Source organism: Bradyrhizobium sp. CCGUVB14, assembly GCF_024199935.1.
Classification (GTDB): domain Bacteria; phylum Pseudomonadota; class Alphaproteobacteria; order Rhizobiales; family Xanthobacteraceae; genus Bradyrhizobium.
The window spans coordinates 2,676,511-2,732,814 of sequence record NZ_JANADS010000001.1; the positions used below are offsets into that span (position 1 = coordinate 2,676,511).

Here is a 56,304-nt window from a genome sequence, read left to right on the forward strand (position 1 = left end):
CCTTACCTCAAGCTCGTCGTCGACCAGGATCGCGCCCGTGCCATGGGTCTCACCCCGCAGGACGTCTCCCAGGCGCTGTCCATGCTGATCTCGGGCGCGCAGGTCACGACCGTACGTGACGGCATCGAGAAGGTTGGCGTGGTTGCCCGCGCGATTCCGTCCGAGCGCCTCGATCTCGGCGGCGTCGGTGATCTCACCATCACCTCGAAGAACGGCGTGGCCGTGCCGCTGCAGCAGATCGCCAAGATCGAGTACGCCCACGAGGAGCCGATCATGTGGCGGCGCAACCGCGACATGGCGATCACCGTGCGCTCGGACGTCGTCGACGGCGTGCAGGCGCCCGACGTCACCAACCAGATCACGCCGAAGCTGCAGCAGATCAAGGACTACCTCGAGCCGGCCTACCGCATCGAGCCGGGTGGTGCGTTCGAGGAATCCGCCAAGGGCAATGCCTCGATCTTCATCCTCTTCCCGCTGATGGTCATGGTGATGCTGACGCTGCTGATGTTCCAGCTGCAGAGCTTCTCGCGTCTGATCCTGGTGTTCCTGACCGCGCCGCTCGGCATCGTCGGCGCCTCCTTCGGCCTCAACGTCGCCAACGCGCCGTTCGGCTTCGTGGCTCTGCTGGGCCTGATCGCGCTCGCCGGCATGATCATGCGCAACACGGTCATCCTGGTCGACCAGATCGAGACCGACGTGTCTCACGGCTTGACTCGCCGGGAGGCGATCGTGGAGGCGACCGTCCGCCGCGCCCGCCCGGTGGTGTTGACGGCGCTCGCCGCTATCCTCGCCATGATCCCGCTGTCGCGGTCGGCCTTCTGGGGCCCGATGGCGATCACGATCATGGGCGGCCTGTTCGTCGCGACGTTCCTGACGCTGCTGTACCTGCCGGGCCTCTACGCCCTGTGGTTCCGCAAGAGCCTCGACGAGGCCGGCACCCCCGAGCAGCCTGCCGCGCCGCAGCATGGGAGCGATGACCAGCACGCAATTCCGCTTGCTGAAGCGGCTGAATAAATGAGAAGACTACCGACGGACGAGTCCTGACACATGACACTGGTTGCGGAACATATCGAAGGCGACACCCGGGATCGTATTCTCGAGGTGGCTGAGCGGCTGTTCCGCGTGATCGGCTACCAGAAGACCACGGTCGGGGACATCGCCAAAGAGCTCCGGATGAGCCCCGCCAATGTCTATCGCTTCTTCGAATCGAAGAAGGCGATCCACCAGGCGGTGGCGCGGGGCCTGATGGGTGAGGTCGAGCTGGAGGCGCAGCGGATCGTGGCTCGGCCCGGCCCGGTGCTTCCGCGCTTCCGCGAGCTGCTCACCACCATCCACCGCATGAACACCGAGCGCTATGTCGGCGATTCCAAGCTGCATGAGATGGTCGAGATCGCCATGCAGGAGGACTGGGACGTCTGTGTCGCCCATATGGAGTGCATTGCCGGCTTCATGGGCCAGATGATCGCGCAGGGCGTTGCTTCTGGCGAATTCGAAGCACCGGACCTGCAGTTGGCCTCGCTGTGCGCCTGCACCGCGATGATGCGCTTCTTCCACCCCCAGATGATCGCCCAGTGCGCCACCAAGCCGGGCCCGACCATCGACCAGATGATCGATTTCGTCATCGCGGGTCTGTCGCCGCGCCACTGACGGGCCGCCGGGTTTCCCCTATAAGCTGCTTCGCATTGCCCGGAATGGCGGGATAGCGGAGAAGCAGCGCGTGACCGACAAAGACCTGTACTTCTACGAGCCCTCCAAGGGCCACGGCCTCAAGCACGATCCCTTCAACGCCATCATCGCGCCGCGGCCGATCGGCTGGATCTCGTCGCGCGACAGCAAGGGCCACGTCAACCTCGCGCCCTACAGCTTCTTCAACGCCTTCGCTTACGTGCCGCCGATCATCGGCTTCTCCTCCACCAACTGGAAGGACTCGGTCGAGAACATCCAGCAGACCGGCGAGTTCGTCTGGAATCTCGCCACCATGGATCTCGCCAAGCACATGAACGCGACCGCCGCGCATGTCGCCCCTGAGGTCGACGAGTTCGAGATCGCGGGTCTCACCGCCGTGCCGGGTAAGCTGGTCAACGTGCCGCGCGTCGGCGAGAGCCCCGTCGCCTTCGAATGCAAGGTGTCCGACATCGTCCGCCTCAAGGGCGCCGACGGCAAGGAGGCCGACGCCTGGCTGACGCTCGGCGAGGTCGTTGCCGTCCATATCGACAAGGCCATGATCAAGGACGGCGTCTACCAGACCGCCGCCGCCCGCCCGATCGTCCGCGCCGGCCGTCGCGGCGATTATTTCGAGATCAAGCCGGAAAACATGTTCGAGATGGTTCGGCCGGACTAGGCCGGGCCGCACTCTCTCCACGCAGTCATTCCGGGGCGACGCGTAGCGTCGAGCCCGGAATCCATAACCACCATCGAGCGTATGGATTCCGGGCTCGCGCCAAGAGGCGCGCCCCGGAATGACATGGGGAGACATTCAGCCCATTCCCCCTCCCGGAACTGCCCCCACGCCCCGGCCGTTATGGTCCCCGGGGCGGCCGCCCGGCCGCGTCAATTCGCATCATTTTGCTGGCGAAGTGTTCACGCATGCCGGCCACTTTCCGCTAAAATGCCGATACCCGCGCCGTTTCATGAGGTCCGCCATGAGCTTCCGCCGCGACACCCTGACCAAGCCGATCTTCTCCTGGGCGCGCGGCGTGCTGCCGGCGATGTCCGACACCGAGCGCGAGGCGCTGGAGGCCGGTGACGTCTGGTGGGACGCCGATCTTTTCACCGGCAATCCCGACTGGTCGAAGCTGCTGAAGATCCCGCAGGCGACGCTGACCGGCGAGGAGCAGGCCTTCCTCAATGGTCCCGTCGACGAGCTCTGCGCCATGCTCGACGAGTGGAAAATCTTCTGGGAATGGCGCGACCTGCCGCAGGAGGCATGGGCCTTCATCAAGCGCGAGAAATTCTTCGGCATGATCATTCCGAAGGAGTTCGGCGGCCTCGGTTTCTCGCCCTATGCGCATTCGGAAGTGGTGCGGAAAATCTCGACCCGCTCGATCGCAGCCGCCGTCACCGTGATGGTGCCGAACTCGCTTGGCCCCGGCGAACTGTTGATGCGCTTCGGCACCAAGGAGCAGCAGGAGCGCTGGCTGCCGCGGCTCGCCGACGGCCGCGACATCCCCTGCTTCGGCCTCACCAGCCCCGAAGCCGGCTCCGATGCCGCCTCGATGATCGACACCGGCATCATCTGCAAGGGCAATTTCGAGGGCCGCGAGGTCCTTGGCCTCAGGCTGAACTGGCACAAGCGTTACATCACGCTCGGCCCCGTCGCGACGCTGCTGGGTCTCGCCTTCAAGGCCTATGATCCCGATCATCTCGTCGGCGATCAGGAAGAGCTTGGCATCACCGTCGCGCTGATCCCGACCAATCTGCCCGGCGTCGAGATCGGACATCGTCATCTGCCATCGATGCAGGTGTTCCAGAATGGCCCGAACTGGGGCCGCGACGTCTTCATCCCGCTCGACTATGTCATCGGCGGTGAGGCGCGGCTCGGCCAGGGCTGGAAGATGCTGATGACCGCGCTCGCCGCCGGCCGCGGCATCTCGCTGCCGTCGCTCTCCGCGGCCGGCGCGGCTTACGCGGCGCGCACCACCGGCGCCTATGCCCGCATTCGCGAGCAGTTCGGCATCTCCATCTCGAAGTTCGAAGGCGTCGAGGAGCCGCTCGCGCGCATCGTCGCCACTGCCTACCAGCTCGATGCGGCGCGGCGGCTGACTTGTGCTGCTTTGAACGCCGGCGTTCATCCCGCAGTGATCTCCGGCATCATGAAGCTGCACGCGACCGAGCGGATGCGCATCGCGATCGACGACGCCATGGACATCCACGGCGGCAAGGCCGTGATCGACGGTCCGCAGAACTATATCGGCAATTTGCATCGCGCCGTGCCCGTGGGCATCACGGTCGAAGGCGCCAACATCCTCACCCGCAATCTCATCGTGTTCGGGCAGGGCGCGATCCGGGCGCACCCCTACCTGCTCGACGAGATGAATGCGCTGGCCGACACCGACCGCGAGCGCGGGCTCACCGCGTTCGACAAGGCGTTCTGGAAGCATGTCGGTCACAGCTTCCAGACCCTGTTCCGCGCCTTCGGCCGAAGCTGGACCTTTGGCGCCTTTGCGCTGGCGCCTGACGCAGGCGATGCCACGCCGTTCTATCGCCAGCTCTCGCGCTACTCCGCCGCGTTTGCGCTTTGCGCCGACATGGCGCTGCTGACGCTCGGCGGCGCGCTTAAGCGCAAGGAGATGCTGTCGGCGCGGTTCGGCGACATCCTCTCCGAGCTCTACCTGCTCTCGGCCGCGCTGAAGCGCTGGCAGGACGAGGGACGGCAGAAGGAAGACTTTGCCGCGCTGGAATGGTGCATGGCGTCGGGCTTCCGGACGATCGAGAACAGGCTCGCCGAGATCCTCGCCAATCTGCCGAACCGTTTCGTCGCCGTGATCCTCAAACTCGTGGTCCAGCCGTTCGGCGCGCGCGTGCTCGGGCCTTCCGACCGCGTCGTGCACCAATGCGCAAGCCTCGTGCTGGAGCCCACGGCCGCGCGCGAACGCCTGACGCCGGATCTCGCCCATGTCGACGACGATAGCGGTTTTGCCCGGCTGGAGCGCGCGTTCAAGCTGGTCGCGGCGACCGACGCCATCGCCAAACGCATGCGGGCTGCTCATATCCGCGACTGGAACGACGCCGTCACCAAGGGCGTGATCACGCGGGCCGAAGGCGAGCAGCTCGCTTCCGCTCATGAAGCCGTCACAAAAGTCATCGAGGTCGACGATTTTGCGCCGGAGGCGCTGTCGCCGATTTACAAGAAAACCGGCGACGTGCATCAGTTCTTCCAGGAACTCGGTGAACAGAGGGCGGCGAGCTGATGGCACGACCGGTATTCATCGTCGACGGCAGCCGGACGCCGTTTCTGAAAGCACGCTCCGGACCGGGCCCGTTCACGCCGGTCGATCTCGCCGTGCAATGCGGCCGGCCGCTGCTGGCGCGCCAGCCGTTTGCACCGACCGACTTCGATCAGGTCATCCTCGGCTGCGTCAACGTCATCGCCGACGAGATGAACCCGGCCCGCGTCGCGGCGCTCCGGCTCGGCATGGGCGAGGACATGGTCGCTTTCACCGTGCAGATCAATTGCGGCTCCGGCATGCAGTCGATCGATACCGCCTACCGCTACATCCGCGAAGGTCATGCCGACATGATCCTGGCCGGCGGCACCGAGGCGCTCAGCCACGCGCCGCTGGTCTGGCCGAACTCCGGTGTGCGCTGGTTTGCCGGTCTTGCCACCGCCAAGGGCGTGGCCGCGAAGCTCGCCGCCGCGTTCAAGCTGCGTCCGCGCTATCTCAAGCCGATCATCGGCCTCGAGCGCGGGTTGACCGACCCCATCACTGAACTCAACATGGGCCAGACCGCCGAGGTGGTCGGCCACCTCTTCGGCATTACGCGCGCCCAGTCGGATGCTTATGCGGCCGAGAGCCATCGCCGGCTCGCGCATGCGCAGGCCGAGGGCTTTCTGAAAGGCGAGGTCGAGACCGCGTTCGCCCGCGACGGAAAATTCTTCGACCATGACGACGGCGTGCGTCCGGACTCGACAGCCGAGACACTGGCAAAGCTCCGGCCGGTGTTCGAGCGTCCCTGGGGCCAGGTCACCGCGGGCAATTCCTCGCAGATCACCGATGGTGCCTCCTGGGTGATCCTGGCTTCCGACGCGGCGGTGGCAAAGCACAAGCTGACGCCGAAGGCCGCGATCGTCGACAGCAACTGGGCCGCGCTCGATCCCAGCATCATGGGCCTTGGCCCGGTGATGTCGGCGACGCCGCTGCTCCAGCGCAACAACCTCACCGTCCAGGACGTCGAGACCTGGGAATTGAACGAGGCGTTCGCGACGCAAGTGCTCGGCTGTCTCGCCGCCTGGAACGACGACACGTTCTGCCGCGAGATTCTCAGGCTCGACGGCGCGGCCGGCGAGATCGATCGCGAAAAGCTCAACGTCGATGGCGGCGCGATCTCGCTCGGCCATCCCGTCGGCACCTCCGGCAACCGCATCGTGCTGCATCTCGTCAACGCGATGAAGCGGCTCGGCACGCGGCGCGGGATTGCCACCGAGTGCATCGGCGGCGGGCTCGGCGGCGCCATGCTGATCGAGGCGGTGTGACCATGGATTCGAAGATCATGACCGCACTCGGGGACCGGGTGCTCGAGCTCGGGCCCAAGCCTGCCGCCGACGGTCCGTACAAGAACTTCAAGCTGAAGCGCGATGCCGACGGCGTCGCCTGGCTGCTATTCGATCGCGCCGAGACAAGCGCCAACACGCTGTCGGCCGACGTGATGGAGGAGTTCGACGCCGCGCTCGCGGCGATCGAGACCGAGCGTCCGGCAGGCCTCGTGATCCGCTCGGCAAAGCCGTCCGGCTTCATCGCCGGCGCCGACGTCAACGAATTTCGTGGCGCGAGTGATCCGGAGGTGGTGGAGACGCGCATCCGCGCCGCGCATGCGGTGGTGGATCATCTGGAAGCGCTCAAGCTGCCGACGGTCGCGGTCATCCACGGCTTCTGCCTCGGCGGTGGGCTCGAGGTTGCGCTTGCCTGCCAGTCGCGCATTGCCGTCGACGGCGCGCGCTTCGGCTTCCCGGAGGTGATGCTCGGCCTGCATCCCGGCCTCGGCGGCACCGCGCGCTTCACCGCGCTGGTCAATCCGACCCAGTCGATGGCACTGATGCTCACCGGCCGCACCATCGATGCGCGCCGCGCCAAATCGCTCGGTCTCGTCGATACCGTGACGCAGGAGCGTCACGTCCGTGGCGCGGTGAAGGATGTGCTGTTCGGCCGCCTGAAGCGCGCCAAGCCCGGCCTTCTCGCCCGCGCGGCCAATCTCGGCCCCGTGCGCGGGCTGCTTGCCAAACGCATGCGTTCCGAGGCGGCGAAGGCCGCGCCGCGCGAGCACTATCCGGCGCCTTACGCGCTGATCGATCTCTGGGAGACGCATGGCGGCAGCAAGGCCGCGATGCTGAAGGCGGAGCAGGCGTCCTTCGCCAAATTGATGGTGACGCCGACCGCGCAAAATCTGATCCGCGTGTTCTTCCTGCGCGAGCAGATGAAGAAGGCTGCCGGCTCCGGCAACACGGTCAAGCATGTTCACGTCATCGGCGCCGGTGCCATGGGCGGCGATATCGCGGCTTGGGTAGCCGGGCAGGGGCTGCGCGTCTCGCTGGCCGACATGAAAGCCGAGCCGATCGCGGGCGCGGTGAAGCGTGCGGCCGAGCTCTACGGCAAGATCATCCGCAAGCCGACCGAGGTGCGCGACGCGCTCGATCGGCTGATCCCCGATATGGACGGGGAGGGCGTTCGCAACGCCGATCTCATCATCGAGGCGGTGCCCGAGAAGCTCGAGCTCAAGCAAAGGGTCTATGCCGGCCTTGAGCCGAAGATGAAGCCGGGTGCGATCCTTGCGACCAACACGTCGAGCATTCCGCTTCAGGATCTCCGCACCACGCTGGCGCGGCCGGAACGGCTCGTCGGCCTGCACTTCTTCAACCCGGTCTCGCGGTTGCAGCTGGTCGAAATCGTCAGCCATGACGGCAACGATGCGCAGGTGCTGAAGGAAGCGCTCGCCTTCGTCGGTGCGATCGACCGCCTGCCATTGTCGGTGAAGAGCTCGCCCGGCTTCCTCGTCAACCGCGCGCTGACGCCCTACATGCTCGAAGCCATGGTGATGCTGGACGAAAAGACCGACCAGCGCCTGATCGATGCCGCGGCAGAACAGTTCGGCATGCCGATGGGGCCGATCGAGCTGGCCGATCAGGTCGGGCTCGATATCTGCCTGGCGGTCGGCGACATGCTGCGCACGAAATTCGGCGATCTGCTGCCGCCGACGCCGGCTTGGCTGCGCGAGAAGGTCGCCAAGGGCGAGCTCGGCCGCAAGACCGGGAAGGGTTTCTACACCTGGAAGGACGGCAAGGCCGAAAAGGCGCCACTGCCCGAGACCGGTCCGCGCGTCACCGACCAGATGATCGACCGCCTGGTGCTGCCGATGTCCAATGTCTGCGTCGCTTGCCTGCGTGAAGGCATCGTCGACGATCCCGATGCGGTCGACGGCGCCATGATCTTCGGCACCGGTTACGCGCCGTTCCGCGGCGGTCCCCTGAACTATGCGCGCACGCGCGGCGTGGAAAATATTGTATCCACCATGCGCGCGCTGGCCGAGCGATTCGGCGAGCGCTTCGCGCCCGATCCGGGCTGGGACAATTTCAAGTGAGCCTTTCCAAGTGAGACCTGCATGACTGAAATGTCCGACATCGAGCCGAACGGCGATCTCTGCATCCGCACGCTGGCGATGCCCGCCGACACCAATGCCAATGGCGACATTTTCGGTGGCTGGCTGCTCAGCCAGATGGATGTCGGCGGCGGCGTGTTTGCATCGAAGGTCGCGAAGTCGCGCACCGTCACGGTCGCGATCGACGCGATGAACTTTCGCAAGGCGGTCTATGTCGGCGATCTCGTCTCGGTCTACGCCAATCTGGTGCGCGTCGGCCGTACCTCGATGACCGTTCATCTCGAAGCCTGGGCGTTGCGGCGGCGTGAGCTGCAGCCGATCCTCGTGACCGACGGCAATTTCACCTACGTCTCGATCGACGATAACGGCCATCCGCAAGCGATCCAGCGCGACGCTCCACCGATCGCGACGTAATCTCGCGCGGCTTTGCGCCTCATCTCACGAAGACGTGCGGTGTTAAGAAACGCGGCATGACTAAGTCATCGCGTCGCGCCTTTGCCAACAACCAGTCACAAAACGGATGAGGTCCCGGCGTACTCAATGACGCGTCGATTCGGGGTGAAAACCGGCTGATTTGCCCGAGGAACTTTCGGGGAGGGATGCCGTTATTCGCCCGCACTGAGGAATCCACGGGCCATGCCGGACAGCTACATCATCGAAGTGAATTCAGAGACAGCGGGCATCGTCGTTCGCGGTCAAGGCGGCTACTGCTTCTTCGCCTCGTCCCATCAGTTCAATCGCCTCGAAGGCCAGCTCTTCCGCAACGCACGCGAAGCCGAGCGCGCTGCGCGTAAGCTGGTTAACGGTGATGTGAGAGAGGCGGCGTAGCCGCTCTGGTCATTTTCTGACGCGCAGAGCGTGGTCGGAAAATTTTGCAGCCCTTGATACCGCTGCACTTTCCTTCTCCCTTGTGGGAGAAGCTGGCGCGAAGCGCGGGGCGAGCCACCCTCTCCCACAAGGGGAGAGGGTAAGTAAAGCATCACAATTTCGTTGCGGAACGGGACAAGAGCTTCCACTCGTTGCCCTGCTTCAGCCAGTTCATCAGGATGTGAAGGCTGTTTGCCACTTTCTTTCCGTCGGTCATCATCTCGGCCATCCAGTGGAAGCGCACGATCGCGGCGGGGCCGACGATCTTGATGGTCGGATCCTTGTACGCGATCGACAGGAATTCCGTTTTGCCGTCGGTGGCGTTGGCGATGAAGGCCGCCTTGTCCTCGAGGAAGCCGCTGGAATGGCTGTAGCTCAGATCGTCCGAGCACAGCACGCTGAGCGCCTTCGGATCGGCCGCGATCTGGGCGAGGCGAAATGCCTCGACATTTCTTGCCACTGCCTCATGATCCGCCGCGGCAGCATGATCGCGATTAATCGTCATCATTTCCTCCTTTTTTGATCTTGTCGCGAGTGTAGCAGCGGCGTGCCGCGCGTCCCGGAACGATGGCGTTGATCATAATTTCGTCGCGGCGCGCGACAACAGCTTCCACGCGTCGCCCTGCTTCTGCCAGTTCATCAGGATGTGAAGGTTGGTCGGCACTTTTTTCCCATCGGCCGCCATCTCCTGTTCCGCGACCCAGTGGAAGCGCACGATCGCGGCGGGGCCGACCACCTTGATGGTCGGGTCCTGATAGGCGATCGACAGAAACTTCGATTTGCCGTCGGTGGCGTTGGTGATGAAGGTCGCCTTGTCTTCGACCTTGCCGTTGGAATGGCTGTAGCTGAGATCGTCCCAGCATAGCGCGCCGAGCGCCTTCGGGTCGGCCGCGATCTGGGCGAGGCGGAAGGCCTCGACCTGCTTCGCCACGGCTTCTTCGTCCGCTGAAGCCGCGAGCGCCGGTGTCGAGAGCGCAAGCGCGGAGACGGCGAGAGCTGGAACGGCAAGAGTCGAGAGAGCCAGATCGCGTCGGTTGATCGTCATCGTTTCCTCCTTTTTGATCTTGTATGGAGTGTTACAGCCACGGGTAGCTTTGTCGAGTGGCGCGTGATCGTCATCCGCATGCGTTATTGCGTGCGCGGGGCTCTATTGATACGTCTTCGGCATTGATGCGTGGCGCATTCAGGAAAGTACGGACATGATCGAGACTCTCGGCAAGGCATTGTTGTTCGATATCGACGGCACGCTTGCCAATACCGACCCGCTGCATCTGAAGGCGTTCAACCAGGTGCTCGGTCCTCACGGTCATGTCTTCGACCACGCGCGCTTCTCCAGGGAGCTGCAGGGCTTCGCCAATGTGTCGATCGGCGAGCGCTTTCTGCCCAATGAAACGTCGGAGCGGCGCACCGCGATTCTCGGCGAGAAGGAAGAAGTGTTCCGCACGCTCGTGGCGGGACAGATCGCGCCGCTGCCGGGCCTGATGGCGCTGCTCGACCGCGCGGACGCGGCCGGCATTCCCATGGTGGCCGTCACCAATGCGCCGCGTCTCAATGCCGAGCTGCTGCTCTCCGGCCTCGGCATCACGCACCGCTTCAGGACGCTCGTGATCGGCGACGAGTTGCCGCACGGCAAGCCGCATCCATTGCCCTATCAGGAGGGCTTGCGTTTCGTCGGCGCCAGCGCGGCTGCCTCGATTGCCTTCGAGGATTCCCGTTCCGGCGTGCAGTCGGCCACGGCTGCCGGCATTCCGACCATCGGCATCCGGACCAGCCTCAGCCATGCTGACCTTGTTGGGGCCGGCGCGGTCGCTTCCGCCAGCGCCTTCGACGATCCCGGGCTGCTCGCGCGGCTCGCAGCTGCGATGGGTGGTGAGGGTTTCATCCATTAACCGTGATCGGCACGCGCATTGACCACGCGCGCGAACCGCCGCACCATGCACTGCTCTGATTTGAGGCCATTGCCGTGACCGGATTGACCCATCGCCAAGCTGAAATTCTCAACATCGCCCGCGCCTCCGGCCGCGTCATGGTCGAGGAGCTGGCGCGCCGGTTCGAAGTCTCGGCGCAAACCATCCGCAAGGACCTCAACGATCTCTGCGAACGCCGTTCGCTGACCCGCGTCCATGGTGGCGCGATCATCGCCTCGGGCGTCGAAAATCTCGCCTATGAGGCGCGCCGCTTCGTCGCTGCCGACGAGAAGAAGGCGATCGGCGCTGCGGCCGCATCGCTGATCCCGAACGGTTGCTCGCTCTTCATCAACATCGGCACCACGACGGAGGAGGTCGCGAGCGCCCTGACCTCGCATGAAGATCTCCTCGTCATCACCAACAATTTGAACGTCGCCATGCTGCTCTACCGCCATCCCCGCATCGAGGTGGTGGTGGCCGGCGGCACGGTGCGGCGCGCCGACGGCGCCGTGGTCGGCTCGACCGCAACGCAGCTGATCGGCCAGTTCAAGGTCGACTACGCCATCATCGGCGCGTCCGCGATCGACGAGGAGGGCGCGCTGCTCGACTTCGACTACCGCGAGGTGCAGGTGGCGCAGGCCATCATCGCCAATGCCCGCAGCGTCATGCTGGTGGCCGATTCCACAAAGCTTCGCCGCAGCGCGCCGGTCCGCATCGCCCATATCAGCCAGATCCAGACCTTCGTCACCGATCAGGAACTGCCCGAGCGCCTCGCCACCATCTGCCACAGCAAGGGCATCGAGGTGATGGCCGCGATGCCGAAGGGGGCGAGCGACATCGATGACGCTCAGGCCGAAGCGCAGGACGCCGCGCCTGAAGCCGCGCCGGTCGTGCGGCTGCGCTAGCGGCCTACGCGGCGTCCCACGGGTTGTGCAAGGGCACGCCGAACGTCGCAAAATCCTTCACGTTGCGCGTAACGAGTGTCAGGTTATGGGCGAGGGCTGTTGCCGCGAAGAACCCGTCCATCACCGACAGCGCGATGCCGCTGCGACGGCTCTGCGCCATCAGATAGCCCCAGCGCTCGGCGACGGAATGATCGATCGGCAGGATGCGCTCTGCAAACCGAGCCGGCAAATCATGGCTAAGCCAGGCGGTCAGCGCGACGCGTCGACGGCCGTCGTCCAGCAGCGCAACGCCGCGGCGAAGCTCGGCAATCGAAGCAACGCTGATGAACGCGCGATCCTCATCGACCGTGTCGAGCCACGCCAGAACTTTTGGAGAAGGTGCTGGTCGCTGAACCTCCGACAGCACATTGGTGTCGAGGAGCAGGTTCACGGCATTTCGTCGCGTGGTTCATCCCGCATGCGCTCCAGCTCGAGCTCGGCACCGCGCAGCGGCGACGCCAGCAGGAATTCGGCGAGCGTGCCTTTGCGCGCGGTCTTACGTGCCCATTCGTCAGCAGAAACGACCACCGCATTGGGTTTGCCATGACGGGTAATGATCTGGGGACCAGTCTGGGCACGATCGACAACCTCGGACAGGCGCGCCTTGGCATTGGCGAGCGTCCAAGTATCGGTCGGCGAATTGGGGGCTGTGGTGTGGTCTGTCATGTCGTTTACAACCAATATGACTATTATGACTATATATGTTCGAAGTGCTGATTCAAGCGCGCTACTGCACCCCAGATCACCATCCTAAGCGCTCATTTCGACGGCGAATTGCCCACCAAAAAAGTTCCTCTTTCGCTTCCTTTCCCCTCTCTTTCGTCTTGCTTTCGTTTTTCGGTGTGATCTAATCAAAAACGAAAGTAACCACTCGACGGAACGAGTGGTCGCCGGGGGATGCGTCTGTTGGAGCGTATTTTCGACCTCGCCATCATTGGAGGCGGTGTTAACGGTTGCGGCATCGCGCGCGATGCCGTGGGCCGCGGGAACACTGTTTTCCTGTGCGAAATGAACGATCTGGCGAGCGGGACGTCGTCCTGGTCGACCAAGCTGGTCCATGGTGGCCTGCGCTATCTCGAATATTACGAGTTTCGGCTGGTCCGCGAGGCGCTGATCGAGCGCGAGATTCTCTGGGGCATCGCGCCCCACATCATCCGCCCCTTACGTTTCGTTCTGCCGCATCACGCTGGCCTGCGTCCGGCCTGGCTGCTGCGCCTTGGCCTCTTTCTCTACGATCATATCGGCGGTCGTCATTTGCTGCCGGCGACCCGTTCGCTGGATCTCAGGCGTGACGAGGTCGGCCGTCCGCTGATCCCGAATCGCTATAGCCGCGCCTTCGAGTATTCCGACTGCTTCGTCGATGACGCCCGGCTCGTCGTGCTCAATGCGCGCGACGCCGCCGACAAGGGCGCCGAGATTCGTACCCGGACCCGTGCGACGGATATCAAGCAGTCCGACGGCGTCTGGACCGTCAGCATGGTCGACACGCTGACCGGTGCGCGCTCGCAGATCCAGGCCCGCGCGCTGGTCAATGCCGGCGGCCCCTGGGTCGAGGACGTGCTCGGCCGCGGTGCCGGCGTCAACGCGAAAGCCAAAGTGCGCCTGGTGCAGGGCTCGCACATCGTGGTCAAGAAGCTCTACGACCACGACCGCGCCTACATGTTCCAGAACGCCGACGGTCGCATCATCTTCGTCATTCCCTATCAGGATGACTTCACACTGATCGGCACCACCGACCGCGACTATGACGGCGATCCCGCCAAGGTGAAGGCGACGGCGGAGGAGATCCAATATCTCTGCGCTGCCGCGAGCGAATATCTCGCCAAGCCCGTGACGCCGGAGGACGTGGTCTGGACCTATTCCGGCGTGCGTCCGCTTTATGACGATGGCGCCAGCGAAGCCAAGGCCGCGACCCGCGACTACGTGTTTGAGCTCGACACGCCCGGCGGCTCGCCGCTGTTGTCGATCTATGGCGGCAAGATCACGACCTATCGCCGCCTCGCCGAAGAGGCGCTGGAACGGCTCGCGCCCTATCTTCGCAGTGCGAAGGCGCGCGAGGGCTGGACCGGCAAATGGCCGCTGCCGGGCGGCGACATGGACGTGTCGGCCGTCGACGGCCTGATCGGCGAGCTCCAGCGCGGCTATCCCTTCCTCAGCCATGAGCATGCGCGACGTCTCGCGCGCGCCTATGGTACCCGCGCCATCAAATTGCTCGGCGACGCCAAATCGGCCGCCGATCTCGGCCAGGCCTTTGGCGCAACTCTGACCGAACGCGAGGTTCGCTACCTGATGACCAACGAATGGGCGGTGACCGCCGAGGATATCGTCTGGCGCCGCTCCAAGCTCGGCCTGCGACTATCTGCCGACCAAATTGCCACTCTGGACGACTGGATCAGGACCCACGCCGTGTCGCAAAGTCCACTGCTGGAAGCAGGAGGACGCTCATGAGCGTGACACTCGATCATGTGACCCGGACCGTCGACGGGGTCCCGCACATTCGCGACGTCTCGCTGACGCTGGAGAGCGGCACGCTCAACGTGTTGCTCGGGCCGACGCTGTCGGGCAAGACCTCGATCATGCGGCTGCTCGCCGGTCTCGACAAGCCGACCACGGGCAAGGTGCTCGTCAACGGCAAGGACGTCACCGGCGTCGATGTGCGCCAGCGTTCGGTCGCGATGGTCTATCAGCAGTTCATCAATTACCCCTCGCTCACGGTCTATGAGAACATCGCTTCGCCACTCCGCGTGCAGGGCAAGCCGCGCGAGGAGATCGAGACGCGCGTGGCGGAAGCCGCCCGGCTGCTCCGGCTCGAGCCGTTCCTGAAGCGCACGCCGCTCCAGCTTTCCGGCGGCCAGCAGCAGCGCACCGCGATGGCACGTGCGCTGGTGAAGGGCGCCGACCTCGTGCTGCTCGACGAGCCGCTCGCCAATCTCGACTACAAGCTGCGCGAGGAGCTGCGCGCCGAGCTGCCGCGCATCTTCGAGGCCTCCGGCGCGATCTTCGTCTATGCCACGACAGAGCCCACCGAGGCGCTGCTGCTCGGCGGCAACACGGTCTGCATGTGGGAGGGCCAAGCGCTCCAGATCGGCGAGACCACCAACGTCTACCGCCGGCCCCAGACGATGCGCGTCGCGCAGGTGTTCTCCGATCCGCCGCTCAACCTCGTCGGCATCGAGAAGAAGAATGGCTCCGTGCAATATGCCGGCGGCACCCCGTCGCCGGCCTCGGGTCTCTATTCCTCGCTTGCCGACGGCGCCTATCGCGTCGGCTTTCGCGCGCATCAGCTTGCGCTCGCCAACGGCCAGGCAGACCGCCACGCCTTCCATGCCACGGTGACGGTGACCGAGATCACCGGTTCGGAGAGTTTCGTGCATTTGACCCGCGACGGATCGAACTGGGTTGCGGTGCTGCACGGCGTGCACGAGTTCGAGCCCGGCCAGACCATCGACGCCGTGCTCGATCCCAACGATGTCTTCGTCTTCGATGCGGCTGATCGCCTCGTCGCGGCACCCGGCTCGTGAGGGAGGTGCGATATGGCCCGCATTGACCTCGTCGATCTCGCCCACTCCTACGGCGGCAATGATGCCCCGCAGGAAACCTTTGCGCTGAAGCCGGTGACCATGACCTGGCGGCAGGGCGGCGCTTATGCGCTGCTCGGACCAAGCGGCTGCGGCAAGACCACGCTGCTCAACGTCATCTCCGGCATCATCACGCCGTCGCGGGGGAAAATCCTGTTTGACGGCCAGGACATCACACCTCTGTCAACCCAGAAGCGCAACATCGCCCAGGTGTTCCAGTTCCCGGTGATCTACGACACCATGACAGTGGGGCAGAACCTGGCGTTTCCGTTGAAGAATCGCGGTGTGCCGAAGGCCGAGATCGACAAGCGCGTCGCAGAGATCGGCCGCCTGCTCGACCTCGAGCCCCATCTGAACCGCAAGGCAACCCGGCTGACCGCCGACGCCAAGCAGAAAATCTCGCTCGGCCGCGGCCTCGTCCGCTCCGATGTTGCCGCCGTGCTGTTCGACGAGCCGCTGACGGTGATCGATCCCGAGCTGAAATGGCAGCTCCGCTCCAAGCTGAAGGCACTGCATCGCGAGCTCGACCTCACGATGATCTACGTCACCCACGACCAGACCGAGGCGCTGACCTTCGCCGACACCGTCGTCGTCATGCATGACGGCCGCGTGGTGCAGAGCGGCACGCCGGCCGAGCTGTTCGACAAGCCGGCGCACACCTTCGTCGGCTACTTCATCGGCTCGCCCGGCATGAACATCCTGCCGGCGGAAGTGAAGGGACGCGAGGCGCGGATCGACGGCCATGTCATTGCGCTGAACCGCAGCTACGACAATCTTCCCGCAGGCGCCAAGATCGAGATCGGCGTGCGTCCGGAGTTCGTCGAGGTCGTCGCGCCCGCGCCCGGCCTGCTCACTGCCAGGATCGAGCGCATCGACGATCTCGGCCGCATTCGCTTCGCGCGCGCGCGTCTGGGCGATGCCAAGCTCGCGGCACGGGCACCGGCTGGCTTCACCAGCTCCGACGGTACCGCCGGGCTGAAATTCGATCCGGCGCACATCCACGTCTATGCCGACAGCCTTCTGGTGGAAGGAGCCGCCTGATGGACAAGACCATCAACCAAAAAGCCTGGTTCCTGGTGCTGCCGGTGTTCCTGGTCGTCGCCTTCTCGGCGGTACTGCCGCTGATGACGGTGGTGAACTATTCGATGCAGGACACCTTCGGCAACAACCAGTTCTTCTGGAACGGCGTCGGCTGGTTCAAGGAATTGCTCGATCCCTCGACCGATCTCGGCGGCCGCTTCCTGGCCTCGCTCGGCCGCAACCTGTTCTTCTCGCTGGTGATCCTTGCGATCGAGGTGCCGCTCGGCATCGTGGTGGCGCTGTCGATGCCGCGTGACGGCTGGACGGTCGCGGCCTGCCTCGTCACCCTCGCGCTGCCGCTGCTGATTCCGTGGAACGTGGTCGGCACGATCTGGCAGATCTTTGGCCGGCCCGACATCGGCCTGCTCGGCTATACGCTCAATGCGATGGGCTTCGACTACAATTACGTGTCCAACGCCGTCGATGCCTGGGTCACCGTTATCGTGATGGACGTCTGGCATTGGACCAGCCTCGTCGCGCTGCTCTGCTATGCCGGCCTGAAGTCGATCCCGGAGGCCTACTACCAGGCCGCCCAGATCGACGGCGCTTCGCGCTGGGCTGTGTTCAAGGCGATCCAGTTGCCGAAGATGAACCGCGTGCTGCTGATCGCCGTGCTGCTGCGCTTCATGGACAGCTTCATGATCTACACCGAGCCGTTCGTCGTCACCGGCGGCGGGCCCGGCAACTCGACCACCTTCGTCTCGATCGAGCTCGTCAAGATCGCGCTCGGCCAGTTCGACCTCGGCAAGGCAGCGGCGCTCTCGCTGGTCTACAATCTGATCATCCTGATCGTCTGCTGGATCTTCTACACCGTCATGACCAATGCCGGCAGTGAACGCAAACCCCAGGAAGGAGCGGCGTGATGCACTCGATCCCCGGCCGCCGCCTCATCATGGGGCTGTTCCTGATCTTCCTGCTGTTGCCGATCTACTGGCTCGTCAACATGAGCTTCAAGACCAACGCCGAGATCGTCTCGACGATGACCTTGTGGCCGCATGCGCCGACGCTGCAGCACTACAAGCGCATCTTCACCGACGAGAGCTGGTATTCCGGCTACATCAACTCGCTCGAATACGTCATCCTCAACACCATCATTTCGATCTCGGTGGCGTTGCCCGCGGCCTATGCGTTCTCGCGCTACCGCTTCCTCGGCGACAAGCATCTGTTCTTCTGGCTGCTGTCGAACCGTATGGCGCCGGCGGCGGTCTATGCGCTGCCGTTCTTCAACCTCTACTCGGCGATCGGCCTGTTCGATACGCCGTGGGCGGTTGCGCTGGCGCACTGCATCTTCAACGTGCCTCTGGCGGTGTGGATCCTCGAAGGCTTCGTCTCCGGCGTGCCGCGCGAGATCGACGAAACCGCCTTCCTCGACGGCTATTCCTTCCCGCGCTTCTTCGTCCGGATTCTGGTGCCGCTGATCGCGAGCGGCATCGGCGTCGCCGCCTTCTTCTGCTTCATGTTCTCCTGGGTCGAGCTGCTGCTGGCGCGGACGCTCACCTCGGTGCAGACCAAGCCGATCGCGGCGATCATGACGCGTACGGTGTCGGCGGCCGGCATGGATTGGGGCCTGCTGGCGGCTGCCGGTGTGCTCACCATCATTCCGGGCGCGCTGGTGATCTGGTTTGTCCGCAATTACATCGCGCGCGGTTTCGCGCTCGGCCGGGTCTAGGAGGTTCTCATGGAATCCATTGCATGGATGGCCTGGACGCTGCCGACGGCGATCTTCTTCGCCGCGCTCGCCTGCACGCTGGCGGTGATGACGTGGCTCGCGTCGGTCTATCCCGAAGCCGAGCGCGTCGGCGTGCTTCGTATTCCGACCACGCGCGGCGACCGGCTGTTCATCTCGCTGATCGCGGCTGCCGTCATCCATTTGGTATGGATCGGCCTGGTCGGTACCAACCCGATCGCCTCGCTGCCGATCGGCGAAGAGGGGATCGAGATTTCGAGCCTGTGGCTCGCAAGTGGAATTTCGCTGGCGACGGCCGTGCTCATTTTTCGCACGGTTTGAAGCTCGCGAAGGGACGGCCAGATCCGGGGTCAACCCGGGCCTGTATAAAAGTTTGTCGCTGCAACGGAGGAACAACATGCGACAGTTTAGGAGAAGGAAAGGTCCATTGACCAAGATTAGCTTTCTGACCGTGTCGAGCGCCGCGGCCATTCTCGCCACCGCGTTCGCAGCCTCGGCGCCGGTTCGCGCCGCCGACGATGCCGCCATCCAGAAGTGGATTGCGGAATTCCAGCCTTCGACCATTTCGAAGGACGACCAGAAGAAGGAGCTGGAGTGGTTCGCGAAGGCCGCCGAGCCTTTCAAGGGCATGGAGATCAACGTCGTCTCCGAGACCATCGCGACCCACGAATACGAGTCGCAGACGCTCGCCAAGGCGTTCTCCGAGCTGACCGGCATCAAGCTCAAGCACGACATCATCCAGGAAGGTGACGTCGTCGAAAAGCTTCAGACCCAGATGCAGTCGGGCAAGAACGTTTATGACGGCTGGATCAACGACTCCGACCTGATCGGCACCCACTTCCGCTACGGCCAGACCATCGCGCTGTCGGACTACATGACCGGCGAAGGCAAGGACGTCACCGATCCCATGCTCGACGTCAACGACTTCATCGGCAAGTCGTTCGGCACCGCGCCCGATGGCAAGCTCTATCAGCTGCCCGACCAGCAGTTCGCGAACCTCTATTGGTTCCGCTACGACTGGTTCACCAACCCTGACTACAAGGCCAAGTTCAAGGCCAAGTATGGCTACGATCTCGGCGTGCCCGTGAACTGGTCGGCGTATGAGGACATCGCCGAGTTCTTCACGAACGACATCAAGGAGATCAACGGCGTCAAGGTCTACGGCCATATGGACTATGGCAAGAAGGACCCGTCGCTCGGCTGGCGTTTCACCGACGCCTGGCTCTCGATGGCAGGTAACGGCGACAAGGGCATTCCGAACGGTCTGCCGGTCGACGAGTGGGGCATCCGCATGGAAGGCTGCCGCCCGGTCGGCTCGTCGATCGAGCGTGGTGGCGACACCAACGGTCCCGCAGCGGTCTACTCGATCACCAAGTACCTCGAGTGGATGAAGAAGTACGCCCCGCCGCAGGCGCAGGGCATGACGTTCTCTGAGTCGGGTCCGGTCCCGGCGCAGGGCAACATCGCCCAGCAGATGTTCTGGTACACCGCCTTCACCGCCGACATGGTGAAGCCGGGCATCGCCGTGATGAACGCGGACGGTACGCCGAAGTGGCGTATGGCTCCGTCGCCGCACGGTTCGTACTGGAAGGAAGGCATGAAGCTCGGCTACCAGGACGCGGGTTCGCTCACGCTTCTGAAGTCGACCCCGGCGGATCGCCGCAAGGCAGCCTGGCTGTATCTCCAGTTCATCGTCTCCAAGACGGTGTCGCTGAAGAAGAGCCATGTCGGTCTCACCTTCATCCGTGAATCCGACATCTGGGACAAGTCGTTCACCGAGCGTGCGCCGAAGCTCGGCGGCCTGATCGAGTTCTACCGCTCGCCCGCGCGCGTGCAGTGGACCCCGACCGGCAACAACGTGCCTGACTATCCGAAGCTCGCGCAGTTGTGGTGGCAGAACATCGGCGATGCGTCGTCCGGTGCGAAGACGCCGCAAGCCGCGATGGATGCTCTTGCCGCCGCGCAGGACTCCGTCATGGAGCGCATCGAGAAGTCGGGCGTGCAGGGAGCCTGCGGTCCGAAGCTGCACAAGAAGGAGTCGGCCGAGTTCTGGTTCGCCAAGGCCCAGAAGGACGGCACGATTGCTCCGCAGCGCAAGCTCGCCAACGAGAAGCCGAAGGGCGAAACGATCGACTACGACACCCTGATCAAGTCGTGGCCGGCCACCCCGCCCAAGCGCGCCTCGCTGCAGTAAGCAACGCCTCATAACGACGAAAGGCCGGGAGCAATCCCGGCCTTTTTCTTTTGCGCCGCTGCTTCCGTAGCGTCAAAGCGCTCGCTCCATATTCTCGGTGTCATCGTCCGCGAAGGCGGACGATCCAGTATCCCGGAGGCAGGAGTGGGATACGGAGAAGCCGCGGCGTACTGGATTCCCCGCTTTCGCGGGGAATGACAGCGGTGGCGTGGAGGAGTGACTCCCGCGACCCATGCGGTCCGTCACGCGCACCCCCGCTTGACTCTCTGTCACGCCGAATTCATGATCAGCATAATCCGATTGAAGTAATCGTATTTCGATTACTTTGCGAAAGCCGCTTGGGCCAGGGTTGGCCCGTTCCGGAGGCCGGTAGATGGCATTGATCGAGGCGTTCAAGCAGTTGCTGGGCGACACGGCCGTGCTGACCCGCGAGGAGGATCTCGCTGGCCTGACCGAGGATTGGCGCGGCCGTTTTCACGCGCCGGCGCTCTGTGCGGTGCTGCCCTCGACCACGGAGCAGGTTGCTTCCATCGTCCGTCTCTGCGCCGCGCATGAGACGCCGGTGCTGCCGCAGGGCGGCAACACCAGCCTGTGCGGTGGCGCGACACCATCGGAGCAGGGCAAGCCGCCGGTCATCGTCGCGCTGACGCGCATGCGCCGGATCCGTTCGCTCGATCCCGTCAACAACACCATGGTGGTCGATGCCGGCTGTGTGCTCGCGACCATTCAGGAGACCGCTGCCGGCGCCGGCCGGCTTTATCCGGTCAGCCTCGGCGCCGAAGGGTCGTGCCAGATCGGCGGCAATATCGGCACCAATGCCGGCGGCACCGGCGTGCTGCGCTACGGCAATACGCGCGATAATGTGCTCGGCCTGGAGGTCGTCCTGCCGGACGGATCGGTCTGGGACGGCCTCTACGCGCTGCGCAAGAACAACACCGGTTATGACCTCAAGCATCTCTTCATCGGTTCGGAAGGGACGCTCGGCATCGTCACCGGTGCGGTGCTGAAATTGCATCCCCTGCCGACGGCGGAGGCCGTTGCCTGGCTCGCAGTCGATGGTCCGCAACAGGCGCTCGAGGTGCTCGGCCTGTTCCAGGCCGCCTGCAATTCACGGCTATCCGCCTTCGAGCTGATGAATGCGAAGCAGATCCAGCTCGTGCTGGAGCAGGTGCCGGGCCGGCGCTGCCCGGTCGCCGAGATCGACACCTGGCACGTTCTCGTCGAATTGTCCGATACCGGCGATGCCGCAGAACTCGCCGCCACGATGCAGACGGTGCTCGAGCAGGCGCTCGAGGCCGGGCTCGTCAGCGACGGCGTCGTCGCTTCGAGCGAGGCGCAGCGCAAGGCGATGTGGCTGGTGCGGCACAGCGTGTCGGAAGCCAACAAGAAAGCCGGCGTCGGCCTGACCTCTGACACTGCGGTTCCGGTCTCGACCGTGCCGGCCTTCATCGACCAGGCGATGGCGGCCGTGCGCGCGATCGTGCCGGATCTGCCGTTCATCGTCGTTGGCCACATGGGCGACGGCAACATCCATCTCATCCCCTTCTTCAGCTTCGCCGAATGGGATGCGCTACCGGAGCGCGACGCCACCGCGCAGAAAATCCGTCGCGCCATGAACGATGTCGCCAGCTCCTTGCGCGGCACCTTCAGCGCCGAGCACGGCGTCGGTCGCACGCTGACCGGCGAGATGACCCGCTACAAGCCGCCTGTCGAGCTCGCCTTGATGCGTGCGGTCAAACAGGCATTCGACCCGCTTGGCCTCTTCAATCCCGATCGCGTTCTGCCGCCGTCATCGGCGACCGGGGCGGCCGCGGCGTCACCGACCATCGCAACATCGCTAGAGAGGGGACTGACATGACCAACGCACCGAAGATCATCACTTCCCGCCGTCGCTTGCTGCTCGGAGCAGGGGCCGGCGCCGTCGCGCTCGCCGCACCGTCCGTCTGGTCGCCGTCCCGCGCCGCGGGCAAGCGCATCGTCGTGCGTGACGATGGCGGCATCTACACCAAGGCTTACGGCGCCGTTTATTATCGGCCCTTCACCGAGGCGACGGGAATCGAGGTGGTCGGCGTGCAGGCCAATGCCGAGCCGGTCGCGCAGATCAAGACCATGGTCGATACCAAGAACTACAGCTGGGACATGGCCAAGATCTCCTGGCCCGCGATCCAGATCCTGACCACCGGCGGCAAGCAATATCTCGAGAAGCACGGCCTCGAATCCGAGCCGGTGATCAAGTCGATTCCGGCCGAATACGCCTCGCCCTACGGCGTCGCCACCAACGTCTACACCACCGTGCTCGCCTATCGCACCGACGCCTTCAAGGGCCGCAAGGCGCCGCAGTCCTGGGCGGATTTCTGGAACGTGGCGGATTTCCCCGCACGCCGCTCGGTGCGCAAGCATCCGTTCGACACGATCGAGGAAGCACTGATGGGCGCCGGTGCGCCAACAGCGCAGGTCTATCCGTGCGATCTCGACAAGGCCTTCGCGTCGCTCGACAAGATCAAGTCGCAGGTCGCGGTGTGGTGGACCAGCGGTGCTCAGGTCGAGCAGATGCTGACCTCGGGCGAAATCGACATGCTCCCGACCTGGGTGTCGCGCGCGCAGTCGGCGCAGGCGGCCGGCGCGCCCGTCGAGATCGTCTGGAACCAGGGCGTCTGGGGCGCCGACAATTGGTCGATCCTCGCCGGCACGCCGAACGCCGATGCCTGCCGCGAGTTCATCAAGTTCGCGTCCGATCCGAAGCGCATGGCTGCGCTGGTCGAATATTTCCCCGCCGGCCTCACGCAGCCGGAGGCCTTCAACTACATTAAGCCGGAGGTCGCAAAAAACTGCCCGAGCTATCCTGACAACATCAAGGCCGGGCTGAAGATCGACGCAAAATTCTGGTACGACAACCAGGCCGCCGTCATCGAACGCTTCAACAGCTGGATCCTGGCTTGATCGGCAAGGGGGGCGCCAACGGATCGGAGCGGCCCATGGTTTCGTCGAGCCTGCGCATTCACGAGCTGTGCAAGCGCTATGGCGACTTCGTCGCGCTGGCGCCGACCAGCCTCGATGTCGCCAAGGGCGAATTCCTGACCCTGCTCGGTCCGTCCGGATCGGGCAAGACGACGCTGCTCAGCCTGATCGCGGGTCTCGCCCATCCCGACCAGGGGAGGATCCTGATCGACGACGCCGACGTCACCCACAGCCCGGCCTATGAGCGTGACATCGGCGTCGTGTTCCAGAACTACGCGCTGTTCCCGCACATGACGATCGAGGAGAATATCGCGTTTCCCCTGAAGATGCGGAAGGTGACCGACGCCGAAGCGCGCAGGCGAACGGCGGAGGCGCTGGAGACGGTGCGGTTGGCGCACGTCGCAAAACGTTATCCGCGCGAACTGTCCGGCGGCCAGCAGCAGCGCATCGCGCTGGCGCGCTGCATCGTCTACCGTCCGGCGATCATCCTGATGGACGAACCGCTCGGCGCGCTCGACAAGAAGTTGCGCGACCAGATGCAGCTCGAGATCAAGCGCATCCACCGCGAGCTCGGCACCACGATCGTCTACGTCACCCATGACCAGGAAGAGGCGATGACCATGTCGGATCGCATCTGCCTGATGAACGCCGGTGCGATCGAGCAGCTCGGAACGCCCCAGGATCTCTACTTCCGGCCGCGCTCGGTGTTCGTCGCCGACTTCCTCGGCGAGTCCAACCTGCTCAGCGCGACGGTGCGCGGCGTCGATGGTGATGGGCTCGACATCGTGCTGGCGGCGCAGGCCGCGCCGTCGCGCGCGGTCGGCAATGGCTCTCGTTTCGCTGCGGGGGAGGCGATCAAGGTGATGGTGCGTCCCCAGAACCTCGTAGTGGGCGAGGCGGGCGGCCAGCTCTCCGGCCGGCTCGTGGACGTGATGATCAGCGGCAGCCTGACGCGGCTCTATATCGCGCCGGAGACGGCGGGTCTGCCGCAGCTCGTCGCCGCGCATCCGACCCGCAGCGGCTCGGCGCCTTACGAAATCGGGCAGTTGCTGTCGCTTGGATGGCATGCGGCGGATGCCGTTGCGATCTGCGACGGGAAGGGGATCTGAGCTTGGCCGGCCTGCGCGCGATACAACGAAATCTGGCCCTGACGCGGGTCGCGATGGGCGCGCCGCTGGTCCTGCTGCTCGTGTTGTTCCTGATCTATCCCGTCGGCCAGCTGCTCCTTCTCAGCATCTACGGCGATGCCGGCTTCACGCTGGCGCAATACCGCCAGCTGTTTGCCTCGTCCGTCTATCTCGACGTTCTCCTGATCACGCTGAAGATCTCGCTGGTCACCACGCTGGTCTGCGTCGTCACCGGTTATCCGATCGCCTATCTGATCTCGATCGTCGACAAGGAGCGCAAGGCGACGCTGCTGTTCTGGGTGCTGCTGTCGTTCTGGACCAGCTTCCTGGTCCGCGCCTTCGCCTGGATCGTTCTGCTCGGCCGCAACGGCGTCATCAACAAGCTGCTGGTCTCACTCGGCATCATTTCGAGCCCCGCGAGCCTGCTCTACAATTTCGGGAGTGTGCTCGTCGGCATGGTCAATGCGCTGTTGCCGCTCGCGGTGCTGACAATGCTCTCGGTGATGGAGAACATCGACCGCAATCTGCCACGCGCGGCCGCTACGCTCGGGGCGCGGCCGGGCATGGCGTTCTGGAAGATCTATTTTCCGCTGTCGCTGCCCGGCGTCGCCGCCGCGGGGATCATGGTGTTCGTCACCGCGATCGGCTTCTTCATCGTGCCCGCGCTGCTCGGCGGCCGCCGCGAGACCATGATCACGCAGCTCATCATCGACCAGGTCCAGCAGACTATGAATTGGGGTTTTGCGGGCGCGATCTCGGTGCTGCTGCTGGTCGTGGTCCTCGTCGTCTTTGCCGCCTATGACAGGCTTCTCGGTCTGTCGACCATGACCGGCGCATCCGCACCGCGCAATGCGGCACCGTCGCGTTTGTCGGGCCCGCTTCAGAAGGCCGGCGATGCGCTCCTCAATTTGCTCGGTGTGATTTCCGACCGCATCATCCTGATGATGCCGTCACGCCGTCGCGACCGCAATCCCGATCGGGCGGGTTTCGGCTTGCAGGTCTTCGTCTGGACCATGCTGCTCATCATCAGCGCACCGACCCTGCTGATGATCCCGCTGTCGTTCGGCAGCGGCGGCCTCAACTGGCCGCCGCAGGGTTTTACCCTGCATTGGTACGAGACGGTGCTGAACTCGCCGGTCTGGACCCAGGCGCTGCTGCGCTCGCTCCTGGTCGGCATCGGCACCGGATTGCTTGCCATGCTGATCGGAACGCCTGCCGCGTTCCTGCTGGTGCGCAGCGAAATTCCCGGCAAGGCGGCGTGGCTCGCCTTCATCCTGTCGCCGATCGTGGTGCCGCGCATGATCATCGCCGTCGGCTTGTTCTATGTCTTCGCGCGCATGGGCCTCGTCGGCAGCGCCGTCGGCCTCATTCTCGGGCACACCGTCGTGGCGGTCCCCTATGTGGTCATGACCATGATGGCGGTGCTGCGCAACTACGACACGCGGCTCGACCATGCCGCGCAGAGCCTCGGGGCGCGCCCGATCGCGACGCTGCGTTACGTCACCTTCCCGATCCTCGCCGCGGGCATGATGTCGTCGTTCCTGTTCGCCTTCGCGACCTCGTTCGATGAGCTCACCATCGCGCTGTTTGCGACAGGCGGCCTGAACGCGACGCTGCCAAAGCAGTTCTGGGACGAGGTGACGCTTCAGGTCTCGCCCGCGATCGCCGCCGTCTCGACCTGCCTGTTCGTTTTCATGGGACTCCTGATCTTCGTTGCCGAACGCCTGCGCCGGCGTGCCGCCGCGAGATAGCCTCTCCGCATTCAAACCAAGGGCTCACACCATGCTCACTGCCAATCGTCTCCGCGGCCTGTTCCCGGCCATTCCGACCCCGGTCAAGGCCGACGACACCATCGATGCCGGCGCGGTCGCGGCCATGTTCGCCTGGCTCAACAAGCAGGGCATCGATGGCGTCGTGCCGCTCGGCGGCACCGGCGAGTACGGCGCGGTCGCACGCGCTGAGCGCATCAAGATGGCCGGCCTGTCGGTGAAGGCGATGGCGGGCAAGGGGCCGGTCATCGCCGGCGTGCTCGACACGGGCTTCCACGACGCCTTGCAGGCGGGCAGGGAATTTGCGGCCGAGGGCGTGGACGGCCTGCTGGTACTTACGCCATATTACACCAATCCGACTCAGGTCGGCATTCGCGATTATTTCCTGCGCTATGCCGATGCCTCGCCCGTGCCCGTCCTGATCTACGAGATTCCCTACCGCACCCGGATCGCGATCGAACCCAAGATCCTGCATGAGCTGTCCAGGCATCCCAACATCATCGGCATGAAAGCCTGTAATCTCGACATGTACCATTTCCTCCAGGTCGTAGCCGGAGTCGACGAGAGCTTTGCGGTGCTGAGCGGCGAAGACAGCCTGTTCCCGCTGCATCTCGCGGCGGGCGCCAAGGGCGGCATCATCGTCACTGCGTGCCTGCTGCCGCGCGCCTGGCGCCAGATTTTCGAGACGGCGACGGCAGGCAGGACGGCGGAGGCCTTGAGCCTGCATCGCCGCCTGATCCCGCTGATGAACATGGCGTTCGCCGAGACCAATCCGGGACCGATGAAGGCGGTGATGGATCTCGTTGGCGTCGAGGCGCCGCGCATGCTCGCGCCGCTGGTGCAGCCGGCGCCGGCGTTGGTCGCCTCGCTCCGCGCCGAGCTCGGCCGGCAACTGGCGATTTCGGAGGGCATCGGGTGAAAGGATGGCAGCATGGCGCGTAGCAGCCGCGAGGGCGGCAGCCGGCCTGCGAAGGCGGCCAAGGCCTGCAGCCCAGGGAAGACCGAGCGAAAGAGCGCGGAGCCGGAGCGCTCGTCCCTGTTCGTCGGTTCGACCGAGAAGGCGTTCCAGGTCTTGCATGCCTTCGACGGCCCGCAGCGCTACATGACGCTCGCTGACATCGCGCGCGCCGCCGATCTCGACCGCAGCGCCACCCAGCGCCTGGTCTACACACTCGAGACGCTCGGCTATCTCAAGCGGATCGAGGGCACGCGCAATTACGGACTGACCTCGAAGGTGCTCCAGTTCTCGCACAGCTATCTCAAGGCCAACGACCTGATCGACCGGGCATCGCCCTATCTGCTCGAGATCAGCCGCTCTCTCGGGGAGACGACCAACCTGCACGAACTGGACGGTCATGAGGTCGTCTTCGTGGCGCGCTTTCCGGGCGCGCATCTCATCAACATCGATATCGTGATCGGCAGCCGGCTGCCGACCTTCTTCACGGCGTCGGGCACCGCGATCCTGTCGGCGCTGCCGGAGGAGGAGCGTCTCGCGCTGCTCGAGCGTACGTCGCTCGTGCCGCTGACGCCGTTCACCCTGACCGACCCGAAGGCGTTGCTGGAGCGTGTTCGCGTCGCCGCCCGGCGCGGCTATGCCGTCATCATGAACGAGACCGTGATGGGCGACATCTCGGTCGCGGCTCCCATCATCGACGAGCACGGCCGGGCGGTTGCCGCGATCAATATTTCGGTGCCGACGACGCGCTGGACCAAGGAGCGTGCCGAGGCCGAGCTGGCGCAGCACGTCCACGTCGCCGCCACCTCGATCTCCAAGTCGAAGTTCAACCGCTACGCGGCGTGAGCCGGTTGCGGGCAACAAAAAAGGCCGGGAGCGATCCCGGCCTTTTGCTTTGGCGTCCCGCAATCGCTGCTCGCAATGGCGGAGGATGCAGCCTTACTTCGCCGCGGCCAGCGCCGGGTAGTCCGTGTACCCCTTGGCGCCGCCCCCGTAGAACGTGTTCTTGTCCCAATCGTTCAGCGCTGCACCCGTCTTCAGCCGTTCGACCAGGTCGGGGTTGGAGATGAACGGCTTGCCGAAGGCGATCAGGTCTGCCGCGTTCGCGTCGAGCACCTTGGTCGCGAGTTCGAAATCGTAGCCGTTGTTGGCGATGTAGGCGCCCGAGAAGCGCTTGCGCAGGCTCGCATAGTCGAACGGTGCGAAATCGCGCGGGCCGCCGGTGGCGCCTTCGACGACGTGGAGATAGACGAGCTTCAGCGCGCTGAGGCCGTCGGTGATGTGATCGAACAGCGCCTGCGGATTGGAATCCACGATGTCGTTGGCCGGCGTTACCGGCGAGATGCGGATGCCGGTGCGGTCGGCGCCGGCTTCCGCCACGACGGCCTTGGACACTTCAAGCATCAGCTTGGCGCGGTTCTCGATGGAGCCGCCATAGGCGTCGGTACGCTTGTTGGCGCCGTCCTTGGCGAACTGGTCGAGCAGATAGCCGTTGGCGCCGTGGATCTCGACGCCGTCGAAACCGGCCTCCAGCGCGTTCTTCGTGGCGCGCTTGAAGTCGTCGATGATTCCCGGAATTTCGGAAAGCTCGAGCGCGCGGGGCTCGGAGACGTCGGCGAAGGTGCCGTTCACGAAAGTCTTGCCCTTGGCGCGGATCGCGCTCGGCGCCACCGGGGCTGCGCCGGCCGCCTGGAGGTCGACATGCGAGATGCGGCCGACATGCCAGAGCTGGATGAAGATCTTGCCGCCGTTCTCATGCACCTTGTCGGTGACCTTGCGCCAGCCCGCGACCTGGTCCCTCGAATAGATGCCGGGAGTGTCCTGGTAACCCTGGCCCTGCTGCGAGATCTGGCTCGCTTCGGTGATCAGCAGGCCCGCGGAAGCGCGCTGGCCGTAATAGTCGGCCGCGAGCGGGCCGGGGACGAAGGTGCCGGGCGCAGCGCGGTTGCGCGTCAGCGGCGCCATCACGAAGCGGTTGGCCAGCGTAATCGGGCCGAGCTTATAGGTATCAAACAATTTGGTCGGACGGCTCATTGGGTGCTTCCAGGGGTTGAGAGGTCCGGAACACTTGTGCATTGCGACAATCAGCGCAAGGGACGAGCCATACGGAAAGTGCAGGCGAGCTGCGCGGCAGGCCCCGCGCAGCATATTTCATGCGCAATTTCGGCCGCGGCAGCGGGATTCCACCGCCACGGCCGCGCGGATCGCCCAAATTAGTTCGCGCCGAGGAAATCGCGCTTGCCGATCTCGACGCCATTGTGACGCATGATGCCGTGAGCGGTGGTGGCGTGGAAATAGAAGTTCGGCAGCGAGACCGCGCTGAAGAACTGCTGGCCCTTGAGCGTCATGGTCCGGTCCGGGCCTGCCGGGAAGGTCACGTCCTTGGCGTCGGCGCCTTCGAACTGCTCCGGCTTGTACGATTTCACGTAGTCGATCGTCTTGGCGAGCCGCTGCTTCAGCTCCTCGAACGTCTTTTCCGTGTCGGGCATCGAAGGCACCTCGCTATGGGTCAGCCTGGCGCAGCCCTTGGCGGCGAAATCGCTGGCGAGCTGGATCTGCTTCGACAACGGCAGCATGTCCGGGAAGAGGCGCGAGCCGAGCAGGACGCTCGGGTCGATCTTTTTGGCCGCGCAATGCGCCTCAGCCTTGGTGAGCAGGCCGCTCAGGCTGTTCAGCATTTGCAGATACGCGGGGACGACGGCGTCGTAGAAGGACATGTGATGCTCGCTTCAATGGTGGGAGATTCTCAGGAGAAAACTTGAGCCACTCACATGGGAGCGTCATGGAATAATACAATCGCCGATGTCGCTTGTGCAGTGCGAAAATTCTACCGCACTGTCGCCTGGGGCTGGGCGTGGGCCGTGCCGCCGCGCATGCGGGCCAGCAACTCCGCCGTCGGCCAGGAATCGGCCGGCAGGCCGTATTTGATCTGCATCGCCTTCACGGCGGCGCGGCTCTGCTGGCCCAGCACGCCGTCGACCTTGCCGACATTGAAGCCGGCCTGGACCAGCAATTGCTGCAATTGCTTGAGCTCGTTGAACGGCAGTTGCGCGACCTGTCCGGCCGGTCTGCGCATGGGGGCTGCGCCCGCAATGCGCGAGGCGAGATAGCCCGCGGTGGTCGAATAGATCAGCGAGTTATTCCATTCGGTGTAGGCCGCGAAATTCGCATACGCCATGAAGGCCGGCCCGTTGCGTCCCATCGGCAGCAGCACGGACGCCGCGAGATTGTCGTTCGGCAGCGGCCGGCCGTCGGGATAGGTGACGCCGAACTGCGCCCATTTCGAGCGCGGCAGCTGCACGCTGAGGTCGGTCTGATCCCACGGCAGGCTCGAGGGCACCTTGATCTCTTCCAGCCACGGCTCGCCGCGCCGCCACTTCAAGCCGTTGGCGATGTAGTTTGCGGTCGAGCCGATCACGTCGTCCTCGCTGCGCAGGAGATCGCGCCGCCCGTCGCCGTCATAATCGACGGCGTAGTTGACGTAATGCGTCGGCAAGAATTGCGTCTGGCCGAGCTCGCCGGCCCATGAGCCGATCATCTCGTCGGGCGTGAGATCGCCGCGGTCGATCACCTTCAGCGCGGCGATGGTCTCGTTGACGAACATCTCCGAGCGGCGGCAATCATAGGCCAGCGACACCAGCGATTTCAGCGTCGGCAGATTGCCCATGTTGACGCCGAAATCGCTCTCCAGGCCCCAAAACGCGGCGATCACCGCCGGCGGCACGCCGTATTCCTTCTCGGCGCGCGCGAACGCGGCCGCGTGTTGCTTGATGTGCTGCTGGCCGTTCTGCATGCGATAGGGCGCGGCCATGCGGCCGGCAAATTCGGTGAAGAGCTGGCCGAACACGCGCTGACCGCGGTCGCGATTGACGATGCCCTGGTCGTAGACGAGGTAGGGCGCAGCCTCCGATATCGTTCGCTGCGACACGCCGGCGGCAACGGCCTGCTGTTTCACGTCGGCGAGGAAGCGATCGAAGTTTTGCCCATTGTGGCACGACGCCGCGCGCGGCGACGGCGCCGTGGCCTTCGGCGCGGCGGACTTCGCGGGCGGCGGCACGAACTGGGCGGAGGCGGGAAGGGAGAGCGCGAACAGAGCGGCGGCCGCGATCGCAAATCGGGTCTGGAGCATAGGGGTTCCGGCGGGGGAGGGGCAGGCGTGGATTCGGCCGAAGTCTAGGTGAAGTGACGGCCTCGGGCCATCCTTTCCATGCCATGCGGGGCTGCGGAATGCGAGTTAGCCAAACAGTCGCATCAGCAGCGCTTTTCCGACCGGAAGCGCACGGACGCCGCGATAGGCCCGCACATACTCGCCGGCGTAGAACGCCCGGATCGCGTGCACGCGCGTATCCATGCCTTCCTCGAACCGGACCGCGAATCCATCCGTGGTGCGCCGGACCACGATCGCGGCGATCGAGCGGCCGTAGATGCGGCATTCGATCGTGCTGCCGGGGCGCGGCGGATCGGGATCGATCAGCCGCGCGCCGGTGATGGAGATGTCGGCGAGCCGCGCCAGGTGCGACCTGCCGTCCTGGCGCAGCAGCACGGCCTCGTTGCGATCGAAGCGCTCCGCCTTGCGCTTGCGCGGCTGCTCGATGCAGACGAAGCAGACCACGGCGAGGATGAAGGCGTTGTAGAGGCTCCAGGCCAGTGCCAGTCCGCCATAGGCGATGTTCTCGCCGCGCAGGTGCAGGATGAAAGCATAGGCAATGGCCGCGAGCGTAATGACGAGCGCACTGCCATAGAGCCGCAGCAGCGGCCATTCGACAAATCGCCTGTCGCGGTCGCCGCCTTTCGCCGTGACCTTGAACTTGTGTCCCTTCGGCTTCAGCAGGCCGGCCGCCACGGCCTTGAGCACGGCAGGCGCGGCGATCAGTTGCGACACGTCGGTCATCATGGCGAGCGAGCGGCCGCGCGACAGCCAGGCCATGGTGAGGCTGTGCCAGACATAGAACGGTAGAAAAAAGCGCAACAGCTCGGTCAGGTCGGCCTGCACCGCCTTGATGCCGAACAGCAGGAACAGCCAGGGCACCACGAGGCCCGCCACTTTCGATGCGTAGACCGCGCTCCAGCTCATGAAGGAATCGACCAGCGAGAGCCGGTCGATGAAGGCGAGTTTTGACGTCTGCGACAACGGTCCGCTGCGGCCGCGGATGATCTGCATGAAGCCGAGGCACCAGCGGGCGCGCTGGGTGATGTATTCCTTCAGTCCCTCCGGCGCGAGCCCGATCGTGAGCCGTTCGTTCAGATAGATCGTGGTGAGGCCGTATTCCTTCAGGCGCAGCGTGACGAGATAGTCTTCCGTGACGGAGTCGGTCGGAAAGCCGCCGATCCGCACCAGCCCCTCATAGCGAATGAGGGACGAGGTCCCGCAGCAGAAGGCGACGCCCCAGGCGTCCTTTGCCGGCATCAGGATGTCGAAGAAGAAGCGCTGCTCGTCGGGCCAGACGTCGGTCGCGGCGAGGTTGGTCTGGATCGGGTCGGGATTGATGAAGTGCTGCGGCGTCTGCACCACGCCGACCGAAGGATCGTCCATCAACGAGATGGTGCGGGCGAGGAAGTCGGGCCGCGGCACGAAATCCGCGTCGAGAATGGCGACGAAATCCGGCCGCTCCGGCAGCGCGCCGACATGCCTAAGGGCATGATTGATGTTGCCGGCCTTGGCATGGTGGTTGTCGGGTCGTGTGAGATATTCGCAGCCGAGTTCGCCGGCAAGCCGCCGCAGCCACGGCCGCCGGCCGTCGTCGAGCACCCAGACGCGGTAATGGCCGTACTCCATGCCGGTCGCACCGATGATGGTGCGTTCGAGGATCGATCGCTCCTCATTGTAGGTGCAGATGAAGACGTCGATCAGCGGCGCGTGCGGATCTTTGGCGCGGGCGTCGATCCTGGCCGCTTTGGTGCGGTCGATGGTCCGGCTCAGGAACAGCAGCGACAGCGCGACCGCGACCAGCGACATCGCCTCCAGCAGCATGAAAGGATAGCCGATGATCGCATCCGCCGTCAGGTGCGGCGGCGGCAGCGTCGACGTGACACGCCAGGCGAGATAGCGAAGCAGGAAAACGAGCGAGACGATGGCGAGGAACGAGCGCGCCATCGTGCTGTCGCGCCTGAGCAGCGGCACGATCGCCATGAAGGCGCCGAGCGTGATGAGGCCGGGCGTCAGTGCCGGCATCACGACGCGGTCTCGGGTCGATTGAACACGACGCGGCCGGTGCGTCCCACGGTGCAGGCGTGTGACGCTGCATCGCGCGGCGCCACGGTGACGCGATAGGGCTCCTTGCTCAGCGCATCCGGATTGATGGCAAGATTGGCGGGCGCGCCGGCCGCGCCGGTCAGGTTGACCACGGTGCCGGAGATCGGTGCGCCGTCATCGTTCGGCTCGAAGGTGGCGCTGTCGCCGAGCTGCAGGCGGTTGTAGACGCTCTCGGTGACATTGGCGGTGATGACGGCGCCGCTGCAATCGAGCACCTTGAGCAGCGGCTGGCCGGCCTGCACGTCCTCGCCCGGCGAGGTCATCATCTCCCAGACGCGGCCTGCGACGGGCGTCGTGATGTTGGCCTCGGAGAGATCGGCGAAGCGGACCTCCTCGACGATGATCTCGTTGCCGAGCCAGGCGATCTCGGTGTCGGTGCGTGTGAGATCGGCCTCGAGGTCGCCGGCACGCTGGCGCATCTCCTCCTCGCGCTGCACCGAGCTCGGCCGGTCGTTATAGCTGTCGCCGAGGAACGAGCCGTTCTGTGCCGCGGTCAGCTCGACCTTGGCTGCATCCAGCCGCTTGCGTGCACCGAGCTCGGTCTGCTGCGACACCGAAAGCTCGCGCGTCAGCCGTGCCAGCTCGACGGTCGAGACATTGCCGGATTTCGCCAGCGAGGACGCACGCTCGACCGCGGCACTGGCTTCGTCCCGCCGCGCCGCCGCGGCCTCGATCGAAGTCTGGATCTCGGCGATGCGGGCCTCCAACTGGAGCACGCGCCCGTCGCGGAATTGCGCGGCCTGCCGCGCCAGATCCTTTTGCGCCGATTGCGCCGAGGCCAGCTTGGCGGCGAGGCTCGGCCGCTCGTTCTCCAGACGTGATTTCTGCCGGCGCAGATCGTCGAGCCGGGTGCGGTCGCCGCGCGAATTGACGACGCGCAGGACGACGGTTCCGGCGTCCAGCTTGGCCTGGTCGGTGACGTGCTGGGCCGCCGACACGCGTCCGCCGATCGGCGCGCGTAGCGTGACGATGCGGGAGTTCAGCACAGCCTCGACGCTCGAATTTTCCCAGACCGCGCGCAGCGGCAGCCAGCCGAACACGGCAATGATGGCGAGCCCGATCGCGATCTTGGCGCCGCGCCGCAGATGCGGCCAGCGGCGCGTCGGTTCCTGTGACGTCTGCGCGTCGGGCGTATGGCCGGACTCGTCATTGGCGAACAGCTGCTCGTGCAGCGCGTCCTGTAATCCCTTTGCGTCAGTCTTGGTGTCCTGGGAGGAAGCAGCGGATCCTGGGTCGACGGAAGCGGCGCGTGAGCGGTCTGCCATGACAGTCACCTTGCGGGCGGGAGGCCAACGGAACCGGTCAATGCGCAAGGGCCGCGCAGCGTGCCCGGTGACCGCGGATTAAGCCAATGCTGCGCTTTCCAGGTCGCTAAGCGTCCGCGCGTGTTTTTGCGCAAATCCCGGTCAAGGTTTAGCGACGTGTGAAAGCCTGGCGGCAACGCAGATGAATCTGCGGCCGGGCGACGCACGAACCTTGCAGCAGCCCGCCGCAGTCGTACTTGCGGGAGGCCGGCCAGAGGTTTTGCCCGCGGCCGCTTCGGGAGACGGCCATGAACTACCTGCGTACCGCAATGCTTCTCGCAGGCCTCACCGCCCTGTTCATGGGCGTGGGCTATCTGATCGGCGGCGCCACCGGCGCGATGATCGCGCTCGTGATTGCGGCGGCGACCAACCTCTTCACCTATTGGAACTCCGATCGCGCGGTGCTCTCGATGTACGGCGCGCATGAGGTCGACCGTCACAGTGCGCCGGAACTTGTCGGGCTGGTTGCCGAGCTTGCGGGCCGCGCGGGCCTGCCGATGCCGCGCGTGTTCGTGATGGACGAGGCGCAGCCCAACGCCTTCGCGACCGGTCGCAATCCCGAGAATGCCGCCGTCGCCGTCACCGTCGGCCTGATGAACCGGCTCAGCCGCGAGGAGCTCGCCGGCGTGATCGCGCACGAGCTCGCGCATATCAAGAATCACGACACGCTGCTGATGACGATCACCGCCACCATCGCCGGCGCCATCTCCATGCTGGCGCAGTTCGGCATGTTCTTCGGCGGCAACCGCGACAACAACGGCCCCGGCATCGTCGGCTCGATCCTGATGATGATCCTGGCGCCGCTCGGTGCCATGCTGGTGCAGATGGCGATCAGTCGCACGCGCGAATATGCCGCCGACAATCTCGGCGCGCGCATCGCGGGCCAGCCGATGTGGCTGGCCTCGGCGCTGGTGAAGATCGAGGGCGCCGCGCATCAGGTACCGAACTATGATGCCGAGCGAAATCCCGCGACCGCGCACATGTTCATCATCAACCCGCTGTCGGGACATGGCGTCGACAATCTCTTCGCCACCCATCCCTCGACGCAGAACCGCATCGCGGCGCTCCAGCAACTTGCGACCGAGCTCGGCTCGCAAGCCGCGCCGTCGGTCGGCGCCAACGAGAACTATCCGCCGCAGGGCCCGTGGGGCCGTTCGTCGTCCCGTGGTCCTTCTCGTGGTCCTTGGGGCTGATGCGAAACAGGCCGATTCTGGCTGAGTTTGTGACCTGGCGCACACAGGGCAGGCCCAGCCGGTGTTAACACCTGATCGAGAGTGTTCCTTCGAAAGGGGATGCGTGGCCGGCTCGTCGCCGGTCACCGTCGAAGATGACCAGAGCTGCCGTGCCATTGTTGATCGTCCTGGGCGTGGCCATTGGCCTGTCCACGCATACGGTCGTGAATTGCGGCGATGAGGACGAGCCCGATATCTGCTCGGCCGTGATCGGCTTCTCGCCGTTTCGTGGCTCCCTGATCGCCTTTGCTTATGAGGGGCGCGGGCGGATCGCGCTGCGCCACGGCGACAACGGCCGGGCGATCGCCGATTTCAACGAAGCCATCCACCTCAATCCCAACCGCGCCTCGCTCTATCGCGACCGCGCGCAGGCGTACCGTCAGAACGGCGATCTGGGCCTTGCGATTGCCGATTTTGACGAGGCCATCGCGCTCGATCCCAAGCCGGCGGCGTCCTATCACGAGCGCGGCCTCGCGCTCGCCGCCAAGGGCGATCTCGACCGCGCGATTTTGAGCTACAGCACCGCCGTCCGCCTCGATCCAACGGATGCACAGGCGCGCCTCGATCGCGGCCTTGCGTTCCTCGCCCGCGGCCAGGCCGACGATGCCCGCTCAGATTTCGAAGCCGCCGTTGCGTTGCCGTCCGGCAAGGACAGCCGCACACGCGACGCCGCGCGCGCCAAACTCGCCGAGCTTGCCCACGCTGAGCCGACCCAGGTCTCGACACCGCGGCGGTGAAATTCCGGCGTTTCCTCTCTTTCCCTCTCCCCTTGCGGGAGAGGGTGGCTCGCCGCGGAGCGGCGAGACGGGTGAGGGGTATCTCTCAGAGGACGAGCTCTCTCGGTAGAGTTCGCGGAAGCAACCCCTCATCCGGCGCCAAAGCCGAAGCTCAGCTTCGGCGTTCCTGAGAACGTCGGCCGAAGGCCGCCTATGCCACCTTCTCCCGCAAGGGGAGAAGGAAGAATGCACGCCTACTTTGCCTTCTTGGCCTTGGCCTTCTTCGCCTTCGCGGCCTTCTTCGCCGGCTTGTCCTTGGCAGGCTTGTCCTTGGCCGGCTTCTCGGCCTTCACCTCGATGGGCGTGCTGGCGGCCAGCCGCATGGCGCGGGCGTAGCTGTCGGCGACGTTGTCGGCGGACATCTGTAGGCGCCTGGCGGCGGCGGTGGCCTGTTCCATGGTGGCCTTGGCCATCATCTTGAAGCGGGCGCCGGTCTCCTTGCCCTTGGCCTTGGCCGCAAGGCCGCTGAAGCGATCCCGCCGCTCCTTGGCGCGGGTCATCAGGCCCGTCTGCAGCTGTCTGGCCAGTTGCCGGATCACGACATCCAGGTCGGCGTCCGCCATGTCTTCTATCCTCTTCGAAACAGTCTCAATCGATGCGGCGGGACTATGCAGATCGGGCCCCCCCTTGGCAATTGCCGGCCGGGCGTCATCCGCAGCTTCCGTTACCCAAAACAGAAAAGCCGCGCATGTCGCGCGGCTTTTGGCATCGGCTTGGCACGAGGTGCGCCGTATCGACCTTACTTCAGCGAGGCGACCGGGCCGGCCGACGCCGCTGCCGGATCGGGGTCGAAGCCGAACACGCCGACCAGATATTTGTAATAGTCCGGCATCTTCTCCTTGAGCGCTTCGCGGGTCTTGGGATCGTGGAATTCGCTCTTGCCGGCCAGGAAGATGCTGGCGGTCACCGCAAAGAACTCCATGTGGTTCTTCAGCGCATAGGCTTCCTTGGGCAGGAAATCCTTGGACTTGGCATAAGCGTAATAGCTGATCACGCCCTTGTTGGCGTAACCGTCCGGCAAGAGCCGCGCGTGATAGGCGTGCAGCATCTCGTGGAGCAGCACGGCCTCTTTCTCGTAACGCATCATGTCCGGCCGGACCATGATCACGCCGAGCCCGGAATCGACCGCGAGGTCGACGGCGTTCGGATTGGTCCAGCGCTGCTTGTCGTGGTCCCACACCGTCAGCGTCCGCGGGGTGGTGCGCTGGATGTCCGGCGTGACCCGGCCGTAGCACGCGGTCGCGGCGCCTTCGTCGAGGCAGGCCAGCTCGCTTGCGATGATCGGGACGGTTCGGAAGAAGCGCAGCACGCGCGGGGAGAACCCGGCACCTTCGACGACGTCGATCTGCTGCTTCAGGTTCTCGGTGAGCTTGTCGACGTCCTTGCGATCGGCATTCTCCGACACGTCGAACATGTAGCCGCGGTAGCTCTGGAAGCCGGGCGGCAGCGCCTTCGCGGCATCGGCGGACGCGACGTCGAGCGAGCCGGCGTTGGACGGATGGGCGAAGAGCGCGCCGACAATGGTCGCGGTCAGCAGCAACGCAATGCGCATGATGAACCCCCTGATGTCACTTCACGCGGCAGGATAGGCTGCCGTTGTTTGCGAAAAGTGAGTGAGGCGAGACTAAGGCCGCGATGTTGAGGCGTGCTTAATCGTTGGTTGCAGATCGCGGGAGGAGATTAGGGCAGGGTTAACCAAGCCGTAGATCGGCCGCGCGCTTCGGCGTAACATGCCGCCGGGCACCATGCCCCACATCACGAGCCGGAAGGGAGGATGCCATGTATGCCGCCATCCGTCAGGCCAAGGCCAAGAGCGGAAGCGCCGAAGAGCTGGCGCGCCGCATCAAGGACGGCGCCGTTCCGATCATCAGCGATGTCGACGGCTTCAGGGCCTACTACGTGGTCTATGCCGGCGACGACACGGTGACCGCGATTTCCATCTTCGACAAGTTCGAGCAGGCCGAGGAAGCGAATAGGCGCGCGATCGCCTGGATCGAAAAGGATCTTGGCTCGCTGTTGGCAGGGCATGCGAGTGCCGCGGCGGGGCCGGTGATCGTGCATACGCTGGCGTAGGGATTGGACGCGAGATCTCTCCGCGGGTCGTCCCGGCGAAGGCCGGGACCCATACCGCGTGATCTATCGGTGAATGGTGGTCGTCGTACCAAAGGACGTACAACGACGACGTCTCATCAAACTATGCCCTGTGGTTATGGGTCCCGGCCTTCGCCGGGACGACACCGAGGGGTAGTGCAGGTGTGCCGCCTAACGCCGAGCTCCTCACAACTCCCGCGCATTCGAGAACGCGAAACTCGACACCCGTCGCGTCGTCTCGTCCAAAATCAGCGTGCGCGTGATCGGCGGCTCGGCGCGCTGGGCGCAGTTTTCGCGCTCGCAGAGCCGGCAGTTGACGCCGATCGGCGTGCCTTCCGTTTTCTCCAGATCCATGCCGGCGGCGTAGGTCAGGCGCGCGGCGTGGCGGATCTCGCAGCCGAGGCCGATGGCGAAGCGCGGCTGCGGCAGCGGGTGCGGCGCCACCGGCCGGCGCACCATCTGCGCGATCGAGAAATAGCGCGTGCCGTCGGAGAGCTCGATCACCTGCTTCAGCAGGCGATCGGGCGTGTCGAAGGTCGAGTGCACGTTCCATAAGGGGCAGGTGCCGCCGAATTTCGAGAACGGGAAGGTGCCCGAGGAAAAGCGCTTCGAGACGTTGCCGGCATTGTCGACGCGCAGCAGGAAGAACGGAATGCCGCGCGCGTTCGGCCGTTGCAGCGTGGTGAGGCGATGGCAGACCTGCTCGAAGCCGGAATTGAAGCGCTGCGCCAGCACGTGGATGTCGTAGTTGAGCGCTTCGGCGGCCGCGAGGAAGGCCGGGTAGGGCATCATCACCGCTGCTGCAAAATAATTGCCGAGCGTGATGCGGAACAGCCGATGCGGCGCGTCGTCGAGTGGACCGGCGCGGCCGATGATGGTTTCAAGCGCCTGCGCGCATTCACCCAAACCCAGCTGGAAGGCGAGCTGGAAGGCGCGGCCGGGCGGATCGACCAGTTCCGAGATCAGGAGCTGGCGGCGATGGCGGTCGAAACGGCGCAGCGTCTCGCGCATCACGTCGACCGGCATGATCCGGGTCTGAATCGAATGCTTTTCGCGCAGGCGCGCGGCGAGCGCGGCATAGAGCCCTTCGGCCGGCACGTCCAATTCGTCCCGCAGGTTTTCGGCGGCCTGCTCCAGCTCCGGGAAATAATTGCGGTTGGCCTCGATCAGCTCGCGCACGCGCTCGACCGGATTGGCCTCGTAGCGCGTGCCGACGTCGCGGTCGGCCATTTGGGCTGCCGCCAGCGTCTCGCCCTGGCGTGCCTCGGCATAGGCTGCGTAGAGCCGTTGCAGCGCATGGGTGACGCCGGGACAGAGCTCGGCGAGGTCGCGCAGCTCCTGCTTGGGAACGTCGATCTGGCGGAACAGCGGATCGGAGAAGATCTCGTTCAGCTCGGCGAAGAAGCGGTCCTCGTCGGCGCTGGCGAGGTCGCGCAGATCTAGATCGTAGGTTTCGGCCAGCCGCAGCAGGATCTGCGCCGTCACCGGCCGCTGGTTTCGCTCGATCAGATTGACATAGCTCGGCGAGATCCCGAGCCCCTCGGCGATCTGGGTCTGGGACAGCCCCAATTGCTGCCGGATCCGCCGGAAGCGCGGACCGACGAACAGCTTTTTCCCGGACGCAGCGGGCATTTTCAGGCCTCCAGACGCATTAAGGACAGATAGACTGACCTATGCATTTACAAGATTTACAAAATAACATCTATTACATGTTCTGATGTTACATGACATCACCATTCAAATACAAGGCATCTGTACGAACTTCTCTTTCTCGCGTTTATCTCATGACACGCATTTCGCAATGCATTGTCAAAAATGTCGATGACATCGCCGGTCGCTTTGTCATCCGTCGAAAGGGATAAGGCACATGAACTACCAGCCCCGTGGCATCACCACCTTCCAGGGCCCGGCCTCGTATCAGAACGAAGTCGAGGCAGCCCAGGCGCTCCTCAAGACCCAGCCGACCTGGAACGGGGTGTCGGCCGAGGCCGTCGCGCGCATGCGCCTGCAGAACCGCTTCAAGACCGGCCTGGACGTCGCCCGCTACACCGCGGCGCTGATGCGGGCCGACATGGCGGCCTATGACAAGGATCCGACCAAGTACACCCAGTCGCTGGGCTGCTGGCACGGCTTCATCGCCCAGCAGAAGCTGATCTCGGTCAAGAAGCATTTCGGCGGCAAGACCGATCGCACCTATCTGTACCTGTCCGGCTGGATGATCGCGGCGCTGCGCTCCGAATTCGGACCGCTGCCCGACCAGTCGATGCACGAGAAGACCTCGGTGCCGGCACTGATCGAAGAGCTCTACACCTTCCTCCGTCAGGCGGATTCCCGTGAGCTCAACGACATCTTCCGTTTGCTCGACAAGGCGCGCAAAGAAGGCGACAAGACCCGCGAGAAGGAGTTGATCGCGAAGATCGACAACTTCCAGACCCACGTCGTGCCCGTCATCGCCGACATCGACGCCGGCTTCGGCAATGCCGAGGCGACCTATCTGCTCGCCAAGAAGATGATCGAGGCGGGCGCCTGCGCGCTGCAGATCGAGAACCAGGTCTCCGACGAGAAGCAGTGCGGTCACCAGGACGGCAAGGTCACCGTGCCGCACGAGGTGTTCATCGCGAAGATCCGCGCCTGCCGCCACGCCTTCCTCGAGCTCGGCGTCGAGGACGGCGTCATCGTCACCCGCACCGACTCGCTTGGCGCCGGTCTCACGCAGCAGATCGCCGTCAGCCACAAGCCGGGCGACATCGGCGATCAGTATAACAGCTTCCTCGATTGCGAGGAAATCACCGCTGAGAACGCCCGCAACGGCGACGTTATCATCAACCGCAACGGCAAGATGATGCGCCCGAAGCGGCTGCCCTCGAATCTCTACCAGTTCCGTCCCGGCACGGGCGAAGACCGCTGCGTGCTCGACAGCATCACCTCGCTGCAGAATGGTGCTGACCTGCTCTGGATCGAGACCGAGAAGCCGCATATCGAGCAGATCGCCAAGATGGTCGACCGTATCCGCGAGGTCATCCCGAACGCGAAGCTCGCCTACAACAACTCGCCCTCGTTCAACTGGACCATCAACTTCCGTCAGCAGGTCTACGATGCGATGAAGGAAGCCGGCAAGGACGTCAGCAAGTACAGCCGCGCCGAATTGATGAAGCCGGAATACGACGATACGCCGCTGGCGATCGAAGCCGACGAGCGCATCCGCACCTTCCAGGCGGATTCGGCCAAGCGTGCCGGCATCTTCCACCACCTGATCACGCTGCCGACCTATCACACGGCCGCGCTGTCCACCGACAACCTCGCCCGCGAGTATTTCGGCGATCAGGGCATGCTCGGCTACGTCAAGAACGTGCAGCGCCAGGAGATCCGTCAGGGCATCGCCTGCGCCAAGCACCAGAACATGGCCGGCTCCGATATCGGCGACGACCACAAGGAATACTTCGCGGGTGAAGCTGCCCTCAAGGCGGGCGGCGCCCACAACACGATGAACCAGTTCGGCTAACGCCACGCAACAGGAGACTGACAATGACCAAAGGCAGCAATTTCTGGGTGATCGGCGGCGAGTTCGGCTCGATGAACTTCCACAAGCTCGTCGAAGGCTCGGCCCAGGTGCAGGGTCCGTTCAAGACCCGGAAGGAAGCCGAAGACGCCTGGCGCTCGGTTTCGGAAGAGAACCGCCACAAGGCCGGCGTCCGCTTCTCGATCGTGGAAGAGCCGTCGCGGGTCTCGGCCTGACGGCTGCCTGACAAATCCAAGAAGACGTCCAAGGACGGAGGGTCCCATCCGGCGCAAGCCGGGTGGGATCGTCTGTTTTTGGCACACATCAACGGCCTGTGGGTGTCGTAAGTATCTGGAATTGTGGACCCTTTGCGGGCGCTGTGGTTGCTGATAGGTTAACGGCGGAAAGTCGAGGACGAGGCCGACCATGTCAGAGCCCGAGATCAGCGGTCCCCAACCCAGCCAGCCGCGCCCGGTCCGGCTGCGCGACGCACTGCTGCGCGCGCGGATCGAGGCCGCCGACCGGACCGGCGTCGTCGTCGATCTCAGGGACGCCGAGGTGGCGCGGCTCGAGATCCTCAACGACGCACTCGACCCGCTGTTCGCCCAGGTGCCCGAGCAGATCGATTTGTTCGATCGCGGCATCAGCCAGGGCGATACGCCGCGGCTCTGGATCGACGTCGTCGCCCACATCCTGATGGGGCGCGACAAGCGGCAGTACCGCTTCGTCCAGGACACCCGCTTCGGCCGCATCGTGCTCGCCGAATCGCACGACACCGCAGTGATCGTGGACGCCGTCACCGACTATGTTGCCCGCCGCATCGTCGAGCGCGAGCGCGCGATGGTGGTCCCGCCCGAGCCGAAGCCGGAGGTCGCGGAGCCGCCCCGTCGCTCGCGCGTCTGGCCGTTCGTGTTCGGATTCATCATCGGTGCCGCCGCGCTGTTCGGCGTCGCCGTGGTCGCGGCGTTGCGGAGCTGGTGATTGCTCTCCGTCGTCCGTGCTCGCGCTGACGCGCGCGCCTCAAACCAGCCGTGTGCGCTTGATCTCCCGCACCTGCATGCCCGGATCGATGCTTCGCACGATCTGCTCGCAGCGCCAGCCGGCATTGTCCTTCTCGATCGCGAACAGATTGTAGGCCGCCGCCGGGTAGCGCCCGTGCGCGAGCGCCGAGGCCGATGGCACGCCGATCGCGGGGATGTTGCCGTTGGGACCTTCGAACCACATCGTCGAATGGATGTGGTCGTGCCCGTGCAAGACCAGCTCGACGCCATGGCGTTTGAGCACCGCCAGCAGGCTTGCGGAATCCGTCAGCCGCTTCTGGCGCGCAGCGGACTTCAGCGGATGATGCACCAGCAGCACGCGGAAGACGTCCTCGGTCGCGAGCCGGTCGAGCACCTCTTCGAGCGCTGCGAGCTGATTGCGTCCGAGCGTGCCCGTCGCCATCAAGGGCGGCGTCGGCACGGCGCTGGAGAGGCTGATCAGCGCGGCCGGTCCTCGCCGGCGCACGCCGGGAAAGCCGGCGCTGCCGTCGTCGCTGGCAAGATAGGGCGCAAAGGTCTCGCCGAAGCGATGGCGCGTGGCGCGGACATAGGCGTCGTGATTGCCGGGAATCGTGGTGACGCGGTCGGGCGAGCCGACCCCGTCGAGCCAGGCGCGTGCCGGCGCGAACTCCGCGTCCATCGCCAGGTTGACGAGATCGCCAGTCACCGCGATGTGGTCGGGCGCCTGCGCCTGCATGTCGGCGACCAGCGCGTCGAGAACCTCGCGGCGCTGGTATTTGTGACGGTTGCGCGTCCAGTTGACGTAGCCGAGTGCGCGCTTGCCGGCGAGCTCGATCAGCCGCGGCTTCGGCAGCGGCGGCAGATGCGGGTCGGACAGATGGGCGAGCGTGAAGGGTGCCGGCGTGTGGGAAGTCATGGCGCGCGATTGCCTCGCTATTCGGTTGCTGTAATGGCAAGGTCGCGCTCATCGCGCAAGGGAAGCCTGGAAGGGCGCATCACGAGAGGCTAATGGGCGAGCGCCTGGACCAGATCCGACGGAGATTCGAGCCGCTGCTGCGGCGCGTCTTCCACGCCTATTTCCTGGTGGTTCGCGGCATGACGCTCGGCGTCCGCGCCGTGGTGCTCGATGCCGACAACAAGGTGTTTCTGGTCAAGCACAGCTACGTCTCGGGCTGGTATCTGCCGGGCGGCGGCGTCGACTACGGCGAGACCATGGAGCAGGCGATGCGCCGCGAGCTCAAGGAGGAGGGCGATATCGATCTGACCGGGGAGGCCGTGCTGCACGGCATCTTCCTCAACAGCCACATCTCCCGCCGCGACCATGTCGCGGTCTATGTGGTCAGGCATTTCCGGCAGGACCGGCTGCCGGCGCCCAACCACGAGATCATCGCATGCGGCTTCTTCGACACCGCCGCGCTGCCGGAGGAGGTGACCCCCGGCACGCGGCTGCGGATCGCGGAAGTGCTTGACGGCAAGCCCGTGATTGCGACGTGGCGCTGAGGGCGGGCTATGCTAGTACCAGTCCGAATGGGCGTCACGGAAACCTGATGAAAGCCGCAAAACTCGTCTTCGGCCTGATCTGCCTCGCGATCCTCGCCAGCAACATTGCGACAATGTCGCGCTGGAGCGAGGCGCGCGGGGTCTATGACGACATCTGCTATCTCCGGCAGGCGCATCTGTTCCAGCGCTTCGGCGCCGGCGGGCTCGACACCAACGCGGCCAGGGACGACGATCGTTATTTCGAGGGCAAGCTGAAGGAAATCGCCTTCGCCGAATGGAAGGATCCGATCCGCTGGCCCTGCCACAATCCGATGCCGGGCGGCAAGGTCGTGTTGCAATATCCACCGGGCACCGGCTTCCTGCTGGCGCTGTTTCCGCAAGGCCACCAGGTCGTGCCGCTCTACATTGTCGCGAGCCTGATCGTGTGCGGCCTTGCGCTGTCGGGCATCGCCATGGCGCCGACGCTGCCGTCGGTCCTGGGCGCTGGCGTGTTCGGCGCGCTTGCCGTCTATCTCATGATCAATCCGGCGAAAGCGAGCTATTCGGTTGCGCCGACCATGGCGCTGTGCGCCGTCGTGGGCTTCCTGACGGCGCTGTGGCTGGCCAGGGACAAGCGCAGCGTGTTGCTGATTGCGCTGATCGGTCTCCTGCTCGGTGTGTCCGTCAATTTCAGATTGCCGAATGCCTTGCTGGCGGCCGGCTATTTCCTGTTCCTCGGCATTCCCTTCCTATGGACGCGCTCGCTAGCAACGTTCGTGCAGGGCCTCGCCTTCGGTGCCGGCGTGCTCGTCGGCATGGCGCCGACGCTGGCCGCCCAGGCCATCAATGCCGGCAGCGCGCTGGCGACGACTTACGGCAGCGCCGACGTGGTTGCGCCGGGCCTGGACTTCGCCGTACTTGGCCAGTACCTGCGCGACATGCAGATCGTGTTGATCGTGCTTGCGATCGGCGCGACGCTCGCGCTGTTGTGGTCGCGCGAGGGGCATGTGCGGCAGGCGGCCTTCGTCGTTGCCGGCAACCTCGTCGTCAATCTCGGCTTCTTCCTGAGCCACCCGATCTTCACGCCGTACTACGTCGTGCCGATCGCAATGCTGTCGCTGTGGACGCTGTCGTTTGCCCGGCTGTTGCAGCCGGCCGAGATGCGTGAGGCCGCATCGGTCCGGTCCGAGCCGGCCAGTCTGGGAGCGCTGCCGCGATGACATCCGCTCAACCCCGCATCGCCGTGCTGGTGCCCTGCTACAATGAGGAGGCGGCGGTTGCGACCGTCGTCGCCGACTTCCGCAAGGCGCTGCCCGCGGCGGAGATCTTTGTCTACGACAACAATTCGCGCGACAGCACCGCTGCCGTTGCGCGCGAGGCCGGCGCGATCGTGCGCAGCGAGCGGCGGCAGGGCAAGGGCCACGTCGTGCGCCGCATGTTCGCCGATGTCGAGGCCGACATCTACGTGCTGGTCGATGGCGACGCCACCTACGATGCGCCGAGCGCTCCGCGCATGATCGACAAGCTGCTCGAGGAACATCTCGACATGGTGGTCGGGCTCCGCATCGACCAGTCGCAGGCGGCCTACCGTCTCGGCCATCGCACCGGCAACCGCATGCTGACCGGCTTCCTGTCCTCGACCTTCGGCCACGCCTTCAAGGACATCCTGTCCGGCTACCGCGTGTTCTCGCGGCGCTTCGTCAAATCGTTCCCCGTGCTGTCCGATGGCTTCGAGATCGAGACCGAGCTCGCGGTCTACGCGCTGGAGCTGTCGCTGCCGGTTGCCGAGGTCGAGACGCCCTATTACGCGCGGCCGGAAGGCTCGTTCTCGAAGCTCAACACCTGGCGCGATGGCTTCCGCATTCTCGGCACCATGCTGAAGCTGTACCGGTCGGAGCGGCCGCTGCGCTTCTTCACCGTGATCGGGATCCTGCTCGCCCTGGCCGCGATCATCCTTGCGATCCCGATCGTCGTGACGTTCATCGAGACCGGCCTGGTGCCGCGCCTGCCGACTGCCGTGCTGTCGATGGGATTGACGATCGTGGCGATGCTGTCGGTTTCGTCGGGCCTCGTGCTCGATACCGTGACGCGGGGGCGGCGGGAGATGAAGATGCTGGCCTATCTGTCCCAGCCGGCGCCGAAAAGGACCTGAAGTCGGGCGCGGCGCCCATAGACCTCCAGATGCGCAGATGCTACTCCGCTTGCCGGATTGACGCGTTTTCTTAACGCGAACCGGAATCCACTTCGCTCGAAAACGCTATGATATGAACGATCTCTCAATCACCATCAGTCCCGAAGCCCCCGGCGACGCCCAGGCGATCGAGCGGCTGCACGAGCGCACGTTCGGCCCCGGCCGCTTCGTGCTCAGCGCCTACCGCATCCGCGAGCACGTCGACCATCTGCTCGACGTCTCCTTCACCGCCCGCATCGGCACGCTGCTGGTCGGCTCCGTCAGGCAATTGCCTGTCACGATCGGCGAGACGCCGGCGCTGCTGCTCGGGCCGCTGACCGTCGAGCCGCCGTTCCGCAGCCGTGGCATCGGCCGCATGCTGATGGAGCGGGCCCTGAAGGACGCCGGGGACAAAGGCCACGCCATCGTGCTGCTGGTCGGCGACGAGCCCTATTACAGCCGCGTCGGTTTCAAGCTCGTCCCCAAGGGACGCGTCACCATGCCGGGCCCGGTCGATGCCGCCCGCGTCCTGGTGTTCGAGCTCGTCGACGGCGCGTTCGAAGGTGTCTCGGGCACAGTGGCTCCGGACTGGAGCAAGGCACGGGGATAGCGCACCCGGCAACCGATCGAGGCCCAAATGTTCCGCGTGATTGCCGACACATTGCAGGCCTACCTCGATTTCGATCCGAAGCGAAAGCGCGATCTGACCGAGTTGCACAAGCTGGTGGTCTCGGCCGCGCCAGCCCTCAAGCGCCATTTCCATCAGGGAACGCCCGCGGGAGAGGCGGGAATGCGCATGAAGATGATCGGCTATGGAAAGTTCCGCTACGCCATCAAATCGGGCAAAAGCACGGACTGGCCGGTGATCGGTGTTGCACTCCAGAAAAACTACATCAGCATGTACGTGACGGTGACGAGGCAAGGCGCGCCCGTCGTATCCCGTTATGCCGGGAAGCTCGGCGAATTGCGCATGGGGGGCAACAACTTCAGTTTCGAGCGGTTCGACGATCTCAAGCACGATGCGGTGTCTGCTCTCGTCGCGGAGGTTGCCGGCATCTACGAAGCGGATCCTGAAAATCCCGTCCGCTACATGCAGGGGTCCTGACCTCCGATTCCGACGCAGTCGGGAATATTCCGGGTGACCGGGCGATCATGATCGGCGGGATTTTGTCCACCGCATGAGAGCGCCCAAATGGCCCTTAGTCGCCGCCAACTTCTCGCGATCGCATCGTTGACGGTCGCGTCCTCGATTGCAGGCGATTCCCATGGAGCGGGCGGGCCGATCAAGGCGATCGCGTTCGACGGCTTTCCGATCTTCGATCCGCGTCCGATCTTCGCGCTGGCCGAGAACCTGTTTCCCGGACGCGGCGCCGAACTGTCAAACGCCTGGCGAACGAAGCAGTTCGAATACACATGGCTCCGCACCATGAGCGGAGATTATCGCGACTTCCTCGGCGTCATCGATGACGCCCTGGTGTTCGCCTGCAAGTCGCTCGATATCGAACTGACCGGCGTCAAGAGAAGTGCGCTGGTCGAAGGTTATCTCGGCATGACGGTCTGGCCCGACGTATCGCCCGCTCTGTCCATGCTGAAGGACAATGGCTTGCGGCTCGCACTCCTGAGCAATTTCTCGCCCGCGATGCTCGACGCCAATATTCGCGCCGCAGGGCTCGAAGGCGTCTTCGAATTTCAGCTGAGCACGGATGCGGTTCGTGCCTACAAGCCTGACCCGCGGGCCTATCAGATGGGCCTCGACGCTTTCGCCTTGAAGCGTGAAGAGGTTCTCTTTGCAGCCTTCGCCGGCTGGGACGCCTCCGGTGCAAAACTGTTCGGCTATCCGACCTTCTGGGTCAATCGGCAGAAGCAACCGCGCGAACAGCTCGATGCCGTTCCCGACGGCGAGGGGCTCGGCATGACCGACCTGGTGCACTTTCTGTCGAGCTAGTGCGAGCGACCAGCTGCCACTGTACCGTCGGCGCGGTTTATGCCAAAAACCGCAGGCGAAGCAGACGAAGGACATGTGAAGTTTGGCCGCACCCAAGAAGGGCACCTCGCCCGCGGAACGCCAGAACGGGATTGATCGGACCATCGATCTCCTGGAAGCGCTGCTGCATCTGCGCGAACCTTCCAAGCTCAGCGATCTCGCCAAGCGAATGGGCGCGCCGCGATCGACCGTCTATGCCATCGCCAATCGCCTGATCGAGGCGGACCTGCTGGAGAGCGTCGGCGACGGCGGGCAGGTCTATTTCGGCAAGGCGGTGCATCTCTATGGGCGGGCCTATGCGGAGGCCAATCCCCTGCATCGCCGCTGCCGCGAAGCCCTCGACCGGCTCGCGACCCAGCACAGCGCCACCGCGCAACTCTGCGCGTTGCGTGGCCGCAAATATGTGGTGGTCGATACGCGGGACGGGTCGGGCCTGTTCCGGATCACGACGGATGTCGGCATCGAGGTGCCGCTGCCGTGGACGGCATCCGGCCGGTTGCTGCTGGATCATATGAGCCCGGCGGACATTCGCGCCTTTGTTCCGAAGGAGGATTTTCGCCTTCCGGACGGCCGCGTCCTCGACATCGACGATTTCATCAAGGACGTCGCGCGCGCCAGACGTGACGGCAAATGCGTAACGACGGCGCTGTCCGATCGGTTTACGTCATGTCTTGCCGCCCCCATCCGCGACAAGAGGGGTGTTGCGGTTGCGACGCTTTGCTTCGTCGTTCCCGCGGATTCGGTGAAGGAGCGCAGGACCGCGCTGCTCGACGATCTCGTCGCCACCGCAACCGAACTCTCCGATCGCCCCTGAGCCAAGCCGGCCTGCAAGCGCAGCGACCGATGTTCCCGCATCGCCTCGCGCGCCGTCGCCGCGCGTCCCCTGTTTGCGCGGCACGCAGTGCACAACGTTCGGAGAATGCACGTCGAGGCGCGCAGGACTAGAATGTGCAGGCTTGACATCACGCCGTCCGAATATCTAACGTGACGCTATAAGAACATATTGTCCACTATAAGAGACATTGTAATTGCAGGCGCGGTGAGGTTCTTGCGGTCCCATGACAGGGCGCGAGACGCGATCCTGCGTGTCCAAGCGAGGATTCAACATGGCGAATGCAGGACAACAGGTACCCGGACGACGCTGGCTGATCGGTTGTCTGCTCGGCGTTGGAATTCTCATCAACTACATCGATCGCGTTGGCCTCTCGGCCGCGACGCCCGCGCTCACCAAGGAGCTCGGCCTCACCGCCACCGACATCGGCCTGCTCGGCAGCGCGTTCTTCTGGACCTATTCGCTGCTGCAGGTCCCCGGCGGCATGGTGCTCGATCGCTTCGGCGTCACCAAGGTCGGCCGCGGCTCGAGCTTCCTCTGGGCGGTTGCCGCCACCATCACCGCGCTCGCCAGCGGACTTTACGGAATCTTCGCCGCGCGTCTGTTGCTCGGCGTCGCCGAAGCGCCGGCGTTTCCGGCGAGCCAGAAGGCGACCGGCCACTGGTTTCCGCTCGACGAACGCGCGCGCTCGACCGCGATCTTCGATTCCGCGGCCAAATTCTCCAACGTGATCGGCGTGCCGCTGGTCGCCTACGTGATCTTTCTCTACGGCTGGCGCTGGGGTTTTGGCGTCACCGCGCTGCTGAGCTTTGCGTATTTCATCGCCTACTACATCATCTACCGAAATCCGAGCGAGGATCCGAAGCTCACCAAGGCGGAGCATGACTACATCGTCGACGGCGGCGGCACGCCGGAAGGCCCGGCGACCGCGGGGCAGAGCCGCATGCTCGGTTACCTCCTGCGCAACCGCAAGGTCTGGGGCCTCACCATCGGCTTCTCCGCCTATGGCTACACCTTCTATCTCTTCCTCACCTGGCTGCCGGGCTATCTCGCCCAGACCATGCATATGAACCTGATGTCGGCCGCGGGCTATTCGACGATTCCCTGGATCTTCGCGACGTTGTCCGACCTCCTGATCGGCGGGTTCCTGGTGGATCATCTGATCGCGCGTGGTTACGACTCGACGCGGGTGCGCCAGTCCGTGATCATCATCGGCATGCTGATGGGGCTTGCCGTGATCGGCGCCGCCTTCACCGTGCAGCCGGGCTGGGCGCTGTTGTGGCTGTCGATCGCGATCTCCGGCCTGTCGGCCGCGGCGCCGGTCGGGTCCTCGATCGTGTCGCTGATCGCGCCCAAGGGCGGCGCGGGAAGTGTCGGCGGCATTGTCAACTTCACCAACAATATGATGGGCGTGCTCGCGCCGATCGTCACCGGCATCGTGGTCGACTGGACACAATCGTTTGCCGGTGCCTTCATGATCGCCGGCGTCGTGCTGCTGATCGGTATCTTCTTCTATGTCGTGGTGCTCGGCCGGATCGAGTCGATTCCGGATTTCGAAGAGGCGTCGCCGGCAGGCGCCGTGCCTGTTCACTGAGGAGAGGGGCATGCCCCAGAATCTTGACAGCAAGGACACGCTGATCCGCAACGCCCGGGTGATCGACGGCACCGGCGCGCCGTGGTTCGAGGCCGATTTGCGCATCAGCGATGGCCGCATCGCGGCGATCGGCGCCTCGTTGCCGGCGGACGAGGCCGACATCATCGACGCGCGCGGATGCTATCTCGCGCCGGGCTTCATCGATGCGCATTGCCACGACGACCTGATCTGCCTGCGCGAGCCTGACAGGCCCGAGAAGACGTTGCAGGGCGTGACTACGCTCGTCGTCGGCAATTGCTGCTTCTCGCTCTATCCGGCGACCGCAGGCTCCGCCGAGCTGCTGCGGCTGCACTTCTCGGGTCTCGCCGGTGAAACCCGTCCGGACGAAGTGTTCGGCAGTTTCGACGGCTACCGGCAGGCCCTGGAAGGGCCGGGCGTGGCGCTCAACCTCGTCTCGCTGGTCGGACATGCCGCGATCCGGCTCGCCGTGCTCGGTTACGAGCGCCGCGCGGCGACGGAGGCGGAGATCGCGGCGATGCAGGCGCTGCTTGCGCAGCAGCTCGCCCAGGGCGCGGCCGGCCTGTCGCTCGGCCTCGTCTATCCGCCGAGCGCCTTTGCCGACACCAATGAACTGAACGCGCTGGCGGAGACGGTGCGGGCGCACGGCAAGCTGCTGACCGCACACATCCGCAGCTATGAAGCGGGTCTGCTGCAATCCATCGACGAGTTCATCGCGATCCTGCGTGCCTCCGGCGCGGCGGGATTGCTGTCGCATCTGCAATCGGCGGGAAAGCCGAACTGGGGCGCGATTCCCAAGGCGCTCGACCGGCTCGAGGCGGCGCGCGCGGAGGGGATCGATATCTCGTTCGACATGTATCCGTATCCGGCCGGCAGCTCCTACATGCTGCAATTGCTGCCGCCGGCCGCGCTCGAAGGCGGCATCGACGCGCTGCGCGAGCGGCTGCGCGATTCCGCGAAGCGCGAGGCGCTGCGCGTGCTGGTGGAGGAGGGCGATCCCGATCCGCATGCCGCGCAGTCCAAGATCGTGCTGATTGGCTGGCACAATGTGCGCATCTCCGGCACCGGCAATCCCGCGCTGAAGCCACTCGAGGGCAAGTCGATGGTCGATGCCGCGCGCGAGCTCGGCATCTCGCCGTTCGATCTCATGGTCCGCTGCATCAAGGAGGATCAGGGCCAGACCGGCATCATCATGTTCCAGCTCGATGAGGCCGATTTGCGCGCGGCCTTCACCCATCGCCTGCACATGGTCGGCTCCGACGGCATTCCGCGTCCGGGCACCAAGCCGCATCCGCGCGCCTATGGCAGTTTCCCGCGCGTCGCCGGCCGCCTGACGCGCGAGCAGGGCTGGCTGACGCTGGAAGATGCCGTGCGGCGAATGACGGCGATGCCCGCCCAGCGCTTCGGCCTGTCCGACCGCGGCATCCTGCGGCCGGGCATGGTCGCGGATCTCACGCTGTTCGACGAGACCATCATGGACAAGGCGACGTTCGAGACGCCGACGGAAATGCCCGCAGGCATCCGTTCGGTTTTCGTCGCCGGCAAGGCCGTGGTCGCGGACGGACGCAGCACCTTCGCGCGGCCAGGCCGGGCCCTGACGTAATCTCACCACACAGGACGAGACCAATGACGCTGAAACGATACGGCGCGGCCGGCGGCACCGGCACCGGCGGCCAGCACCTTCCTTTTGCCCGCGCGGTCGAGGCCGATGGCTGGCTCTACGTGTCGGGGCAGACGCCGATGGAGAACGGCGAGGTGATCGAGGGCGGCATCATCCCGCAATCGCACAAGGCGATCCGCAATATGCTCGCGATCCTGACCGAAGCCGGCTACGAGCCGAAGGATGTCGTGCGTTGCGGCGTCTGGCTCGACGATCCCCGGGACTTTCAAAGCTTCAACAAGGTCTTCGCCGAATATTTCGGCGCCAATCCGCCGGCGCGGGCCTGCGTGGTGTCGAGCATGGTGGTGGATTGCAAGGTGGAAATCGACTGCGTCGCCTATCGCAGGTGAAGCTGCTCCTGCTGCGTCCGCTGGGCTAGTTGGGATGAGCTTTGGTGGAATCGATGCGCGCCAGGCGTTCACCTCTCCCGAAGGGAGAGGTCGGATCGCATTGAAAATGCGATCCGGGTGAGGGGTTACAGTCTCGCCGATCGCTGCGCCCCCTCACCCGGATTGCTCAGGCGCGCAATTGCGCGCCAAAGCAATCCGACCTCTCCCCGCTGGGGAGAGGTGGGCTTCCGAGCAAGCCGAGCTAACCTGATCTCATCATGGTCTAGAACCGTTGCGACATGCCGACATAGAAGCCGCGCCGCGGTCCGTATTGCGGGGCGAACACACCGATGCCGGAGCCGTCGCGGATCTGGTAGATCGTGTCGAACGCATTGACCACGTCGAAGCGCACCGTCGTCGGCTTGTTCGGCGCGATGATGTTGAAGTCGTGTGACAGGCCGAAATTCACCTGCGTGTAGCCGGGCAGGTGATCGGTGTTGGCAAAGCCCGAGCGCAGGCCACTGCCATAGATCATCGACACGCTGTAACGCGTGCCCTCCCAGAGATAGGAGGCACCGGCCGATCCCGACAGCATCTGGGCGTGGTCGGTGTAGATGTAGTGGCCCGCGATGTAGGCGAGCTCATCCGCACCGAACAGATACTGGTTCGAGACGACGTTGCTCGCGATCTGCTTGGCCCAGGCGATATTGGCGTAGGCGCTGAAATTGCCGTTGCGGTAGGTCGACTTCAGCTCGACGCCGACGTTCTCTGCGTGATCGTAGTTGAAACCGCTCAGCACATAGGCCGCGCCGAACTGGCCGTCGTCGAGCAGGTCGCGCGCCTTCTTGTAGTAGGCGTCGGCGCCGACCTCCAGGCCCGGGATCGCGTAGATCTTCTGCGTCACGCCGACGTCGAACACGTGCGCGCGCTCCGGCAGCACCGGACTGTTCTGCGCCACTTCTGGCGTCAACGTGTTCGCGGGCGCGCCGGGCGGCGTCACCAGCGCGAGGTTGACCGGGGCCGCGATCACCTGCGAGGGCGGGGTGAAGGTGCGCGCGTAGCCGGCGTGGAACATGGTGCCGTCGAACGGCTTCCAGGTCAGGCTGACGCGCGGGCTGAGCTGGTTCGCATCGACATATTGGTACATCTGGTCGAAGCGCAGGCCGGCGTTGAGGGTCAGATTGTTGGTGATCTTCCACTCGTCCTGGACATAGGTCCCGATCAACCAGCCGGTCTTGGCGCTGGAATCGAATACCGAGAACGGCGCGTCGTTCGTTCCCGCGGTCGGGTCGGTGGGATCGGCCAGCGGCAGCACAGTTGATCCGCTGTTGACCAGCGTCCGCTCCGCGCTGACCGAGAGGCCGAAGCGCAGCGTGTGCGCATAGCCGATGCGCCAGGCGGTGTCCTGCTGGATGCCGTTGACCACGCTCTGGCGATAGACATCCGAGGACACGCCGTTGAAGACGAGATCGCCGATCGGATCGGGGTAGAAGTGCAGCTGGCTGTAGCGATTGAAATACGAGGTCTGCGTGTCGAACTCGCCATTCGAGGTCTGGTAGGAGACGACGTTGAACTGGTTGAACTCGTTCTGGTGCTCGTTCAGCCTGGACGAGTCGAAATTCGAGACGCCGAACGCCGTGTTGGCAGGCGCCTGCCCGGGGTTGTTCGGAATCTGGAACGTCGCATTCGACACGCCGCTCATGAAGGTCAGGCGGCTGTTCGGATCGATCATCGTCGAGAGATAGAGAAATCCCTTTTCCTGGTTGGTGCGGTCGTGGATCGCATTGACCGACGGGGTCGGGTTCTCGATGCCGAGATTGTTCTGCAGGAAGCGGCCCGACAGGAAATACTGGGTCTGTCCGACGGTCCCGCCATATTCCACGTTGGTCGAGATGGTGCCGTTGCTGCCGCCATAGACGCCGACGACGCCGGAATTGTTGAAGGCATCGGCCTTGGTGGAGATGTCGAGCACGCCGGCGGTGCGCTGGCCGTATTGCGCCGGTAGCGCACCAGTGAGCAGGCTCATGCTGCCGACGATGCCGGTGTCGAGGATCTGCCCGAACGCGCCGACGCCGTCGGGAAGCATGACGCCGTTGATGCGGTATTGCAGGTTGGCGTGCTCGTTGCGGACGTGCAGGTCGCCGCTCGCCGCCGAATCCTGGGTGACGCCGGGGAATTGCAGCAGCACCTTGTCGAGCGAGGCGTTGGTGCCCTGCGGCAGCGCCTCGATCGCCTGGCGCGTGAGCGTGTGGGCGGTGGCCCCGCCGGGCGGAAGCACGCTCTGACGCGCCGCGTCCATCCTGTCGCTCTGCCCCTCGACCGCCGCCGGCGCTTCGGTCGGCGGTTTTGCCTGCGAATTTGTCCTGTGCCTGTCGACGGCGACCCGAACCTTGGGACGGCGCGGCGCCTGCGTCTGCTTGGGCGCATCGACCTCGACGCTGGGCAGCGTCGTGAGGGGAGCCGTCGTCTGCGCCATGGCGCCGCCGCCAGGGTGAAACAGCGTGAGTGCGGCGAGGCTCGAGCCCGCCAATATTGCTTTTGAAGACACCATTGTCCTGATTTCCGATCGCGCACCGCCGCGCTCATTCGGAGCACTTGCAGGCAGCACGCGCCGTCGACACGCGACGGATCAATTTCGATAGCCCTGCGGAATCGGCGCGAGGCGCGGCCGATGGCAAAGGCAGCTCAATCGATGGAGATCAGGTG

At 64.8% G+C, this 56,304-nt stretch carries 54 protein-coding genes (2 of these 54 cut by a window edge); 39 read left to right on the forward strand and 15 right to left on the reverse strand.

All coding sequences use genetic code 11. The annotated features are described in order from the left end of the window. The 8 genes from NLM32_RS12340 to NLM32_RS12375 form a co-directional block, all read left to right on the forward strand. Positions 1 to 1,014: the 3' end of an efflux RND transporter permease subunit gene (locus NLM32_RS12340; protein WP_254129247.1), read on the forward strand. Its footprint begins 2,124 nt before the window's first position; 1,014 of the gene's 3,138 nt are visible here — the last part of the coding sequence; its start codon lies beyond the left edge, outside the window; the stop codon is at positions 1,012 to 1,014. A gap of 33 nt (positions 1,015 to 1,047) precedes the next feature. Next, positions 1,048 to 1,647, forward strand: coding sequence for a TetR/AcrR family transcriptional regulator (locus tag NLM32_RS12345; RefSeq protein ID WP_254129248.1), 600 nt, complete (start codon positions 1,048 to 1,050; stop codon positions 1,645 to 1,647). Between the two features lie 70 nt (positions 1,648 to 1,717). Next, complete coding sequence (locus tag NLM32_RS12350; protein WP_254129249.1) at positions 1,718 to 2,341, forward strand: flavin reductase family protein; 624 nt, start codon at positions 1,718 to 1,720, stop codon at positions 2,339 to 2,341. A 301-nt stretch (positions 2,342 to 2,642) separates the two neighbouring features. Next, on the forward strand, positions 2,643 to 4,910 hold the full coding sequence (locus NLM32_RS12355; RefSeq protein ID WP_254129250.1) for an acyl-CoA dehydrogenase: 2,268 nt from the start codon (positions 2,643 to 2,645) through the stop codon (positions 4,908 to 4,910). Then, the gene (locus tag NLM32_RS12360; protein WP_254129251.1) at positions 4,910 to 6,193 is read left to right on the forward strand and encodes an acetyl-CoA C-acetyltransferase; all 1,284 of its coding nucleotides are present in this window, start codon (positions 4,910 to 4,912) and stop codon (positions 6,191 to 6,193) included. Before NLM32_RS12355 ends, NLM32_RS12360 begins: the two co-directional genes overlap by 1 nt. A gap of 2 nt (positions 6,194 to 6,195) precedes the next feature. Then, positions 6,196 to 8,292 (forward strand): 3-hydroxyacyl-CoA dehydrogenase NAD-binding domain-containing protein, encoded by a 2,097-nt coding sequence (locus NLM32_RS12365; RefSeq protein ID WP_254129252.1) that lies wholly within the window; start codon positions 6,196 to 6,198, stop codon positions 8,290 to 8,292. Between the two features lie 21 nt (positions 8,293 to 8,313). Then, on the forward strand, positions 8,314 to 8,724 hold the full coding sequence (locus NLM32_RS12370) for an acyl-CoA thioesterase (protein WP_254129253.1): 411 nt from the start codon (positions 8,314 to 8,316) through the stop codon (positions 8,722 to 8,724). Positions 8,725 to 8,946: 222 nt separating this feature from the next. Continuing rightward, complete coding sequence (locus NLM32_RS12375) at positions 8,947 to 9,138, forward strand: hypothetical protein (RefSeq protein ID WP_237866489.1); 192 nt, start codon at positions 8,947 to 8,949, stop codon at positions 9,136 to 9,138. Between the two features lie 151 nt (positions 9,139 to 9,289). Here NLM32_RS12375 and NLM32_RS12380 read toward each other — a convergent pair whose 3' ends face one another. Both NLM32_RS12380 and NLM32_RS12385 read right to left on the reverse strand, forming a co-directional pair. Beyond that, positions 9,290 to 9,685: a nuclear transport factor 2 family protein gene (locus NLM32_RS12380; protein WP_254129254.1), complete on the reverse strand. Its 396-nt coding sequence runs from the start codon at positions 9,683 to 9,685 to the stop codon at positions 9,290 to 9,292. A 69-nt stretch (positions 9,686 to 9,754) separates the two neighbouring features. After that, positions 9,755 to 10,222, reverse strand: a complete 468-nt coding sequence (locus NLM32_RS12385) for a nuclear transport factor 2 family protein (protein WP_254129255.1) — start codon at positions 10,220 to 10,222, stop codon at positions 9,755 to 9,757. A gap of 154 nt (positions 10,223 to 10,376) precedes the next feature. Between NLM32_RS12385 and NLM32_RS12390 the strand changes: the two genes are divergently transcribed. Further along, entirely contained in the window at positions 10,377 to 11,066 is a 690-nt protein-coding gene (locus tag NLM32_RS12390; protein ID WP_254129256.1) for an HAD family phosphatase, read from the forward strand. A 74-nt stretch (positions 11,067 to 11,140) separates the two neighbouring features. Continuing rightward, entirely contained in the window at positions 11,141 to 11,989 is an 849-nt protein-coding gene (locus NLM32_RS12395; RefSeq protein WP_254129257.1) for a DeoR/GlpR family DNA-binding transcription regulator, read from the forward strand. Between the two features lie 4 nt (positions 11,990 to 11,993). On the opposite strand, the gene NLM32_RS12400 is transcribed toward NLM32_RS12395, so the two are convergent. Beyond that, positions 11,994 to 12,419 carry a PIN domain-containing protein gene (locus tag NLM32_RS12400; protein WP_254129258.1) on the reverse strand — a complete coding sequence of 142 codons (426 nt, stop codon included), beginning with the start codon at positions 12,417 to 12,419 and terminating at the stop codon, positions 11,994 to 11,996. Then, a complete protein-coding gene (locus NLM32_RS12405) occupies positions 12,416 to 12,694 on the reverse strand; it encodes a type II toxin-antitoxin system Phd/YefM family antitoxin (protein ID WP_254129259.1) in 279 nt (92 codons plus the stop codon). Before NLM32_RS12405 ends, NLM32_RS12400 begins: the two co-directional genes overlap by 4 nt. Positions 12,695 to 12,925: 231 nt before the next feature. On the opposite strand from NLM32_RS12405, the gene glpD reads away from it, so the two are divergent. The 13 genes from glpD to NLM32_RS12470 all read left to right on the forward strand — a co-directional run bounded on the left by glpD (position 12,926) and on the right by NLM32_RS12470 (position 28,222). Next, positions 12,926 to 14,476, forward strand: coding sequence for a glycerol-3-phosphate dehydrogenase (glpD, locus tag NLM32_RS12410; RefSeq protein ID WP_254129260.1), 1,551 nt, complete (start codon positions 12,926 to 12,928; stop codon positions 14,474 to 14,476). Continuing rightward, positions 14,473 to 15,549, forward strand: a complete 1,077-nt coding sequence (locus NLM32_RS12415) for an ABC transporter ATP-binding protein (RefSeq protein WP_254129261.1) — start codon at positions 14,473 to 14,475, stop codon at positions 15,547 to 15,549. The genes glpD and NLM32_RS12415 overlap by 4 nt, the downstream gene beginning before the upstream one ends. A 12-nt stretch (positions 15,550 to 15,561) precedes the next feature. After that, positions 15,562 to 16,647 (forward strand): ABC transporter ATP-binding protein, encoded by a 1,086-nt coding sequence (locus NLM32_RS12420; RefSeq protein ID WP_254129262.1) that lies wholly within the window; start codon positions 15,562 to 15,564, stop codon positions 16,645 to 16,647. Further along, positions 16,647 to 17,549 carry a carbohydrate ABC transporter permease gene (locus NLM32_RS12425; protein WP_254129263.1) on the forward strand — a complete coding sequence of 301 codons (903 nt, stop codon included), beginning with the start codon at positions 16,647 to 16,649 and terminating at the stop codon, positions 17,547 to 17,549. Before NLM32_RS12420 ends, NLM32_RS12425 begins: the two co-directional genes overlap by 1 nt. Beyond that, positions 17,549 to 18,355 (forward strand): carbohydrate ABC transporter permease, encoded by an 807-nt coding sequence (locus tag NLM32_RS12430; RefSeq protein WP_212297498.1) that lies wholly within the window; start codon positions 17,549 to 17,551, stop codon positions 18,353 to 18,355. The genes NLM32_RS12425 and NLM32_RS12430 overlap by 1 nt, the downstream gene beginning before the upstream one ends. Positions 18,356 to 18,364: 9 nt before the next feature. Then, a complete protein-coding gene (locus NLM32_RS12435) occupies positions 18,365 to 18,694 on the forward strand; it encodes a DUF2160 domain-containing protein (protein ID WP_254129264.1) in 330 nt (109 codons plus the stop codon). Between the two features lie 76 nt (positions 18,695 to 18,770). Continuing rightward, complete coding sequence (locus NLM32_RS12440) at positions 18,771 to 20,567, forward strand: ABC transporter substrate-binding protein (protein ID WP_212297500.1); 1,797 nt, start codon at positions 18,771 to 18,773, stop codon at positions 20,565 to 20,567. 373 nt (positions 20,568 to 20,940) lie between these two features. Further along, positions 20,941 to 22,425, forward strand: coding sequence for an FAD-binding oxidoreductase (locus tag NLM32_RS12445; RefSeq protein WP_254129265.1), 1,485 nt, complete (start codon positions 20,941 to 20,943; stop codon positions 22,423 to 22,425). Next, complete coding sequence (locus tag NLM32_RS12450; RefSeq protein ID WP_254129266.1) at positions 22,422 to 23,507, forward strand: ABC transporter substrate-binding protein; 1,086 nt, start codon at positions 22,422 to 22,424, stop codon at positions 23,505 to 23,507. The genes NLM32_RS12445 and NLM32_RS12450 overlap by 4 nt, the downstream gene beginning before the upstream one ends. Before the next feature lie 35 nt (positions 23,508 to 23,542). Further along, positions 23,543 to 24,634, forward strand: coding sequence for an ABC transporter ATP-binding protein (locus NLM32_RS12455; protein WP_254129267.1), 1,092 nt, complete (start codon positions 23,543 to 23,545; stop codon positions 24,632 to 24,634). Between the two features lie 2 nt (positions 24,635 to 24,636). Continuing rightward, positions 24,637 to 26,403 (forward strand): ABC transporter permease subunit, encoded by a 1,767-nt coding sequence (locus tag NLM32_RS12460; protein ID WP_254129268.1) that lies wholly within the window; start codon positions 24,637 to 24,639, stop codon positions 26,401 to 26,403. A 31-nt stretch (positions 26,404 to 26,434) separates the two neighbouring features. Next, complete coding sequence (dapA, locus tag NLM32_RS12465) at positions 26,435 to 27,340, forward strand: 4-hydroxy-tetrahydrodipicolinate synthase (protein ID WP_254129269.1); 906 nt, start codon at positions 26,435 to 26,437, stop codon at positions 27,338 to 27,340. Between the two features lie 12 nt (positions 27,341 to 27,352). Then, on the forward strand, positions 27,353 to 28,222 hold the full coding sequence (locus NLM32_RS12470) for an IclR family transcriptional regulator (RefSeq protein ID WP_254129270.1): 870 nt from the start codon (positions 27,353 to 27,355) through the stop codon (positions 28,220 to 28,222). Positions 28,223 to 28,315: 93 nt separating this feature from the next. On the opposite strand, the gene NLM32_RS12475 is transcribed toward NLM32_RS12470, so the two are convergent. The 5 genes from NLM32_RS12475 to NLM32_RS12495 all read right to left on the reverse strand — a co-directional run bounded on the left by NLM32_RS12475 (position 28,316) and on the right by NLM32_RS12495 (position 34,894). Next, complete coding sequence (locus tag NLM32_RS12475; protein ID WP_254129271.1) at positions 28,316 to 29,410, reverse strand: alkene reductase; 1,095 nt, start codon at positions 29,408 to 29,410, stop codon at positions 28,316 to 28,318. 179 nt (positions 29,411 to 29,589) lie between these two features. Continuing rightward, complete coding sequence (locus NLM32_RS12480; protein WP_254129272.1) at positions 29,590 to 30,093, reverse strand: DUF1993 family protein; 504 nt, start codon at positions 30,091 to 30,093, stop codon at positions 29,590 to 29,592. Between the two features lie 110 nt (positions 30,094 to 30,203). Next, the gene (locus NLM32_RS12485; RefSeq protein WP_254129273.1) at positions 30,204 to 31,505 is read right to left on the reverse strand and encodes a lytic murein transglycosylase; all 1,302 of its coding nucleotides are present in this window, start codon (positions 31,503 to 31,505) and stop codon (positions 30,204 to 30,206) included. Between the two features lie 105 nt (positions 31,506 to 31,610). Continuing rightward, the gene (locus tag NLM32_RS12490; RefSeq protein ID WP_254129274.1) at positions 31,611 to 33,548 is read right to left on the reverse strand and encodes a glycosyltransferase; all 1,938 of its coding nucleotides are present in this window, start codon (positions 33,546 to 33,548) and stop codon (positions 31,611 to 31,613) included. After that, on the reverse strand, positions 33,548 to 34,894 hold the full coding sequence (locus NLM32_RS12495; protein ID WP_254129275.1) for an HlyD family secretion protein: 1,347 nt from the start codon (positions 34,892 to 34,894) through the stop codon (positions 33,548 to 33,550). Before NLM32_RS12495 ends, NLM32_RS12490 begins: the two co-directional genes overlap by 1 nt. 287 nt (positions 34,895 to 35,181) lie before the next feature. Between NLM32_RS12495 and htpX the strand changes: the two genes are divergently transcribed. Continuing rightward, positions 35,182 to 36,126, forward strand: coding sequence for a zinc metalloprotease HtpX (gene htpX / locus NLM32_RS12500; RefSeq protein ID WP_254129276.1), 945 nt, complete (start codon positions 35,182 to 35,184; stop codon positions 36,124 to 36,126). A gap of 134 nt (positions 36,127 to 36,260) precedes the next feature. Beyond that, a complete protein-coding gene (locus NLM32_RS12505; protein WP_254129277.1) occupies positions 36,261 to 36,902 on the forward strand; it encodes a tetratricopeptide repeat protein in 642 nt (213 codons plus the stop codon). A 233-nt stretch (positions 36,903 to 37,135) separates the two neighbouring features. On the opposite strand, the gene NLM32_RS12510 is transcribed toward NLM32_RS12505, so the two are convergent. Both NLM32_RS12510 and NLM32_RS12515 read right to left on the reverse strand, forming a co-directional pair. Continuing rightward, positions 37,136 to 37,504 carry a hypothetical protein gene (locus NLM32_RS12510; protein ID WP_254129278.1) on the reverse strand — a complete coding sequence of 123 codons (369 nt, stop codon included), beginning with the start codon at positions 37,502 to 37,504 and terminating at the stop codon, positions 37,136 to 37,138. A 176-nt stretch (positions 37,505 to 37,680) separates the two neighbouring features. After that, the gene (locus NLM32_RS12515) at positions 37,681 to 38,493 is read right to left on the reverse strand and encodes a hypothetical protein (protein WP_254129279.1); all 813 of its coding nucleotides are present in this window, start codon (positions 38,491 to 38,493) and stop codon (positions 37,681 to 37,683) included. A gap of 227 nt (positions 38,494 to 38,720) precedes the next feature. Between NLM32_RS12515 and NLM32_RS12520 the strand changes: the two genes are divergently transcribed. Beyond that, complete coding sequence (locus tag NLM32_RS12520; protein WP_045005289.1) at positions 38,721 to 39,014, forward strand: antibiotic biosynthesis monooxygenase; 294 nt, start codon at positions 38,721 to 38,723, stop codon at positions 39,012 to 39,014. A 204-nt stretch (positions 39,015 to 39,218) separates the two neighbouring features. Here NLM32_RS12520 and NLM32_RS12525 read toward each other — a convergent pair whose 3' ends face one another. Beyond that, complete coding sequence (locus NLM32_RS12525) at positions 39,219 to 40,664, reverse strand: short-chain fatty acyl-CoA regulator family protein (RefSeq protein WP_254129280.1); 1,446 nt, start codon at positions 40,662 to 40,664, stop codon at positions 39,219 to 39,221. A gap of 235 nt (positions 40,665 to 40,899) precedes the next feature. Between NLM32_RS12525 and NLM32_RS12530 the strand changes: the two genes are divergently transcribed. The 3 genes from NLM32_RS12530 to NLM32_RS12540 all read left to right on the forward strand — a co-directional run bounded on the left by NLM32_RS12530 (position 40,900) and on the right by NLM32_RS12540 (position 43,512). Further along, entirely contained in the window at positions 40,900 to 42,534 is a 1,635-nt protein-coding gene (locus NLM32_RS12530) for an isocitrate lyase (protein WP_254129281.1), read from the forward strand. A 23-nt stretch (positions 42,535 to 42,557) separates the two neighbouring features. Beyond that, on the forward strand, positions 42,558 to 42,767 hold the full coding sequence (locus NLM32_RS12535; RefSeq protein WP_008137787.1) for a hypothetical protein: 210 nt from the start codon (positions 42,558 to 42,560) through the stop codon (positions 42,765 to 42,767). Positions 42,768 to 42,957: 190 nt separating this feature from the next. Continuing rightward, the gene (locus NLM32_RS12540; protein WP_254129282.1) at positions 42,958 to 43,512 is read left to right on the forward strand and encodes a hypothetical protein; all 555 of its coding nucleotides are present in this window, start codon (positions 42,958 to 42,960) and stop codon (positions 43,510 to 43,512) included. A gap of 39 nt (positions 43,513 to 43,551) precedes the next feature. Here the strand turns inward: NLM32_RS12540 and NLM32_RS12545 are convergent, their stop codons facing one another. Beyond that, positions 43,552 to 44,448 carry a metallophosphoesterase gene (locus NLM32_RS12545; protein ID WP_254129283.1) on the reverse strand — a complete coding sequence of 299 codons (897 nt, stop codon included), beginning with the start codon at positions 44,446 to 44,448 and terminating at the stop codon, positions 43,552 to 43,554. A 92-nt stretch (positions 44,449 to 44,540) separates the two neighbouring features. On the opposite strand from NLM32_RS12545, the gene NLM32_RS12550 reads away from it, so the two are divergent. From NLM32_RS12550 to NLM32_RS12595, 10 genes are all read left to right on the forward strand, one after another. Further along, positions 44,541 to 45,032, forward strand: coding sequence for an NUDIX domain-containing protein (locus NLM32_RS12550; protein WP_254129284.1), 492 nt, complete (start codon positions 44,541 to 44,543; stop codon positions 45,030 to 45,032). A 47-nt stretch (positions 45,033 to 45,079) separates the two neighbouring features. Then, entirely contained in the window at positions 45,080 to 46,231 is a 1,152-nt protein-coding gene (locus tag NLM32_RS12555; RefSeq protein WP_254129285.1) for a hypothetical protein, read from the forward strand. After that, positions 46,228 to 47,163 (forward strand): glycosyltransferase family 2 protein, encoded by a 936-nt coding sequence (locus NLM32_RS12560; protein ID WP_254129286.1) that lies wholly within the window; start codon positions 46,228 to 46,230, stop codon positions 47,161 to 47,163. The genes NLM32_RS12555 and NLM32_RS12560 overlap by 4 nt, the downstream gene beginning before the upstream one ends. A 112-nt stretch (positions 47,164 to 47,275) precedes the next feature. After that, entirely contained in the window at positions 47,276 to 47,791 is a 516-nt protein-coding gene (locus NLM32_RS12565) for a GNAT family N-acetyltransferase (protein ID WP_254129287.1), read from the forward strand. A 27-nt stretch (positions 47,792 to 47,818) separates the two neighbouring features. Next, positions 47,819 to 48,286, forward strand: a complete 468-nt coding sequence (locus NLM32_RS12570; protein WP_254129288.1) for a DUF1801 domain-containing protein — start codon at positions 47,819 to 47,821, stop codon at positions 48,284 to 48,286. Between the two features lie 87 nt (positions 48,287 to 48,373). Next, entirely contained in the window at positions 48,374 to 49,126 is a 753-nt protein-coding gene (locus NLM32_RS12575; protein ID WP_254129289.1) for a haloacid dehalogenase type II, read from the forward strand. Positions 49,127 to 49,208: 82 nt separating this feature from the next. Beyond that, positions 49,209 to 49,979, forward strand: coding sequence for an IclR family transcriptional regulator (locus tag NLM32_RS12580; RefSeq protein WP_254129290.1), 771 nt, complete (start codon positions 49,209 to 49,211; stop codon positions 49,977 to 49,979). Positions 49,980 to 50,271: 292 nt separating this feature from the next. Continuing rightward, entirely contained in the window at positions 50,272 to 51,591 is a 1,320-nt protein-coding gene (locus NLM32_RS12585; protein WP_254129291.1) for an MFS transporter, read from the forward strand. Between the two features lie 10 nt (positions 51,592 to 51,601). Then, entirely contained in the window at positions 51,602 to 53,212 is a 1,611-nt protein-coding gene (locus tag NLM32_RS12590) for an amidohydrolase family protein (RefSeq protein WP_254129292.1), read from the forward strand. 23 nt (positions 53,213 to 53,235) lie between these two features. Then, positions 53,236 to 53,619, forward strand: coding sequence for a RidA family protein (locus tag NLM32_RS12595; protein WP_209968996.1), 384 nt, complete (start codon positions 53,236 to 53,238; stop codon positions 53,617 to 53,619). A 262-nt stretch (positions 53,620 to 53,881) separates the two neighbouring features. Here NLM32_RS12595 and NLM32_RS12600 read toward each other — a convergent pair whose 3' ends face one another. Both NLM32_RS12600 and NLM32_RS12605 read right to left on the reverse strand, forming a co-directional pair. Further along, positions 53,882 to 56,149 carry a TonB-dependent receptor gene (locus NLM32_RS12600; RefSeq protein WP_254129293.1) on the reverse strand — a complete coding sequence of 756 codons (2,268 nt, stop codon included), beginning with the start codon at positions 56,147 to 56,149 and terminating at the stop codon, positions 53,882 to 53,884. 148 nt (positions 56,150 to 56,297) lie between these two features. Further along, on the reverse strand, positions 56,298 to 56,304 hold the end of the coding sequence (locus tag NLM32_RS12605; RefSeq protein WP_254129294.1) for a DUF2946 domain-containing protein. 392 nt of this gene lie beyond the right edge of the window; only the last 7 of its 399 coding nucleotides appear in the window; the start codon falls outside the window, past its right edge; its stop codon occupies positions 56,298 to 56,300.

Excerpts from the sequence above, each read along its gene's own strand:
- NLM32_RS12345 (WP_254129248.1), top strand. The coding sequence starts at position 1,048 with ATGACACTGGTTGCGGAACATATCGAAGGCGACACCCGGGATCGTATT.
- NLM32_RS12355 (WP_254129250.1), top strand. The coding sequence starts at position 2,643 with ATGAGCTTCCGCCGCGACACCCTGACCAAGCCGATCTTCTCCTGGGCG.
- NLM32_RS12360 (WP_254129251.1), top strand. The coding sequence starts at position 4,910 with ATGGCACGACCGGTATTCATCGTCGACGGCAGCCGGACGCCGTTTCTG.
- NLM32_RS12365 (WP_254129252.1), top strand. The coding sequence starts at position 6,196 with ATGGATTCGAAGATCATGACCGCACTCGGGGACCGGGTGCTCGAGCTC.
- NLM32_RS12370 (WP_254129253.1), top strand. The coding sequence starts at position 8,314 with ATGACTGAAATGTCCGACATCGAGCCGAACGGCGATCTCTGCATCCGC.
- NLM32_RS12375 (WP_237866489.1), top strand. The coding sequence starts at position 8,947 with ATGCCGGACAGCTACATCATCGAAGTGAATTCAGAGACAGCGGGCATC.
- NLM32_RS12380 (WP_254129254.1), bottom strand. The coding sequence starts at position 9,685 with ATGATGACGATTAATCGCGATCATGCTGCCGCGGCGGATCATGAGGCA.
- NLM32_RS12385 (WP_254129255.1), bottom strand. The coding sequence starts at position 10,222 with ATGACGATCAACCGACGCGATCTGGCTCTCTCGACTCTTGCCGTTCCA.
- NLM32_RS12390 (WP_254129256.1), top strand. The coding sequence starts at position 10,377 with ATGATCGAGACTCTCGGCAAGGCATTGTTGTTCGATATCGACGGCACG.
- NLM32_RS12405 (WP_254129259.1), bottom strand. The coding sequence starts at position 12,694 with ATGACAGACCACACCACAGCCCCCAATTCGCCGACCGATACTTGGACG.
- glpD (WP_254129260.1), top strand. The coding sequence starts at position 12,926 with ATGCGTCTGTTGGAGCGTATTTTCGACCTCGCCATCATTGGAGGCGGT.
- NLM32_RS12415 (WP_254129261.1), top strand. The coding sequence starts at position 14,473 with ATGAGCGTGACACTCGATCATGTGACCCGGACCGTCGACGGGGTCCCG.
- NLM32_RS12420 (WP_254129262.1), top strand. The coding sequence starts at position 15,562 with ATGGCCCGCATTGACCTCGTCGATCTCGCCCACTCCTACGGCGGCAAT.
- NLM32_RS12425 (WP_254129263.1), top strand. The coding sequence starts at position 16,647 with ATGGACAAGACCATCAACCAAAAAGCCTGGTTCCTGGTGCTGCCGGTG.
- NLM32_RS12430 (WP_212297498.1), top strand. The coding sequence starts at position 17,549 with ATGCACTCGATCCCCGGCCGCCGCCTCATCATGGGGCTGTTCCTGATC.
- NLM32_RS12435 (WP_254129264.1), top strand. The coding sequence starts at position 18,365 with ATGGAATCCATTGCATGGATGGCCTGGACGCTGCCGACGGCGATCTTC.
- NLM32_RS12440 (WP_212297500.1), top strand. The coding sequence starts at position 18,771 with ATGCGACAGTTTAGGAGAAGGAAAGGTCCATTGACCAAGATTAGCTTT.
- NLM32_RS12445 (WP_254129265.1), top strand. The coding sequence starts at position 20,941 with ATGGCATTGATCGAGGCGTTCAAGCAGTTGCTGGGCGACACGGCCGTG.
- NLM32_RS12450 (WP_254129266.1), top strand. The coding sequence starts at position 22,422 with ATGACCAACGCACCGAAGATCATCACTTCCCGCCGTCGCTTGCTGCTC.
- NLM32_RS12455 (WP_254129267.1), top strand. The coding sequence starts at position 23,543 with ATGGTTTCGTCGAGCCTGCGCATTCACGAGCTGTGCAAGCGCTATGGC.
- dapA (WP_254129269.1), top strand. The coding sequence starts at position 26,435 with ATGCTCACTGCCAATCGTCTCCGCGGCCTGTTCCCGGCCATTCCGACC.
- NLM32_RS12470 (WP_254129270.1), top strand. The coding sequence starts at position 27,353 with ATGGCGCGTAGCAGCCGCGAGGGCGGCAGCCGGCCTGCGAAGGCGGCC.
- NLM32_RS12475 (WP_254129271.1), bottom strand. The coding sequence starts at position 29,410 with ATGAGCCGTCCGACCAAATTGTTTGATACCTATAAGCTCGGCCCGATT.
- NLM32_RS12480 (WP_254129272.1), bottom strand. The coding sequence starts at position 30,093 with ATGTCCTTCTACGACGCCGTCGTCCCCGCGTATCTGCAAATGCTGAAC.
- NLM32_RS12485 (WP_254129273.1), bottom strand. The coding sequence starts at position 31,505 with ATGCTCCAGACCCGATTTGCGATCGCGGCCGCCGCTCTGTTCGCGCTC.
- NLM32_RS12490 (WP_254129274.1), bottom strand. The coding sequence starts at position 33,548 with ATGCCGGCACTGACGCCCGGCCTCATCACGCTCGGCGCCTTCATGGCG.
- NLM32_RS12495 (WP_254129275.1), bottom strand. The coding sequence starts at position 34,894 with ATGGCAGACCGCTCACGCGCCGCTTCCGTCGACCCAGGATCCGCTGCT.
- htpX (WP_254129276.1), top strand. The coding sequence starts at position 35,182 with ATGAACTACCTGCGTACCGCAATGCTTCTCGCAGGCCTCACCGCCCTG.
- NLM32_RS12505 (WP_254129277.1), top strand. The coding sequence starts at position 36,261 with ATGACCAGAGCTGCCGTGCCATTGTTGATCGTCCTGGGCGTGGCCATT.
- NLM32_RS12510 (WP_254129278.1), bottom strand. The coding sequence starts at position 37,504 with ATGGCGGACGCCGACCTGGATGTCGTGATCCGGCAACTGGCCAGACAG.
- NLM32_RS12515 (WP_254129279.1), bottom strand. The coding sequence starts at position 38,493 with ATGCGCATTGCGTTGCTGCTGACCGCGACCATTGTCGGCGCGCTCTTC.
- NLM32_RS12520 (WP_045005289.1), top strand. The coding sequence starts at position 38,721 with ATGTATGCCGCCATCCGTCAGGCCAAGGCCAAGAGCGGAAGCGCCGAA.
- NLM32_RS12525 (WP_254129280.1), bottom strand. The coding sequence starts at position 40,664 with ATGCCCGCTGCGTCCGGGAAAAAGCTGTTCGTCGGTCCGCGCTTCCGG.
- NLM32_RS12530 (WP_254129281.1), top strand. The coding sequence starts at position 40,900 with ATGAACTACCAGCCCCGTGGCATCACCACCTTCCAGGGCCCGGCCTCG.
- NLM32_RS12535 (WP_008137787.1), top strand. The coding sequence starts at position 42,558 with ATGACCAAAGGCAGCAATTTCTGGGTGATCGGCGGCGAGTTCGGCTCG.
- NLM32_RS12540 (WP_254129282.1), top strand. The coding sequence starts at position 42,958 with ATGTCAGAGCCCGAGATCAGCGGTCCCCAACCCAGCCAGCCGCGCCCG.
- NLM32_RS12545 (WP_254129283.1), bottom strand. The coding sequence starts at position 44,448 with ATGACTTCCCACACGCCGGCACCCTTCACGCTCGCCCATCTGTCCGAC.
- NLM32_RS12550 (WP_254129284.1), top strand. The coding sequence starts at position 44,541 with ATGGGCGAGCGCCTGGACCAGATCCGACGGAGATTCGAGCCGCTGCTG.
- NLM32_RS12555 (WP_254129285.1), top strand. The coding sequence starts at position 45,080 with ATGAAAGCCGCAAAACTCGTCTTCGGCCTGATCTGCCTCGCGATCCTC.
- NLM32_RS12560 (WP_254129286.1), top strand. The coding sequence starts at position 46,228 with ATGACATCCGCTCAACCCCGCATCGCCGTGCTGGTGCCCTGCTACAAT.
- NLM32_RS12565 (WP_254129287.1), top strand. The coding sequence starts at position 47,276 with ATGAACGATCTCTCAATCACCATCAGTCCCGAAGCCCCCGGCGACGCC.
- NLM32_RS12570 (WP_254129288.1), top strand. The coding sequence starts at position 47,819 with ATGTTCCGCGTGATTGCCGACACATTGCAGGCCTACCTCGATTTCGAT.
- NLM32_RS12575 (WP_254129289.1), top strand. The coding sequence starts at position 48,374 with ATGGCCCTTAGTCGCCGCCAACTTCTCGCGATCGCATCGTTGACGGTC.
- NLM32_RS12585 (WP_254129291.1), top strand. The coding sequence starts at position 50,272 with ATGGCGAATGCAGGACAACAGGTACCCGGACGACGCTGGCTGATCGGT.
- NLM32_RS12590 (WP_254129292.1), top strand. The coding sequence starts at position 51,602 with ATGCCCCAGAATCTTGACAGCAAGGACACGCTGATCCGCAACGCCCGG.
- NLM32_RS12595 (WP_209968996.1), top strand. The coding sequence starts at position 53,236 with ATGACGCTGAAACGATACGGCGCGGCCGGCGGCACCGGCACCGGCGGC.
- NLM32_RS12600 (WP_254129293.1), bottom strand. The coding sequence starts at position 56,149 with ATGGTGTCTTCAAAAGCAATATTGGCGGGCTCGAGCCTCGCCGCACTC.